Annotated in this window: 51 protein-coding genes, 1 tRNA gene and 1 pseudogene (1 of these 53 running past the window's edge); 24 read left to right on the top strand and 29 right to left on the bottom strand. The window is 67.7% G+C overall.

What is annotated here, in order from left to right; translation table 11 throughout:
• The 5 genes from ABGB08_RS40680 to ABGB08_RS40660 form a co-directional block, all read right to left on the bottom strand.
• A protein-coding gene (locus tag ABGB08_RS40680; RefSeq protein ID WP_347601873.1) for a glycoside hydrolase family 130 protein crosses the window boundary here: on the bottom strand, positions 1-715 show its 5' portion. The gene continues 755 nt to the left of window position 1, outside the view; only the first 715 of its 1,470 coding nucleotides appear in the window; the start codon lies at positions 713-715; its stop codon lies off the left edge, out of view.
• On the bottom strand, positions 712-1,716 hold the full coding sequence (locus ABGB08_RS40675; protein WP_347601872.1) for a glycosyltransferase: 1,005 nt from the start codon (positions 1,714-1,716) through the stop codon (positions 712-714). Before ABGB08_RS40675 ends, ABGB08_RS40680 begins: the two co-directional genes overlap by 4 nt.
• On the bottom strand, positions 1,713-2,840 hold the full coding sequence (locus ABGB08_RS40670; protein ID WP_347601870.1) for a glycosyltransferase: 1,128 nt from the start codon (positions 2,838-2,840) through the stop codon (positions 1,713-1,715). Before ABGB08_RS40670 ends, ABGB08_RS40675 begins: the two co-directional genes overlap by 4 nt.
• Positions 2,841-3,025: 185 nt before the next feature.
• On the bottom strand, positions 3,026-4,093 hold the full coding sequence (locus ABGB08_RS40665) for a glycosyltransferase family 4 protein (protein WP_347601868.1): 1,068 nt from the start codon (positions 4,091-4,093) through the stop codon (positions 3,026-3,028).
• A 33-nt stretch (positions 4,094-4,126) separates the two neighbouring features.
• A complete protein-coding gene (locus ABGB08_RS40660) occupies positions 4,127-5,317 on the bottom strand; it encodes a MarP family serine protease (RefSeq protein ID WP_347601866.1) in 1,191 nt (396 codons plus the stop codon).
• Positions 5,318-5,427: 110 nt separating this feature from the next.
• Here ABGB08_RS40660 and ABGB08_RS40655 point away from each other — a divergent pair, with 110 nt between their 5' ends.
• The gene (locus ABGB08_RS40655; RefSeq protein WP_347601864.1) at positions 5,428-5,973 is read left to right on the top strand and encodes a HEAT repeat domain-containing protein; all 546 of its coding nucleotides are present in this window, start codon (positions 5,428-5,430) and stop codon (positions 5,971-5,973) included.
• A 198-nt stretch (positions 5,974-6,171) separates the two neighbouring features.
• Here ABGB08_RS40655 and ABGB08_RS40650 read toward each other — a convergent pair whose 3' ends face one another.
• Together ABGB08_RS40650 and nth are read right to left on the bottom strand one after the other, a co-directional pair.
• Entirely contained in the window at positions 6,172-6,810 is a 639-nt protein-coding gene (locus ABGB08_RS40650; RefSeq protein ID WP_347601862.1) for a CoA pyrophosphatase, read from the bottom strand.
• Between the two features lie 49 nt (positions 6,811-6,859).
• Positions 6,860-7,564: an endonuclease III gene (gene nth / locus ABGB08_RS40645; RefSeq protein WP_347601860.1), complete on the bottom strand. Its 705-nt coding sequence runs from the start codon at positions 7,562-7,564 to the stop codon at positions 6,860-6,862.
• Positions 7,565-7,663: 99 nt separating this feature from the next.
• Here nth and ABGB08_RS40640 point away from each other — a divergent pair, with 99 nt between their 5' ends.
• On the top strand, positions 7,664-8,344 hold the full coding sequence (locus ABGB08_RS40640; RefSeq protein ID WP_155349285.1) for a Crp/Fnr family transcriptional regulator: 681 nt from the start codon (positions 7,664-7,666) through the stop codon (positions 8,342-8,344).
• On the opposite strand, the gene ABGB08_RS40635 is transcribed toward ABGB08_RS40640, so the two are convergent.
• From ABGB08_RS40635 to ABGB08_RS40620, 4 genes are read right to left on the bottom strand one after another with little or no spacing between them, the layout of a single operon-like run.
• Positions 8,341-9,123 (bottom strand): MBL fold metallo-hydrolase, encoded by a 783-nt coding sequence (locus ABGB08_RS40635; protein ID WP_347601858.1) that lies wholly within the window; start codon positions 9,121-9,123, stop codon positions 8,341-8,343. The genes ABGB08_RS40640 and ABGB08_RS40635 overlap by 4 nt on opposite strands.
• Complete coding sequence (locus ABGB08_RS40630) at positions 9,120-9,920, bottom strand: NUDIX hydrolase (protein ID WP_347601856.1); 801 nt, start codon at positions 9,918-9,920, stop codon at positions 9,120-9,122. Before ABGB08_RS40630 ends, ABGB08_RS40635 begins: the two co-directional genes overlap by 4 nt.
• A gap of 56 nt (positions 9,921-9,976) precedes the next feature.
• The gene (locus ABGB08_RS40625) at positions 9,977-10,435 is read right to left on the bottom strand and encodes a RidA family protein (RefSeq protein ID WP_347601854.1); all 459 of its coding nucleotides are present in this window, start codon (positions 10,433-10,435) and stop codon (positions 9,977-9,979) included.
• Positions 10,432-10,587, bottom strand: a complete 156-nt coding sequence (locus tag ABGB08_RS40620) for a DUF4177 domain-containing protein (protein ID WP_155340753.1) — start codon at positions 10,585-10,587, stop codon at positions 10,432-10,434. The genes ABGB08_RS40625 and ABGB08_RS40620 overlap by 4 nt, the downstream gene beginning before the upstream one ends.
• Before the next feature lie 95 nt (positions 10,588-10,682).
• Here ABGB08_RS40620 and ABGB08_RS40615 point away from each other — a divergent pair, with 95 nt between their 5' ends.
• The gene (locus tag ABGB08_RS40615; protein WP_347601852.1) at positions 10,683-11,663 is read left to right on the top strand and encodes an ArsA-related P-loop ATPase; all 981 of its coding nucleotides are present in this window, start codon (positions 10,683-10,685) and stop codon (positions 11,661-11,663) included.
• Positions 11,660-12,805 carry an ArsA family ATPase gene (locus tag ABGB08_RS40610; RefSeq protein WP_155353904.1) on the top strand — a complete coding sequence of 382 codons (1,146 nt, stop codon included), beginning with the start codon at positions 11,660-11,662 and terminating at the stop codon, positions 12,803-12,805. The genes ABGB08_RS40615 and ABGB08_RS40610 overlap by 4 nt, the downstream gene beginning before the upstream one ends.
• A gap of 7 nt (positions 12,806-12,812) precedes the next feature.
• Here ABGB08_RS40610 and ABGB08_RS40605 read toward each other — a convergent pair whose 3' ends face one another.
• Positions 12,813-13,109, bottom strand: a complete 297-nt coding sequence (locus ABGB08_RS40605; protein ID WP_061296783.1) for a WhiB family transcriptional regulator — start codon at positions 13,107-13,109, stop codon at positions 12,813-12,815.
• 246 nt (positions 13,110-13,355) lie between these two features.
• On the opposite strand from ABGB08_RS40605, the gene ABGB08_RS40600 reads away from it, so the two are divergent.
• The gene (locus ABGB08_RS40600) at positions 13,356-15,617 is read left to right on the top strand and encodes a transglycosylase domain-containing protein (RefSeq protein ID WP_347601850.1); all 2,262 of its coding nucleotides are present in this window, start codon (positions 13,356-13,358) and stop codon (positions 15,615-15,617) included.
• Between the two features lie 208 nt (positions 15,618-15,825).
• Here ABGB08_RS40600 and ABGB08_RS40595 read toward each other — a convergent pair whose 3' ends face one another.
• On the bottom strand, positions 15,826-16,281 hold the full coding sequence (locus ABGB08_RS40595) for a GatB/YqeY domain-containing protein (RefSeq protein ID WP_155349292.1): 456 nt from the start codon (positions 16,279-16,281) through the stop codon (positions 15,826-15,828).
• A gap of 56 nt (positions 16,282-16,337) precedes the next feature.
• On the opposite strand from ABGB08_RS40595, the gene ABGB08_RS40590 reads away from it, so the two are divergent.
• The 3 genes from ABGB08_RS40590 to ABGB08_RS40580 all read left to right on the top strand — a co-directional run bounded on the left by ABGB08_RS40590 (position 16,338) and on the right by ABGB08_RS40580 (position 18,499).
• Positions 16,338-17,240, top strand: coding sequence for a metallophosphoesterase (locus tag ABGB08_RS40590; RefSeq protein WP_347601849.1), 903 nt, complete (start codon positions 16,338-16,340; stop codon positions 17,238-17,240).
• Between the two features lie 68 nt (positions 17,241-17,308).
• Positions 17,309-17,382, top strand: a tRNA-Pro gene (locus tag ABGB08_RS40585).
• Positions 17,383-17,788: 406 nt separating this feature from the next.
• Positions 17,789-18,499, top strand: coding sequence for an HAD family hydrolase (locus ABGB08_RS40580; RefSeq protein ID WP_347601847.1), 711 nt, complete (start codon positions 17,789-17,791; stop codon positions 18,497-18,499).
• On the opposite strand, the gene ABGB08_RS40575 is transcribed toward ABGB08_RS40580, so the two are convergent.
• A complete protein-coding gene (locus ABGB08_RS40575) occupies positions 18,480-19,205 on the bottom strand; it encodes a transcriptional regulator (protein WP_347601846.1) in 726 nt (241 codons plus the stop codon). The genes ABGB08_RS40580 and ABGB08_RS40575 overlap by 20 nt on opposite strands.
• Positions 19,206-20,006: 801 nt before the next feature.
• On the opposite strand from ABGB08_RS40575, the gene ABGB08_RS40570 reads away from it, so the two are divergent.
• A complete protein-coding gene (locus ABGB08_RS40570) occupies positions 20,007-21,464 on the top strand; it encodes a tetratricopeptide repeat protein (protein WP_347601844.1) in 1,458 nt (485 codons plus the stop codon).
• A 54-nt stretch (positions 21,465-21,518) separates the two neighbouring features.
• Positions 21,519-22,364, top strand: a complete 846-nt coding sequence (locus ABGB08_RS40565; RefSeq protein ID WP_347601842.1) for an ATP-binding protein — start codon at positions 21,519-21,521, stop codon at positions 22,362-22,364.
• A gap of 262 nt (positions 22,365-22,626) precedes the next feature.
• Here ABGB08_RS40565 and ABGB08_RS40560 read toward each other — a convergent pair.
• The 4 genes and pseudogenes from ABGB08_RS40560 to ABGB08_RS40545 all read right to left on the bottom strand — a co-directional run.
• Positions 22,627-22,974 (bottom strand): annotated as a pseudogene (locus ABGB08_RS40560) (transposase); the annotation flags it as partial.
• 705 nt (positions 22,975-23,679) lie between these two features.
• Positions 23,680-25,083 carry an ATP-binding protein gene (locus tag ABGB08_RS40555; RefSeq protein WP_347601840.1) on the bottom strand — a complete coding sequence of 468 codons (1,404 nt, stop codon included), beginning with the start codon at positions 25,081-25,083 and terminating at the stop codon, positions 23,680-23,682.
• 92 nt (positions 25,084-25,175) lie between these two features.
• Positions 25,176-26,270, bottom strand: coding sequence for a Fic family protein (locus ABGB08_RS40550; RefSeq protein WP_347601838.1), 1,095 nt, complete (start codon positions 26,268-26,270; stop codon positions 25,176-25,178).
• A gap of 106 nt (positions 26,271-26,376) precedes the next feature.
• Complete coding sequence (locus ABGB08_RS40545) at positions 26,377-26,958, bottom strand: helix-turn-helix domain-containing protein (RefSeq protein ID WP_347601836.1); 582 nt, start codon at positions 26,956-26,958, stop codon at positions 26,377-26,379.
• Positions 26,959-27,037: 79 nt separating this feature from the next.
• On the opposite strand from ABGB08_RS40545, the gene ABGB08_RS40540 reads away from it, so the two are divergent.
• The 4 genes from ABGB08_RS40540 (at position 27,038) to ABGB08_RS40525 (ending at position 30,890) form a co-directional block, all read left to right on the top strand.
• A complete protein-coding gene (locus ABGB08_RS40540) occupies positions 27,038-28,819 on the top strand; it encodes a bifunctional NAD(P)/FAD-dependent oxidoreductase/class I SAM-dependent methyltransferase (RefSeq protein ID WP_347601834.1) in 1,782 nt (593 codons plus the stop codon).
• Between the two features lie 167 nt (positions 28,820-28,986).
• Complete coding sequence (locus tag ABGB08_RS40535) at positions 28,987-29,448, top strand: DUF2267 domain-containing protein (RefSeq protein WP_347601832.1); 462 nt, start codon at positions 28,987-28,989, stop codon at positions 29,446-29,448.
• Positions 29,449-29,669: 221 nt separating this feature from the next.
• Complete coding sequence (locus ABGB08_RS40530) at positions 29,670-30,215, top strand: hypothetical protein (protein WP_347601830.1); 546 nt, start codon at positions 29,670-29,672, stop codon at positions 30,213-30,215.
• Between the two features lie 75 nt (positions 30,216-30,290).
• Positions 30,291-30,890: a copper resistance protein CopC gene (locus ABGB08_RS40525; RefSeq protein WP_347601828.1), complete on the top strand. Its 600-nt coding sequence runs from the start codon at positions 30,291-30,293 to the stop codon at positions 30,888-30,890.
• Between the two features lie 18 nt (positions 30,891-30,908).
• Here ABGB08_RS40525 and ABGB08_RS40520 read toward each other — a convergent pair whose 3' ends face one another.
• The 3 genes from ABGB08_RS40520 to ABGB08_RS40510 all read right to left on the bottom strand — a co-directional run bounded on the left by ABGB08_RS40520 (position 30,909) and on the right by ABGB08_RS40510 (position 34,913).
• Positions 30,909-32,738, bottom strand: coding sequence for a cytochrome c oxidase assembly protein (locus ABGB08_RS40520; RefSeq protein WP_347601826.1), 1,830 nt, complete (start codon positions 32,736-32,738; stop codon positions 30,909-30,911).
• Positions 32,739-32,858: 120 nt separating this feature from the next.
• On the bottom strand, positions 32,859-34,271 hold the full coding sequence (locus tag ABGB08_RS40515) for a PepSY domain-containing protein (RefSeq protein ID WP_347601824.1): 1,413 nt from the start codon (positions 34,269-34,271) through the stop codon (positions 32,859-32,861).
• 93 nt (positions 34,272-34,364) lie between these two features.
• Complete coding sequence (locus ABGB08_RS40510) at positions 34,365-34,913, bottom strand: hypothetical protein (protein WP_347601822.1); 549 nt, start codon at positions 34,911-34,913, stop codon at positions 34,365-34,367.
• 173 nt (positions 34,914-35,086) lie between these two features.
• Between ABGB08_RS40510 and ABGB08_RS40505 the strand changes: the two genes are divergently transcribed.
• Positions 35,087-36,034, top strand: a complete 948-nt coding sequence (locus tag ABGB08_RS40505; protein WP_347601820.1) for an ATP-binding cassette domain-containing protein — start codon at positions 35,087-35,089, stop codon at positions 36,032-36,034.
• Positions 36,031-36,873 (top strand): ABC transporter permease, encoded by an 843-nt coding sequence (locus tag ABGB08_RS40500; RefSeq protein ID WP_347601818.1) that lies wholly within the window; start codon positions 36,031-36,033, stop codon positions 36,871-36,873. The genes ABGB08_RS40505 and ABGB08_RS40500 overlap by 4 nt, the downstream gene beginning before the upstream one ends.
• On the opposite strand, the gene ABGB08_RS40495 is transcribed toward ABGB08_RS40500, so the two are convergent.
• A complete protein-coding gene (locus ABGB08_RS40495) occupies positions 36,811-39,966 on the bottom strand; it encodes a BTAD domain-containing putative transcriptional regulator (RefSeq protein WP_347601816.1) in 3,156 nt (1,051 codons plus the stop codon). The two genes, ABGB08_RS40500 and ABGB08_RS40495, sit on opposite strands and share 63 nt — an antisense overlap.
• A gap of 66 nt (positions 39,967-40,032) precedes the next feature.
• On the opposite strand from ABGB08_RS40495, the gene ABGB08_RS40490 reads away from it, so the two are divergent.
• Both ABGB08_RS40490 and ABGB08_RS40485 read left to right on the top strand, forming a co-directional pair.
• Positions 40,033-40,905 (top strand): aldo/keto reductase, encoded by an 873-nt coding sequence (locus ABGB08_RS40490; RefSeq protein ID WP_347601814.1) that lies wholly within the window; start codon positions 40,033-40,035, stop codon positions 40,903-40,905.
• Positions 40,906-40,912: 7 nt separating this feature from the next.
• Positions 40,913-42,091 carry an NUDIX hydrolase gene (locus ABGB08_RS40485; RefSeq protein ID WP_347601812.1) on the top strand — a complete coding sequence of 393 codons (1,179 nt, stop codon included), beginning with the start codon at positions 40,913-40,915 and terminating at the stop codon, positions 42,089-42,091.
• On the opposite strand, the gene ABGB08_RS40480 is transcribed toward ABGB08_RS40485, so the two are convergent.
• Positions 42,075-42,467 (bottom strand): nuclear transport factor 2 family protein, encoded by a 393-nt coding sequence (locus ABGB08_RS40480; RefSeq protein ID WP_347601810.1) that lies wholly within the window; start codon positions 42,465-42,467, stop codon positions 42,075-42,077. The two genes, ABGB08_RS40485 and ABGB08_RS40480, sit on opposite strands and share 17 nt — an antisense overlap.
• Positions 42,419-42,844, bottom strand: a complete 426-nt coding sequence (locus ABGB08_RS40475) for a hypothetical protein (RefSeq protein WP_347601808.1) — start codon at positions 42,842-42,844, stop codon at positions 42,419-42,421. Before ABGB08_RS40475 ends, ABGB08_RS40480 begins: the two co-directional genes overlap by 49 nt.
• 99 nt (positions 42,845-42,943) lie before the next feature.
• On the opposite strand from ABGB08_RS40475, the gene ABGB08_RS40470 reads away from it, so the two are divergent.
• Positions 42,944-44,755, top strand: coding sequence for a nitrate- and nitrite sensing domain-containing protein (locus tag ABGB08_RS40470; protein WP_347601804.1), 1,812 nt, complete (start codon positions 42,944-42,946; stop codon positions 44,753-44,755).
• 35 nt (positions 44,756-44,790) lie between these two features.
• Here ABGB08_RS40470 and ABGB08_RS40465 read toward each other — a convergent pair whose 3' ends face one another.
• Positions 44,791-47,025 carry an MMPL family transporter gene (locus ABGB08_RS40465; RefSeq protein WP_347601802.1) on the bottom strand — a complete coding sequence of 745 codons (2,235 nt, stop codon included), beginning with the start codon at positions 47,023-47,025 and terminating at the stop codon, positions 44,791-44,793.
• Between the two features lie 169 nt (positions 47,026-47,194).
• Between ABGB08_RS40465 and ABGB08_RS40460 the strand changes: the two genes are divergently transcribed.
• Positions 47,195-47,671 carry an NUDIX hydrolase gene (locus ABGB08_RS40460; protein WP_347601800.1) on the top strand — a complete coding sequence of 159 codons (477 nt, stop codon included), beginning with the start codon at positions 47,195-47,197 and terminating at the stop codon, positions 47,669-47,671.
• Here ABGB08_RS40460 and ABGB08_RS40455 read toward each other — a convergent pair.
• Positions 47,659-48,531: a hypothetical protein gene (locus ABGB08_RS40455; protein ID WP_347601798.1), complete on the bottom strand. Its 873-nt coding sequence runs from the start codon at positions 48,529-48,531 to the stop codon at positions 47,659-47,661. The genes ABGB08_RS40460 and ABGB08_RS40455 overlap by 13 nt on opposite strands.
• Positions 48,532-48,619: 88 nt before the next feature.
• On the opposite strand from ABGB08_RS40455, the gene ABGB08_RS40450 reads away from it, so the two are divergent.
• The gene (locus ABGB08_RS40450; protein WP_347601796.1) at positions 48,620-49,852 is read left to right on the top strand and encodes an MFS transporter; all 1,233 of its coding nucleotides are present in this window, start codon (positions 48,620-48,622) and stop codon (positions 49,850-49,852) included.
• On the opposite strand, the gene ABGB08_RS40445 is transcribed toward ABGB08_RS40450, so the two are convergent.
• Complete coding sequence (locus ABGB08_RS40445; RefSeq protein ID WP_347601794.1) at positions 49,804-50,553, bottom strand: MBL fold metallo-hydrolase; 750 nt, start codon at positions 50,551-50,553, stop codon at positions 49,804-49,806. The two genes, ABGB08_RS40450 and ABGB08_RS40445, sit on opposite strands and share 49 nt — an antisense overlap.
• 154 nt (positions 50,554-50,707) lie before the next feature.
• Entirely contained in the window at positions 50,708-50,854 is a 147-nt protein-coding gene (locus ABGB08_RS40440; RefSeq protein ID WP_347601792.1) for a hypothetical protein, read from the bottom strand.
• A 41-nt stretch (positions 50,855-50,895) separates the two neighbouring features.
• Here ABGB08_RS40440 and ABGB08_RS40435 point away from each other — a divergent pair, with 41 nt between their 5' ends.
• On the top strand, positions 50,896-51,729 hold the full coding sequence (locus ABGB08_RS40435) for a putative RNA methyltransferase (RefSeq protein ID WP_347601790.1): 834 nt from the start codon (positions 50,896-50,898) through the stop codon (positions 51,727-51,729).
• Between the two features lie 131 nt (positions 51,730-51,860).
• A complete protein-coding gene (locus ABGB08_RS40430; RefSeq protein WP_347601788.1) occupies positions 51,861-53,609 on the top strand; it encodes a prolyl oligopeptidase family serine peptidase in 1,749 nt (582 codons plus the stop codon).
• Here the strand turns inward: ABGB08_RS40430 and ABGB08_RS40425 are convergent.
• Complete coding sequence (locus ABGB08_RS40425; protein ID WP_347601786.1) at positions 53,606-55,123, bottom strand: SpoIIE family protein phosphatase; 1,518 nt, start codon at positions 55,121-55,123, stop codon at positions 53,606-53,608. The genes ABGB08_RS40430 and ABGB08_RS40425 overlap by 4 nt on opposite strands.
• 96 nt (positions 55,124-55,219) lie before the next feature.
• Between ABGB08_RS40425 and ABGB08_RS40420 the strand changes: the two genes are divergently transcribed.
• The coding region (locus tag ABGB08_RS40420) for a HAMP domain-containing protein (RefSeq protein WP_347601783.1) at positions 55,220-56,696 on the top strand (1,477 nt) is incomplete at its 3' end.

The raw sequence follows: 56,696 nt of genomic DNA, 5'->3' as shown, positions 1-56,696 counted from the left end.
CCAGAGTTCGCTGCGTGGTGGTTCGGGTGACCAGGTCGGCGGGCAACCGGCCGATCGCCTGTTCGAAGTCGTCGTCGTCGAAGCGTTCCGGCAGGGATTCCAGCATGGCGGCCGAGACCTCGTTGTCCCAGGCGTCGTCGGAGAGCCCGGCGGCGAGCAGGTCGCGCCGATGGTGGGTCCGGTGCCGGCGGCCGACGGACAGCGCCCCGGAGCGGTCGGTGATCTCCAGCTCGGCGTGGGGTCCGAGCAGCGCCGTGGCGAAGCCGATGGAGGACAGGTGTCCCTCGCCGATCTGCCGCAGGCTGATGGCCACGCGGAGCTGCCCAGGGCGCAGGCCGGACTGGTCGGGGTGGGGGATCATCGAGGGGTTGCACACCGCCGCGCCCTCCACGGCGTACTCGTGGCTGAAGTAGGCGCCCACCAGGAGGCGGGCCGGCCGGGACAGGTCGGCGTTGCGGGGCACGCGATGGCGGACCAGGTCGTGGTGATGGGCGAAGGTCGCTTCGAGGTCGTGGTGCCGCCCGCCGAATCGCCGCAGCGTCTCCTTGAGCATGTCGGTCATCATGTCGGTGTCGAGGAGCATGATGCGGTCGATCAGCGCGGCGGCCCGGGTACGGGTGAGCGCCGCGTCCTCGCCGGGCACGAAGAGCTTGACGATCACCCGTCGCGGGTCGGGGGTGATCGTCGGGCCGAGCCGTACGGCGAGATCGCTCATGAGAGCCGCCGCGCGTGTTGCATGGTGGAGATCAGTGCCATGGTCGATTCCGCGCCCTGGTTGAGGTTGGGGCCGTGCTCGGTCAGGCCGTCGTACCCGCCGCTGGTCGCCGGGTCCCACATCAGGGCGTCGGCGTCGTTGGCGCCCTGGAACCAGGCCGCCGCCCGCCGTACTCCGTCCTGCCAGGAGAGCTCGCCGGTCACGAAGGCCGCGACGGCACAGGCGTCGGCGAGCGCGGCCACCTCGATCGGCTGCTGGTCGTAGCGGGTGCGCTGCTTGTCCTGTCGCCAGCCGGCGGCGGGCACGACCGAGAACCTGCCGTTCCTGGTCTGGATGTCACGCAGCCAGGTGAGCATGTGCAGGCCGCTGGTGAGCGTCTGCTGGTCATCGCTCAGATCCCCGGCGGCGATGAGCACCTCGGCGAGCGCGGCGTTGGCATAGCTCAGGTACGGCTGCGGCCACGGCCAGGAGGGGTTCTCCGGAGGCACGCCGATCGCCTCGGCGGCGTCGGTGAGCAGGGCGGCGGCCACGGTGCTGTCCGGGTCGGCGCGCAGGACCTCCGCCGCGCCGAGCCCGGCGAAAGTCATGGCACGCAGATGCGGGGAGCGCTGCTGCGCGCCGAGAGTGAAGGCGAGCAGCGCTTCCTCCCGGATCCAGGGAGCGGAGTTGCGGGCCGCCGCGGTGCCCAGGCCCCACATCGCCCGGCCCCACCAGTCGCCGACGCCCGGCCGGTCGCGCCAGCGCCGGTCGAAGCCGAGCCGGTTGCGGAACGCGCCGGAGTGATCCTGGGCATGGGTGAGAAAGGCCAGGTACCGCTCCGCCAGCTCGGTCAGCCGTTGGGACGGGAGCGGTTCCCGGCTGACGATGACGAGCCCGCGGGCGACGTCGTCGGTGCAGTAACCGTGATGGCGGCGGACGACGGCGTGCCGCGCGTGTTCGAACAGGCCGGTGTCATCGCTCAACCGGATCAGGTGCTGGAAATCGGGTGCCGCCGAGCTCATGGCACCGCCACGGCCGCCGGCCGCTCGGCCAGGAGCGATCGGACGAGGCCGGCGTATCGGGCCGCGACCGCGGGCCACAGCAGGGTGGGCACCAAGGCGCGGGTACGGCTGATGAGATCGTCGGCCAGCCCGGGTTCGGTGAGGACACGACGCAACGCGGCGGCCAGCGCCAGCGGGTCGCCGTGGGGAACCAGCAAGCCTGGACCGCCGGTCAGCAGTTCCACGGCGTGGGGGAAGGAGGTGGCGACGACGGGCACGCCCGCGGCCACGGCCTCGATGAGGACACCGGAGGTGACCTGCTCCGCCGAGTCGTAGGGCAACACGACGACGTCCGCCGAGCGGACCAGCCGGCTCAGCGACTCCTGATCCCGGTATACCGGGTCGTGCCGCACGGCATCGGACACCCGAAGCCGGGCCGCGAGATCGTACAGGCCGTCGCGGTAGGCCTCGCCCTGGGACTCCAGCACCTTGGGATGGGTCTTTCCGGCGATGGTGTAGATCGGCGAAACGTCCTCCAGCAGCGCGAGCGCGCGTAACGCCCACTCAACGCCCTTGCCGGGACCGAGCAGTCCCCAGGTGAGCAAATGCGGACGGGATTGACGCCGGACCGGAACCCGCCCGTGGTCGGCGGCTCCGTGGGGGATGAGAACCACCTTGGCGGCGTCGACCCGGTAGCCGGTCAGCAACCGGTCGCGGGCGGTGCCGGTCATGGTCACGACCGCGTCGGCGGCGTCGGCGATCTCCTCAAGCAGGACCTTCTGCGAGGCGGTCGGCCTGGTCAGGACGGTGTGCAGAACCACAATGGTGGGTACGGCGAGGCGCCGCAGCAACGGAAGGACATCCTGGCCGTCCGAACCGGGATAGATGCCGTACTCGTGCTGCACGATGGCCACATCGAACTTCTCCAGCGCGGCGGCCGCGGCCCGCCAGCCGCCGAACCCGCTGGGGGACCAGGTGTGCACGACCCCGGGCAGCGGCAGGTTGTCGTCGCCGTCGGCGGTGACCCGGACGATCCCGCCGTACCGGCCGTCTTCGGTGAGCTGGGCGGCCAGGGCGGAGTTGAACGTGGCGAGTCCGCACTGCGTGGGCGGATGGGTGCTGAGAAAGCCATATGTACAGGCCAACTGTCATGCCTTCCACTAATCGCCCGCAGCACGATGGATGCCACACGGGCTCGCTCGGTTCAGACGGCTGTCCGCCTGCCGGCGTGATGGAATCGTGAGCCTGTCACCGGGGGCCCGCCCTCATACGGGGGCCCGGTTGCCGCGACCCTCAGCCGATGGCCGGGGTCTGCGTCGCCCAAATACTATCAGGCGCTATTTTGTCCTAACATTTCGCCATATATGCGCAGGTAATTAGAAACCATTGAGTCTGCGCTGAATCTGAGTTCGGCCCGCGCACGGCAGCCCGCGCGATCGATCGTCGCGATGCGCCGCACCGCGGTGACGGCCTCGTCGAGGGAATCCACCAGGAAACCGGTCACCCCGTGGTCCACGACTTCGGCCATGGATCCGCGCCGGTAGGCGACGACGGGGGTGCCGCAGGCCATCGCCTCGACGACCGACAGGCCGAACGGCTCATCGAACGCGATGGGATGCAGCAGCGCGGCGCCACCGCCGAGAATCTCGCCCCGCCGCTCCGGCCCGACCGACCCGAGGAACCTGACCTGCTCCCCGTCGATCTTCGGCGCGATCTCCGCCTCGAAGTACCGCTCGTCCTGCACGATCCCGCAGATGGTCAGCGGCATCCCGGCCCGCCGGGCGATCTCGATCGCCGTGTGCGTTCCCTTGTCGGGATGAACGCGGCCGAAGCTGATCAGCCTTTCGCCGCCTGTGGGGGCGAAGGGAAACGCGTCCAGATCGATGCCGTGGTGCACAGTCGCGAGGTAGTCCAGCTCCGGACTCCGGTCCGCGTCCGAGATGGAGACGTACGCGGACCAGGCCCGGGTATAGGCCGGCAAGATGCCCATTCCGGAGAATCCATGAACTGTGGTGAGCAGCGGCGCCCGGCAATGATCGGCGAAGGCCAGCGGAAGCCAGTCGAGATGACTGTGCACGAGATCGAACTCCCCGGAACGGCTCAACGCGTACGCGACATGCATCGCCTCCCACACCCGTCCATCCATGGACGAATCATCGGCATATCCATGGGGACACACGCCGTCCAGCGTTCCGGACGTGACCGAATCCAGGGTCGCGAACAGGGTCACGTCGATCCCCCGCGCGGTGAGCCCTTCGGCGAGCAGGCTCGTGACCTGCTCCCACGGACCGTAATGAAGCGGAGGCGTGCGCCAGGCGACCGGCCCCAGCAGCGCCACCTTCACGAAACGTCGTCCTGCTCCAGCAACCGGAATGGCCGGGTACGGCTCATCGCGCACCTCCTGGTGTGCTTGCCACTCCGGACCGTACACCTAGTCGCAGGTCTGGGTGTCCACGCGGGCGATGGCCGCGCTGCCGTCCTCGGCGTCCGTACGGACTTCGTCGGCGGTCAGCGCGTAGCCCGTGTCCTCCTGGTCGGTGGCGGCGGCGAAGATGACGCCGAAGACGCGGCCTTCGGGGGTGAGGAGGGGGCCGCCGGAGTTGCCGGGCTGGACGACGCCGCGAATGGCGTACACCTCGCGGTCGACCTTGTGGTCGTTGTAGATGTCGGAGGACTCGGCGTGCTGTTTCACCCGGATTCGGGCCGGTTTGATGGTGAAGCCGTGGCCCTTCGGGAAGCCGGCGATGATCGCGTCGTCCTTGGATTCCGCGGTGGAGTCGAAGCGGAGGGCGGCGACGTCGAGGGATGCGACATAGAGGATGGCGATGTCGCGGTCGGGGTTGAACAGGACGACACGGGCGTCGTGGACGGCGCCGGTGTAGTCGGTGACGCGGAGTTCCTGGGTGACGCCCTGGACGACGTGGGCGTTGGTCATGATCCGGTGGGCGGAGTAGACGAAGCCGGTGCCCTCGATGCGTTTCTTGCAGTCGGGCGCGGTGCCCTGGACTTTGACGATCGCGCGACGGGCCCGGGCGATACGGGGGTCCTTGATGATGCTCTCGTCGGGCGCGGGCACATCGACGAAACGGCTACCGCCGATGGCGCTGAACACCTCCGGAAAATCGGAAGCATCCACAAAGTCCCGGAATCGCCGGGTCAGGTCTTTGGCGGCCTGCGGCATGGCCGAATCGACGGACTTCAGCAGCAGGGAATCATTGATCTGCTGACGCGGTAACGACAGGCTGGTAGAGATCATCAGCGAGCCGATCAGCCACGCGAACACCAGCACGGTCAGACCGCTGGCGAGCGACCCCCCGAACGAGTCGGCGGTCCGCGCCGACTCCCAGGTCACGTGGCTGCGGACCACCGCCCCGATCGTGGACGAGGCAAACTGGCCGACCGTCGCGCACAGAAAGACGATCACGATCGCCAGCAGCGCCTTCTCGGTGTCCCCCCCGACCAGCGCCCCGGCGATCGGAGGCCCGATGAAAATGCCGACAAGCGCGCCACCGCAGAACCCCACGAAGCTGAACACCCCGATGATGAAGCCCTGCCGATACCCGGACACCGCGAACGCCAACACCAGGCCGATCAGGATGAGATCGAGCACGTCGCCTTGCACGCCTGAATTACACCCCTATCGACCCTGAGCCCGGTGCCCCCCTTTACGGTATCCAGCGCCACACGCGCGCGTGCACGTGTTCTTCGAGGTCTCCGCTATATCGTGACGTCATGGGGGCATCAGTTGATGATCTGATCCAGGCCGCTCTGGCCGACGAAGACCCGGATGGACCGACCCGCTGGCAGGCCATCGCCGACCTGCAACAGCGCGGCGACCTGGAAACCTTCACCGCGGCCCGACGCCTCTGCGCGTCCGCCACGGTCCCGGAGCGAGTACTCGGCGTGGACATTCTCGGCGAACTCGGCCGTGACCGCCCATTCGCCGACAAAACCATCCCGGTACTCCGCTACCTGGCAGCCAGCGAGGACGACACCCGCGTCCTTTATTCGGTCCTCATCGCCTTCGGCCACCTCCGCGACCCACGCGCGCTCCCCTCGGTGATCGACCTCTCCACTCACCCCGAGGCCACCGTCCGCTACGGTGCCGCCTACGCGCTCCCCAACATCCTCGGCCACCCCGCCGACCCGGCCGGCCTGGCCGCCCTGCGCCGCCTAGCCGAAGACAAGGACCCCGACGTCGCCGACTGGGCCTCCCTAGGCCTCACCCTGGCCACCGCCCACATGAACACCTCACGCCAACAACTCCTCGACCCATAACGACTTGCTCTTAAGAACCGCTGCGGAGTACGGCGGGTCACCCTGCGGGTGGGCAGGACGGACACGTAGGCCGACGTAAGACCGTGCCCGAGACCACCGCGCCCGCGATGGCCGCTGACCAGCGGCTCACGAGAGGCCCACTATCACGGTCGGCCGGAGTGTCCGCCCTGCCCACCCGCTACGGACCCCAGCCCTCAATCAGCGACCGGCCAGCGCGATGACGTCCGGCGGTAGGTCCTCAATTCGGCCCCTGTCCCAAGGGAGCTCGAAGCCGGAAGCGGCCAGCAACCCATCGAGCACTCCAGCCGTGAACCCCCAGACGAGCAGCCCGCGAACCCGGAACGCGGGCCCGGCGAACCCGCTCGGATGGCGGAGTTTGAGGCGGTTGGCCGGGTCGACGAGTTCGGCGATAGGCACGCGTTCCACCGAAGCGACCTCGTTCGGGGACGCGGCGTGGACGGCGCAGGGAGTGTGCCACCAGCCCAGAACGGGGGTGACGCGGTAGTCGCTTCGCCAGACGTACAGTTCGGGCATTGTGCCGACGACGGTGACGCCGGTCGGGTCGAGGCCGGTTTCCTCGGCGGCCTCGCGAAGGGCGGCGTCGATGGGGCCCGCGTCCTGGGGTTCCAGGCCGCCGCCGGGGAAGGCGGGCTGGCCCGCGTGGTTGCGGCCGTTGGAGCTGCGCTGGATGAGCAGGACGTCCGGCCCGTACGGCCCGTCGCCGAACAACATCAGCACCGCCGCGGGACGGCCGCCTTCGGCGGGTGGCCGTAAGCCAACCGGCACCGCCGCACTCCTGGCAGCCAACCCCTCAAGCCAAACTGGCGTGTCGTTCACGTGCCACCTCCCCCGGGGTTCAACCCTCGGGCATCCCCGGAGCTTCCCGCTAGGAGAATGGCCCAGTCTTAACAAGTTTGCGCGCCTCGACCGGATCAGTCGGGCCAGTGCCGTACGACGGGCAGAGCGCGGTCAGCGGGCAGGCGCCACAGGCGGGCTTGCGCGCGTTACAGATCCGCCGGCCATGCCAGATGATCCGATGCGAGAACATCGTCCACTGAGCCTTGGGGATGAGCGTGCCGACCTCGTGTTCGATCTTGACGGGATCGGTCTCGTCAAGCCAGCCGAACCGCCGGGTGAGCCGCTGGAAGTGGGTGTCAACGGTCAACCCGGGCACGCCGAACGCGTTGCCGAGCACCACATTGGCCGTCTTGCGCCCGACACCGGGCAGGGTGACCAGATCCTTCAGCTTCCCGGGCACATCCCCGCCATAACGATCACAGAGCGCCTGGGCCATACCCATGATGCTGTTGGTCTTGGCCCGGAAGAACCCGGTGGATTTGATGATCTGTTCGAGCTCCTCACGATCCGCCGAGGCATAGTCAGCCGCAGTCCGATACTTCGCAAAAAGTATCGGAGTAACCATATTTACCCTTTTGTCCGTACACTGCGCCGAGAGGATGGTTGCGACCAGCAGCTCCAGCGGGTTACCGAAGTCGAGTTCGCAGTGGGCGTCAGGATAGGTTTCCGCCAAGATGCGGTTGATCCGCCGGGCGCGGCGTACGAGGGCTAGCCGGGACTCCTTCTGGGGCACCCCGTAAGCCTACGCGGATGCCGTAGGTCACAATGGCTACCACGGAGTTCCCAGGAACCTCCGAAACCCGACGAGTGCGACCATGGCAAGGGAGGCACCGTGAGCACCGAAGACGTTCTGAGCAGGGCGCCCCTTTTCGCCGCGCTCGACCGGGAGAGCGCAGCGGCCCTGCGAACGAGTATCGCCGAGATGACCCTCACCAAGGGCCAGACGCTGTTCAGCGAGAACGAGACCGGCTCCACGCTCTACGTGGTGCTCGAAGGCAAGATCAAGCTGGCCAGGACCGCGCCGGACGGCCGGGAGAACCTGCTCAGCGTGCTCGGCCCGAGCGAGATGTTCGGCGAACTGTCCCTGTTCGACCCCCGGCCCCGTACGGCTTCCGCCATCGCGCTCACCGACGTCAAGCTGGCCGGGCTCGGCCACGACGACCTGCGGCCGTGGCTGACCGGCCGCCCGGAGGTGGCGCTGCACCTGCTGCGCGCCCTGGCCCAGCGGCTGCGCCGGACCAACGACGTGCTGGCCGACCTGGTCTTCACCGACGTGCCCGGGCGGGTGGCGAAGGCGCTGCTGGACCTGGCCGACCGGTTCGGGCAGAAGGTCGACGACGGCGTGCGCGTCCATCACGATCTCACTCAGGAGGAGCTGGCCCAGCTGGTGGGCGCCTCCCGGGAGACCGTCAACAAGGCGCTGGCCGACTTCGCGGGGCGCGGCTGGCTGCGGATCGAGGCCAAGGCCGTCGTGATCATGGACATCGAGCGGCTGTACAACCGGTCGCGTTAGAGGTTTTTGAGGTAGTTGAGCTGGGCCGCCACGGACATCTCCGCGGCGGGCCAGAGGCTGCGGTCCACGTCCACGTAGACCATCTCGACGATCTCCGGCACGTCTTTCGCGCCCGCGCGGATGGCCTCGCGGATCTGGTCGAGGCGTTTGCGGCGGTGCTCAAGGTATTCGTCCAGCTTTCCGATCGGGTCGGGGAGCATGGGGCCGTGGCCGGGCAGCAGGGTCCTGGCTTCGGCGAGTTCGGCCATCGCGCGAAGTTTGTCCAGGCTGCGGAGGTAGTCGGCGAGGTCGCCGTCGTGGGCGATCACGGTGGTGCCACGGCCGAGGATGGTGTCCCCGGTGAGCAGCGCGGCGTCGGCGGGCAGCCAGAAGCAGAGGGAATCGGCTGAATGGCCTGGTGTTCCGATCACCCGGAGTTCGAGATCTCCGGCCGTGACCACGTCGCCGTCGTCCAGGCCTTCCGAGCCGAGGCGATGTTGCGGGTCGAGCGCCCGGACCGGTGCGCTCACCATCGCGGCGAACATCGCGGCTCCGCCGCTGTGGTCGACATGTCCGTGAGTGAGCAGGATCGTCGCCACCCGGCGCTCGCCGAGCAACTCCACGATTCTCCGCAGATGACGCTCATCGTCCGGCCCTGGATCGACGATCAGCACCGTCTCGCCCTGGCCGATCATCCAGGTGTTCGTGCCGTCCAAGGTCATCGGGGACGCGTTAGGAGCCAGCACGTTGGTCGCGCTCGCCGTACCGGACCCGTCGATCGGCAGGAACAACCCGCTCATCTAGCCACTTCCAGCCGCATCTCGCCGTCGACCTCCACCACCTGGGGCATGATCGTGACAATCTCCCGATCATTCGCGAACACGCCTGCAATCGTGTCAAACCCCGCCATCTCGGTCAGCGTATGAAATGTCGGCATCATCACCGAAATTTCGTGAGATTTCGCGAGATCTAGGGCTTGCTGGGGCCGCATCCACGCCACCGAATCCGCTTCCCCGCCGACGTCCCTGGTCCGCTGGCCGTACGGCAACGCCGCCACGAAGAACCGCGTGTCATACCGCCGGTATTCGATCTCAGGCGTGATCCAATGCCCCCACGGTTTGAGCAGATCCGACCGCAGAACCAGCCCTTTGTCATCCAGGAAATCCACGAATGACAGCGAGCGATCGATCAACGCTTCCCGTTCGGCGTCCCAGCCCGTGGTGTCGGCCACGATCGTGTCCTCGGTCGGCCCGGCCAGCAGCACCCCGGACTCCTCGAAGGTCTCCCGCACCGCCGCGCACACCAACCCGCGCGCCGTCCCCTCCTCGGCCCGCAGCAACTCGCCCCATTCCGCCGGAGACGGCCCCGCCCAAGCCACGGCACGATCCGCGTCCCGGGGATCGACGGACCCGCCAGGAAACACGTACGCGCCCGCCGCGAAGGCCATCGTGGCCTTGCGGCGGAGCAGGTACACCTCCAGTGGATCGTCCCGGAGCACGATCACCGTCGCCGCGTCCCTGGCGGCCACCGGAGTGATCCGACCGGCGAGGATATCCCTGACGCGCGCCCTGAACTCCTCCGGCAGCGGAATCCCCATCGGCCCTCCCCAGAACATCGCTCGGTTCAGCAGTCTCGCGGATGCCGTACGACAGATCAACGCACTTCGGCGACGACCTCCAGCTCCACGGGCGCGTTCCGGGGCAGCACCGCGACCCCGACGGCGCTGCGGGCATGCCGCCCGGCCTCGCCCAGGACCTCGCCGAACAGCGTGCTCGCGCCGTCGACCACGACCGGCTGGTTGGTGTATTCCGGCGTGCTGGCGACGAACGCCAGCACCTTCACGATCCGCACGATGTGCGACAGATCACCCGCGACCGAGATGATCGCCGCCATCGCGTTGAGCGCGCAGATCCGGGCCAGATCGATCCCCTGCTCGTCGGAGACCTCCGCCCCGAGCTTGCCGGTGACGATCAGCTTCCCGTCCACGATCGGCAGTTGCCCGGAGGTGTACACATAGTTCCCGGTCCGCACTGCGGGCACGTACGCGGCCAGCGGCGTCACCACTTCCGGCAACACCAGCCCCAGCCGGGCCAGCCGCTGCTCGGGCGTCATGCCTTCGCCCGCTTCATGTACGCGACGAGTTGCTCGGGGTTGGGCCCGGGAATCACGGCCACCAACTCCCAGCCGTCCTCGCCCCAGTTGTCCAGAATCTGCTTAGTCGCGTGCGTCAGCAGCGGCACGGTCACGTACTCCCACTTGGTCATGCGGCCAAGGCTATCGAGGCTCGCACGCCTGTGACTCCCAGCACATGGGTTCCCTGCGGCGAATCAGAAAGTGACCGTTGGGTAGCCTTTCGGGTGTGAGTTCTCGTGACACCGACTGGGATGGGGTTCGCCTCCACGTCGTCACCGGAAAAGGTGGCACGGGGAAGACCACCGTCGCCGCCGCGCTGGCCCTGGCGCTCGCCGCCGGCGGCCGGAAGGTGCTCCTGGTCGAGGTGGAGGGCCGCCAGGGTATCGCTCAGGTGTTCGACCTGCCGCCCTTGCCGTACGAGGAACGGAAGATCGCCGTCGCCCCCGGCGGCGGCGACGTGTTCGCGCTGGCCATCGACCCGGAAGAGGCCATGCTCGACTATCTCGACATGTTCTACGGGCTCAAACGGATGGGCAAGACGCTCACCAGGATGGGCGTGGTCGACTTCGCCACCACCATCGCGCCCGGCATGCGCGACGTCCTGGTCACCGGGAAGACCAGCGAGGCGGTCCGGCGCAAGAACAAGGCGGGGCACCGGGTGTACGACGCCGTCGTCATGGACGCGCCACCGACCGGGCGGATCGCCCGGTTTCTCAATGTCACCCAGGAGGTCGCCGGGCTGGCCCGGGTCGGCCCGGTGAAGGCGCACGCCGACATGGTCCGCGGCGTCATGGCCTCGCCCGAGACCGCGGTGCACTTCGTGACGCTGCTGGAGGAGATGCCCGTCCAGGAGACCGTGGACGGCATGGCCGAACTGCGGGCCGTCAAGCTGCCGGTCGGCGGCATCTTCGTGAACATGGTGCGGAGCATCGATCCGGCGCTGAGCGAGCCGGTCGACCACTCCGAGCTCGCGCTGGGGCTCAAGGCCGCCGGGCTGACCGACGGCAAGGACGCCACCGCCATCGCCGAGGCGCTGGCGGCGGAAGTGGCCGAGCATGCCAGCCGTACCAGCCTGGAACTGCGCGAGCAGGAGGAACTCGCCAAGACCGGAGCACGCAGGTATGACCTGCCGTTCCTGGCCGACGGCGCCGACCTGGCCGGGCTGTATGAACTCGCCGAAGCGATCAGAAACCAAGGCGCCGCATGACGAGCGGAAAGAGAGCCGTGAAAGCCCCCCAACTGGACCTGGACGCCATCCTGGACGATCAGAACACCCGGATCGTGGTGTGCTGCGGCTCCGGCGGTGTCGGCAAGACCACCACGGCCGCCGCGCTCGGCCTGCGTGCCGCAGAACGCGGCCGCCACGTGGTCGTGCTCACCGTCGACCCGGCCCGGCGGCTGGCCCAGTCGATGGGCCTGACCTCGCTCGACAACACCCCGCGCCGGATCACCGAGATCGACGGCGACGGCCAGCTGCACGCCATGATGCTCGACATGAAGCGCACCTTCGACGAGATCATCGAGGCGCACGCCGACCCGGAGCGGGCCAAGCAGATCCTGACGAACCCCTTCTACCAGTCGCTGTCGTCCAGCTTCTCCGGCACCCAGGAGTACATGGCGATGGAGAAACTGGGGCAACTGCGCCGCTCCGGCGACTGGGATCTGATCATCGTCGACACCCCGCCGTCCCGGTCCGCGCTGGACTTCCTGGACGCGCCGGAACGCCTCGGCCGGTTCCTGGACGGGCGGCTCATCCGCATCCTGATCGCCCCCGCCAAAGCCGGCGGCCGGAGCGCGTTCAAACTGATCAACGCCGGGTTCGGCCTGGTCGCCGGGGCGCTCACCAAGGTGCTCGGCGCGCAGGTGCTGACCGACATCCAGACGTTCGTGTCCGCCCTGGACGCGCTGTTCGGCGGTTTCCGGCAGCGCGCGGAACAGACCTATCGGCTGCTCCAGGCGCCCGGCACGGCATTCGTCGTCGTCGCCACGCCGGAACGGGACGCGATCCGTGAGGCCTCGTACTTCGTGGAGCGGCTCGCCGAGGAGCGGATGCCCCTGGCCGGCCTGGTGGTCAACCGGGTGCACCGCTCCCCGGCTCCGGCCCTGTCCGCGGCCCGCAGCACGGCCGCCGCAGAGGACCTGGAGTCACGTGGTGAGCACGAGCTGACCGCCGCCGTGCTTCGCCTGCACGCCGGGCGGATGCAGCTCGCCGCCCGCGAGCACCGGGAACAGGAACACTTCACCTCGGCCCACCCCACCGTGCCGATATCCCAGGTGCCCGCGATGTCAGAGGATGTTCACGATCTGGCTGGTCTGCGCCAGATCGGGGAACTCCTCGCCGCTGGGTGAGAGCGCCTCAGCCTGCGATCAGCTCGTTGGTGCGCTCGTACTCTTCCTTGGCCAACTCCAGCAGGTCGCGCCAGGAGTCGACGTCCGGACGGCGCCGCAGGAGCGCGCGCCGTTCCCGCTCGGTCATTCCGCCCCATACCCCGAACTCGATGCGATTGTCCAGCGCATCGGCGAGGCATTCGGTACGGACAGGGCACCCTCGACAGATCAGCTTCGCCCGGTTCTGTGCGGCGCCCTGAACGAACAGGGCGTCAGGATCCGCACCTCGACAGGCGGCACGGGAGGTCCAATCCGTGATCCACATTTCGACCCCACTCCCCTTAGGTGGTCAGTCGTGACTTCTGGGGCCGACGGGCGCGGTCGCCGAGCCTCCTTATTCAGTTGCCGCAGAGGAGAACGTACGCAACCAGGCTGTCGGAGTGACAGACCCGGTGGGACCAAATTTACGACCTGGGGATGTCCGGGAATGACTAGTCATTCCCGCCGGGGGTAATGCCAGGTGGTGGTTTTGGTACCGATTGACTCCCTGATTCGACGTACCCTTGGCTTTGTGCAAGCTCAAGGCAAAGCTCAGACATCGGGAGCGCGCCCGCGCCGGGTCGGCACCCAGATCGCGAACGTCGTGCGACTGCTGGCCGCCGCCTGCGCCGGAGGCGTGCTCGTCGCCGCTGTAGCGTTGCCCGCCGTCGGCGGAGCGGGCTACTCCGCCAAATCCGGCGTCGAGGCCCTCCAGATCGAGGCGAAGGAGCTCAACGAGCCCCCGCTCCCGGAGAAGACGGTCCTGCTGGACTCCTCCGGCAAGCAGATCGCCCAGTTCTACTTCCAGAACCGCGAGTCCGTGCCGCTGACCAAGATCGCGCCGGTCATGCAGCAGGCGATCATCGCGATCGAGGACTTCCGCTTCAAGCAACACGGCGCCCTCGACGTCGAAGGCACCTTCCGGGCGTTCACCCGCAACCTCTTCGGCGGCGGCGTCGTCCAGGGCGGCTCCTCGATCACCCAGCAGTACGTCAAGCTGGTCATCTTCAACTCGGCCGAGACCAAGGAAGAACAGGCCAAGGCCATCGAGACGTCGTACGCGCGCAAGCTCAACGAGATCCGCTACGCGATGGCGATCGAGAACAAGTACACCAAGGACGAGATCCTCAACCGGTATCTCAACATCTCCTACTTCGGCGCCAGCGCGTACGGCATCGAGGCCGCCTCCAAGCGTTTCTTCGGCAAGCACGCCTCCGAACTCGACCTGGCCGAGGCGGCGACGCTCGCCGGAGCCGTGCAGAGCCCCAGCGCCACCGACCCCGACCGGGGCAAGGAGTACCGCGCCGCCCTGCTGGCCCGGCGCAACGTGGTGCTCGACCGGATGGCGCAGCTGAAGGCCATCACCGCGGCGCAGGCCACCGAGGCGAAGGCCGAGAAGCTCGGCTACCTCGGCAAGAAGATCCCCGGCGGCTGCGAGATGAGCGAGTTCCCGTACTTCTGCCTCTACGTGCAGCAGGAGATCCTCACCAACAAGGACTTCGGCAAGACCGAGGAAGCCCGCCGCAACTTCCTCCAGCGCGGTGGACTGACCATCCGCACCACGCTCAACCGGGACATGCAGAAGGCCGCCGACAAGGCCATCAAGAACTGGGTGTACACCTCCGACAAGCAGGTCGCCGCCCAGGCCCTGGTCGAGCCCGGCACCGGCGCGATCCGCGCGCTCGCCGCCAGCCGCAAGTTCGGCGACGACAAGAAGAAGAACGAGATCAGCTACAACCTGCCGGCCGACGGGGTGCACGGCGGCGGCAGCGGCTTCCAGGCGGGCTCGACCTTCAAGGCGTTCACCCTGGTCACCGCCCTGGATGAGGGCCTCAAACTGAACGACGGGTTCAACACCGGGTCGGCCTACGCGGTTCCCGACAACGCGCACACGCCGTTCCGCGACTGCAAGGGCAACCGCTCGGGCGAGACCCACGAGGTGCGCAACTCCAGCGAGGGCAGCGGCGGCTTCCGGACCCTGACGACCGGGACCTGGGGTTCGGTGAACACGTTCTTCATGAAGCTGGAGGAGCACGTCGGGCTCTGCAAGGTCGTGAAGATGGCGCAGAAGCTCGGCATCCAGCGGGCGGACGGGACCAAGCTCCGCGAGGTGCCCACGTTCACGCTCGGGGTCAACGAGATGGATCCGGTGACCGTCGCCGGGGCGTACGCGACGATCGCCGCCCGGGGCAAGCGCTGCGCGCCCATGGTCATCACTGAGATTGTGGATCGGAACGGCAAGGCCACGCCGTACGAGCCGGATTGCGAGCAGGTGCTCGACGAGAAGGTCGCCGACGCGGCCAGCCACATCCTCTCCGGCGTCTTCACCCAGGGCACCATGAGCGGCGTCGGCGGCATCGGCCGCGACGCGGCCGGCAAGACCGGCACCACCGACGGCTACACCGCCGCCTGGTTCGCCGGCTACACCCCCGACCTGGCCTCGGCCGTCAGCATCGGCGACCCCCGCGGCGCCTTCCGCTACGACCTCACCGGCGTGACCATCGGCGGGCGTTACTACCCCTACGTGTACGGCTCCTCGATCGCGGGCGAGATCTGGAAAGACACCATGCTCGGCGCCCTCAAGAAGGTCGAGCCGACCTCGTTCGTCAACGTCGACATGTCGGAGTTCGGCGGCTGTTCGCCCAGCTTCTGCGCCCCCAAGCCCAAGCCCAAGCCTGACGGCGAGGAGGAGGGCGGCGACGGCCGCGGCGGTCCCGGCGGTGGAAACGACGACGGCGGCGGAGACGGTGGCGGAGACGGTGGCGGCGACATCGTCGTCCCCGTGAACCCCTGACACCAGAAGGGGTCCTCCTACGCAGGAGGACCCCTTCTGACAGGTGCTCGACGGCTTCCACCTAGGAGGACCCTCGGCGGTAGGTGACCTGCCCAGGGGAGTTCGAGCAGGGTCGCGGACGGCAGCTCGGCGATCAGGTGGCGGTGAAGCAGGGCAGGTCGTGGCCGCCGATGATCACCAGCGCAAGGCTCTCAGGCTTGAAGCCGACTCAACCGGCGAGGCGGGAGCGAACAGCCGCGGCCACCCGACCACCCTCGGCGCGACCCGCGACCTTCGGGTTCACCACCTTCATGACCTGACCCATCGCCTGCGGCCCCGACGCCCCGCTCTCCGCGATCGCCTCATCGACCAGCCGGTTGAGCTCCTCGTCCGACAGCTGAGCGGGCAGATACTCCTCCAGAATCGCCTGCTCATCCAGCTCGGCCTGCGCCTGCGCGGCCCGCCCGGCCCCGGCGAACGCCTCCGACGCCTCCCGCCGCTTCTTGGCCTCCTTGCCGAGCACCTTGATGATCTCGTCGTCGGAGAGCTCGCGAGCGGTCTTCCCCGCCACCTCCTCGACGTTGATCGCGGCCAGCGCCATCCGGACCGTCCGCAGCCGGACTTCGTCCCGAGCCTTCATCGAGGCCGCGAGATCGGCCTTCAGCTTGTCTTTCAACGCACTCATGGCTCTATCTTGCCGTGTCGCACGGCCGCACCCACGGGTTCGGGCATGATTGGGGGGTGCGGAAAGCTGTCGCGGTACCCCTGTCCCTGCTCGGCCTCGGCGTCGCCGGGCTCGGGTATGCCACTGTCGTCGAGCGCAACTGGTTTCGCCTGCGACGCTTCGACGTGCCCGTGCTCCCCGCCGGCGTCCGCCCGATCAGGATCCTGCAGATCTCCGACCTGCACCTGACCCCCCGCCGCACCCGCCTGATCAACTGGGTCCGCTCGCTCGCCTCCCTCGACCCCGATCTGATCGTCAACACCGGCGACACCCTCGCCCACCCCGACGCCATCCCCGCGTACATGCACGCCGTCGAGCCCTTCCTGGACCGCCCCGGCCTGTTCGTGTACGGCTCGAACGACATGTACTCCCCCCATTTCAAGAACCCCGCCCGCTACCTTTGGCGCACATCCAAGGCGGACACCCGCCGAGCCCTCCCCAACCTCCCCTGGCAGGAACTCGGCACCGCGATGACCTCGGCCGGCTGGCTGGACATGAACAACTCCACCGCCCGCCTGAAAGTCGCCCACCTCGACATCCACGTCGGCGGCATCAACGACTCCCACATCGACTTGGACCGTTACGACCAGATCGCCGCCCCCGCCCCGGCCGACGCCGACCTCCGCCTCGGCGTCATGCACTCCCCCGAACCCCGCAACATGACCAGATTCGCCACCGACGGCTACCAACTCCTCCTGGCCGGCCACACCCACGGCGGCCAACTCTGCATCCCCTTCTACGGCGCCCTGGTCACCAACTGCGGCATCGACCGCGCCCGCGTCCGCGGCCTCTCCCACCACAACTCCGCCTACCTCCACGTCTCCGCCGGCCTAGGCACCTCCCCCACCGCCCCCGCCCGCTTCGCCTGCCCCCCCGAAGCCACCCTCCTCACCCTGGTCCCCGCCCGACCCGCCCGTTAAGGGTGAAGCGAGCATCCCCAAAGTCCGCTAGACTTGCCGAGGCGCAGGGCACTCAAAGGCCCTCGCACCGGGGTGTAGCGCAGCTTGGCAGCGCGCTTCGTTCGGGACGAAGAGGCCGTGGGTTCAAATCCCGCCACCCCGACCCAGGAGTACCAGCTACTAGAAGGTCACTTCCGATCTGAGGAAGTGGCCTTCTTGTTCTTCAGAGTGTCTAACTGCGTGACTGTGCGCCCTTGCTGCCAGCCCGTTTCCAAACCTTCACGGCAGCGAAGATGGCTAAGCCGAGAGCTACCAGGCCACTAATCCCCGACCAGCCGATGTGTTGTCGCAGGTTACCCGAGTTGGCCAGCCACGTAGCCTGGTGTTGTCGGCTCATTTCGATTTCCAGCGCTACGGCCTGCTCCAGATGCTGCCGGACCGAACCATAGCGGGCCAACCGAAGTTCCACCTCCTGCATGTTGTTGAGAATTATCTGATCACGCGGCCCGCAGTCGTCACCGATCTCCCGGCGGACCCGGAGCACCTCCCCATCCACTGATCGCTAGCTCGTGCTCTATCTCTGGACGACAAGCACCCCGAAAGGTCGTAAACTGCTGGACGTGATTAGGGCTGTGGTATTCGACGTCGGTGAGTGCCTGGTAGACGAGACACGAGAGTACGGTACCTGGGCCGATTGGCTGAACGTGCCACGTCACACCTTCTCTGCAGTATTCGGCGCAGTGATTGCGCAAGGCCGTGACTACAGAGAGACGTTTCAAGTTTTTCGCCCTGGCTTCGACTTGGCCGAAGAGCGGGAAAAGCGTGCGGCAGCAGGGCGAGCGGAATGGTTCGGGGAAGATGACCTCTACCCCGATGTTCGCCCTACGCTCAGCCGTCTAAGAGCGGATGGACTTTGGGTTGGTATTGCTGGCAATCAGACGATACGGGCAGGGAAGATCTTGCGGGCGCTGAATCTCCCCGCCGATATGATTGCCACATCAGATGATTGGGGTGTATCCAAGCCAGATGTGGAGTTCTTTTCTCAGGTGGCCAAGAATACGCCCTGCGCTGCTCAGGAGATCCTCTACGTAGGGGATCGGCTGGATAACGACATTCAACCTGCCGCAAGGATGGGCCTGCAAACAGCATTGATCCGGCGAGGGCCATGGGGAGTCATCCAGCGGGATGATCCCGACTCGAACGAGGTACCGACGGTTCGCATAGACACTCTTTCCGAGCTCCCCGACCGCATAATTCAACTCAATGCTGTAGCGCGTTGATCGTCGTCCGCCACTCATAGAGGCGGTCGTCAAGTCGTTGGACACATTCAAGATCATTCCATTGCTGTAGTGCCCTGCGCGCATTGCGTATGCGGTCCATACCCGCCGCGTACCAGGTCACAGATAGAAGATCGAGCGCTTCTTGAGCGCGTTGGCACGCCGCTTCAGGGCTGTGATCGGCCGCTTCTACCGCAGCCAGATCCCCGAGAACCACGGTGCGCTGCTTCACATCCACGACAGGGAGTTCCTCCAGCACTCCTTCCAAGGTCTGGCGCGCCTGGGGCAGGTGGCCCGCCCGTAGTTGTGTGTTCCCCTTGAAGGCGTTGAGCCGTATGGCGGAGAACCAGTCGAACCAGGCAGGCGAATGCTGATTTTCGCTTGTTAGAAGATCTGCTGCACGCCCTATGACGGTAAGTGCCTGTTGCGCGCGACCGCATCGTGTTTCACATTCCGCCTCTACCGCGTACAGCCATGCCAGGAAGTCAGCAGAAGCGTTGCCTCGACGTGCGTAGGTGCGGGCGGCCCTGATTCTTTCCAGCGCATCTTCAAGTTGACCCGCCCACCCTGGAATGAATGCGGCATGAGCTAGAATGGCCGCGCCTAGAAGTGCGTCATCAGCCTCTCCAGCCGCCTGCAAGGCGCTAATTAGGGTGACGTCCGACTCTGCTGGTTGCTGTAGGTCGAAAAATTCGATGCGCGCGGCCATGAGGAGTGATTCCGCTAGCGCTGTCGCAAGCAATAGGCGGGCTGGTCCTACCGTTTCCGCCAAGAGTTGCGCGCCTAGACGCGTGTGTTCGGCTACGGCGGCGTGTAGCTGGCTGGGCTGAACACTCCAATAAAGACGTCGATAAGCCCTTGTGATGCTCCCATAATCGTCACCGATGGTGGCCGGCTGGACTGGCGATCCAGCGGTCGGCAGCGAAATCGGCAGACCCGAACCTCCACCGTGAGCGATTTGAGAAATGGGAGGAACACCCTGATCTGAGGACTGGGAGTCCGCCCAAGGTGGAGTGAAACCAAGCTGCTCAATCGGAAGTCTGAGTACGTGGACCAAAAGACGCTGCTTATCCACGTGGGGCCAGGGTGGATCTGGCGATTCCCATCGGCGGACCTGGCGGGCGCTAACCTCCACATGCGGGAGACCCAACGCTGGAGCCGCGCGCGTGAGGGCGTCGGCCAACGCCTGCTGAGATCCGTAGCCAGCGTGCATACGAGCCGCCTTGAGATGCGAGTTACCCGCCGAACGACGCATCAGGTGTCCCTCCTGCCCTAGTCACACGGCCACCTTACCCCCTGATTGGCCGCCTTAGGGACTTGTCTCGGCGATCACTCTCCTCTAACGGCCTATCTAGGGCCGATGTAGGGACTATTGACGGCCTTCCATCGGCCGTTATTGGCCCACATCCTGTGAGGGACTGAGTGCCTAGGTGTGAGTGGGGAGTAAATGGAATCCGGGAACCACCTCGAACGAGGAGAAGCATCGGGGCTCACTGGTCAGCTCTTTCGGATGTTTTCGCTGCTTCCAGGGGTTGCCTTCGCGGTGGAGACTGCTGCCGCGCTGGCTGGTGTACGGGCGGGAATGGTTAGCCGTGCGCTGACGACACTGGCCCAAGCAGGTCTGATTGTGCGCACCATGCCCCCAGGCCGGTTCCGACTCAACGAGGCGTTTCGCAGCCACGTCGGTGACGCGAGGACTTCGGGCGACGATGAGGCGCTGGTCCGGCTGGTGTCCTGGTATCTGCACACCTGTGACTGGGCGCAGTTCACGCTGGCGCCGTCTGACGCCTGGGACCCGAAGTGCGACAACCCGACTGAGGTCACGCCCAAGTCCTTCGAGCTGCCGGAGGAGGCACTGCGCTGGTGGCAGGAGGAGCGTGTCACGATCGTCTCGGTGGTCCGGGCCGCTTCAGAGGCGCGATTGCACGGGTTGGTCTGGCGGTTAGCGGGTGTGCTGTGGGCCATCTACGCCCAGTGGAACGCCTATGAGGACTGGGAGGAAGTCGCCAAGATCGGTGTCGCCTCCGCTGAAGCTGACGGGGACCGGGCCGGTCAGGCGCTGGCGTTGGAAAGCCTGGGCGAGCTGTACGTGCAGACGGGGCGGCTGGAGGAAGGCGAGGCCAGCCACCTGACTGCGCTGGAGATTCGCCGCCGACAGGGCGACCGATTTGGTGAGGCGTCGTCCTTGAACGCTCTGGGCCTGCTGGAGTTACGCCGTCGCCGTTTTCGCACGGCCTGCGCACGCTTCGACGAGAGTACTGACATCTTCGTGGATCTTGGAATGCCTCGGTGGACGGCCGTGGCTGCCACCAACGGCGCGGAGGCAATGATCGAACTCGGACAGACCGCGGAGGCGGCGCAGGTCTTGTCCGAGATGGTGGAGGTCTTCGCTGACGAAGGAGATCGTTCCTCAGAAGGAAAGGCGCTGGCCCTGCTCAGCCGCGCCCTGCGTTCCAGCGGCGACTTGACCGATGCACGCGCCCGCATTGATGCCGCGCTGGAGATAGCCGCTGCTGCGGGTAACCCGATGTGGCGAGGCTACTGGCTGCTGGAACTAGGCCGCGTACAGGGAGCGGCCTGGCAGTACCCGGATGCCCTGGATTCCTTTGAGCGCTCCTTCGCCATCCATCGCGAGCTTGGCAACCGCAGCAGAGAAGCGCTGGCGCTGGACGGAGCGGGAGAGGTCCATCTAGAGCTACAGATGTACGCGGAAGCATCGCAGCTCTACCGCATGGCCGAAGCGGTGCATCGTGAGCAGGGTGACCGCTGGCCGCAGGCGCTCAGCCTGTGCGGAATGGCAAGGGCGCAGTTCGCCATGAAGCATTTCCAGGAATCACGAATCTCGTGGGAGAAGGCGTTGACGGCTCTGGCCGTTTTCAACGATCCGCCCGCCTCGAAGCTGCGGGAAGAGGTCATTAGAGAGGTTTCCTATTTTCGTCACATCATGGGTGAGTTCCATGAGGTTTAAAGCTTCTGCAGAGCCGACGAGCAAACGAATTCGTTAATCAGGAGAGAGGCTTCTATGGCCAAGGCAGAGGAAATTGATCAATCATCCGCGACTTCGGATACCGACGAAACCCCCTGTGTAAGGTGGGGCTCAATCGAGCTTCCCGGAACGCCGAGCGCTACTTCAAAAGCCCGCGCGTTTGTCCGCGAAGTGTTTGAGAGGCGGGCCGACGAACGAGTACACGATATGCTAATACTTGCGACTGAATTGTTCTCCAATGCGGTGCGGCACTCGGATTCGGGCTGGGATCCGGATGGGAAGATCAGGCTTCAGATTACGGAATTGGCCGGGATTCTTCATCTCCAGGTCGTTGACCAGGGATCTGCGCGTACGGTGCCCTACCTTATTTCCAAGCCTGGCGAGGAGGGGTACGGGCTCCAATTGGTGGAGAAGATTTCCAGCGAATGGGGGCACTGCTACTGCGGGGAGGGTGGCCGCACAGTCTGGGCCAACTTGGCCCCACCTGGAGAGTCATCGGCCTGGCCTGAGCTTGAGCAGGGCACAGTGGCTCCGGGTGAGGTGGCCGCGAGTGACGATGCGGGGCCAGAGGAGTCGGAGAAAGAAAGCGGGCCGGCTCGGCCTACGACTTCACAACAAGTCGTGCATGTGGCAGCCGTGCTGGCAAGAAGAATGCGGTCGGGGCAGGTCACTCCGGGCTCGCGCGTAGCGACCCAACAGCAGTTGATGGAGGAGCACGGCGTATCCAGGCAGGTCGCTTGGAGCGCACTATGCCTCTTACGCATCGAAGGCTACGCATATTTTCGGAAGAACGTAGGCACCATATCTACTGAAGGGTATTATTGGCCCTCGGACGAGAGCTTTCTCTTTGATGAACTCGTAGAGCACGGATTCAATGCATAACGATCCGACTAGATAAACGAGAATGCACGCTGGCGCGATAATTAGCTTTCGCTCTGGCTTGCCCCCCATTTCATGGGCAGGTAGTCCACCTCCCGGATATTACGATTGATGTACCGTGCACGGCTATATGGCGGGTTGTTTTCCGGTCCGCCCTTCCCCTGCGCCGCCGCGTGCCACTTTTCATTCAAGTGTCCGCCGGGTTGACGGGGTTCCACGGACCCGCGGTTGTCCTTTCTGGGCGTTGTGGCGGCTCGGGTGCTGGTCAGGTCGTTGCCGGTAAGGCTTGCAGCCGGGCGAGGGCGGTGATGATCTGCTGAGCCCAGGGCCACCGGGCGGCGATGCGCAGCCGTAATCGCCGGCCTCCCCGCGCCAGACGGCTGGCGACGGCGAACAGACGCAGCCGGAGCCGTTTGGGTTCATAGCGGCGGGCCGGGCTGTCCTCCAGGGCGAGCATCTGCATCCAGGCCAGCAGGCCGGAGGCCAGAACGACGATCTCGCACCAGACCTGGTTCTGGGCGAAGCCATGCAGGCCAGGTTGCGCAGTCCGGTGTCCTTGGTGGGTGCGGATGCGGTCCTCGCAGCGAGCGCGGCGACGATGACGCAACCCCAGCTCATGTGGACGCTCACACTCAGCACGGAGACAGCCCATCTCGGCTTCCCGCTCGGCATCACGCTCAAGCAGCTGGGCGTTCTCCGCCCGCAGCCGCGTGTTCTCCTCGCGCAGCTCAGCAACCAGCCGCGCCATCTCCCGATTCGACTCCAGCGCCGCAGCCAGCGCATCCCGCAGCATGCCTCAGCATCCTCCGAATCCGGGACAACACCGGCCGCAACCACCATGCACCCCAGCAAACACCCTCAGCAGCCGCGAATCACGCACCACGGACCAGCGTTTCGCAGTCCACGGCGTCAGGACCGCAACCTCCCGTCACACGATCTCCGAATACCTACTTGCCGACCGGTTCGGCGGCTCAGCTGAGCTCCGGAGAGCCATGGAGCGACTCGGCGAGAAGATCTACGAGTCTGCGTAGACCTATATGGGACTTTTAGTTTCATGTCACGCTTATACATGAAACTAAAAGTGACTATGAGTTCTTCGCGCGATAGAGGAGCCCCATAGTGCACGTGACAGGCTGTGGCGTGTAGCGAAAGGCCAGCGTGGCTACATCTCCCTCCTGCGCGGCCTGATCCCAGTCTCGGCGAGGTCTGAAAACGCCGCCATCGGGGTCAGCACCCATTTATGCGGGATATGACATGCCGTCAGTTCGGCTAGCCTTCTGCGTCGTACAGCTACGAAGTACACCCAAACCCTCGTGAGTCACCCGAAAATGTCAGCGGCGGTGATCGAGATGATGTCCGGGGAGGGATCGATATGGGTCACGGTTTCGCGTGCGCACAGGGCGTAGACGAGTTCGTCGGCGATCGGCAGACCTGATTCGACCGCTTTGCGGCGCAACCCGGTCAGCAGGCGGTGACCGTTCGCGCTAGCACCCCATTTGGCCTCGCCCACGAGCGTGACTGTCCGGCTGCGACCGGTCAGGACGACGGCGTCAAGCTGGCAGGGGTCTTCCGCCCCGGAGACGCTCTGCCGCCAGAATTGGCCAACGTCGACCACCGGCGACAAGCGAGGGTCCTTCGGCGCGATCAGGGTCAGGTGGGCGCGGAAGGCCTCCTCCCAGCGGTCACCCATGAAATCGTCGAACTGCTCCTGGACGACCTGAAGAACATCATGGCCCAGGCCACGCACGATGGCAGGCCGGTGAGTTTCCACGATGGACAGCCAGAAGGCGAGAAAGTTGTCCGCGACCCGATAGTGGGCGCGGCGCGCGTCCGGCTTGGCACGGACGGGCTGGACTCGTTCGATCAACCCGAGATCTCGCAGCGCCTGGAGCGCCCTGGTGGGTTCCGCGCCGATCGCATCCTTGATCTCCGAGAATTTCGTACGACCCGCGGCGATTGCGCGCAGGACCTGTTCCGGGATCCGTTCGCGCCGCCCGCCGGCGAAGTCCTCGGTGGCGAGCACCAGTTCGCCTTCGTTCAGCAGAATGCCCTGTTCCGTGCAAACCAGTCGTTCGAGGTTCTGCTGGAAGGTGGCCTGGTCGTCCCACAAGGCGAGATAGTACGGCGTGCCACCACAGACCCCCCACGCCCTGGCACGGTCGGCGGCCCCCAGTCCCGGCAGCATGAGGGCGGCCTCCCCGGGAGTGAACGGGCGCAGGTGCAGCCGGAGCGTTGCCCGTCCGAACAGCGGAGCGCGTTCGGCCTGCAACGCCTCCATCACCCGGACCGCCGAGCCAGTGATCAGCAGCCGCAACTTGGTATCCCCAACCTGCTCCCAGAGCGCTCTCAGGGCGCTTTCCAGGTTGGGTTCGCTCTGCAGGAGTTCGCCAAACTCATCGATCACCAGCAGTAGCGGTTCATCTTTCGCGGCATGGGCAAGGACCTCGATCACGTCATCCCAGTCTGCGAATGGCCGACGCGTCAGGTCGCGACGGCTGTCGCTGGCGAACGGATGCGCCAGTCTGGACAGGAGCGCCAGTTCCTGTTGGACCGCCCGGTTGCGCGCGACGTGGAAGACGACCCGCTTGTCCCGGGCCCAATGGGAGATCAGAAAGGACTTTCCGACCCGCCTGCGCCCCCAGACGACACCGAACTGGGGACCGGGCTGATTCCACCAGGCATCGAGCGTGGCCAGTTCTCGCCGTCGGTTGATGAAGGACATGATCCAAAATAACCTACGACTATCGTATGCTGCAATGGTCGTAGCATACGGAGGCACGAGATCGTACGCGAGGGTATCTCTGTGCCGTCTATTTACGTTCGGTGGATCAGGCGTTCGTAGCGAGGGCTCAGCCGGTAGGAACGGGTCTTGCGAGCCGAGTCGTGGATCTCCAGCAGTCCGTCTTGGATCCATCGGCGGGCGAGAGGGGCCACCGTCCGCGCGCTGAGGCCCAGGTGGGAGGCGATCTGGGCACCGGTCACGATCCCGCGGTCGCGAAAGAGCTCGAGCAACCGGCGGGCGCGCGGATCGAGATGCCGCAACGCCACCGAATCGTCACGGCCGGAGACGGCGCCGCCCACCTGAGCCTCAGTTGCGCGTACGCGGACCGCACCCAAGGCGTCCGCCATGCTCACGCAGAAGAAGCCCACGAAACCGGTGATGTCCGCCTCCGCGCGCCCCAAGTAGTAGTTGTGCGAAGGGCCGACCGTCAGCGCCGCATAGTACGCCGAAAGATCGCGGGCATAATGCTCGTCCAGGGAGTAGATGCCCTTCAAGCCATAGCCGGTCCGATGCAACACCAGCGTGGTCAGCAGGCGGGCCGTACGCCCATTGCCGTCGTAGTACGGGTGGATCGTGGCGTACTGGTAGTGCGTGATGGCCGCGACGATGGGAGCAGGCAGCTCCCGTCTCTCCAGCTGCTCGTTGATCCACTCGAAGAGCTCAGCCATGAGGACGGGCACGTCCCCGGCCTCGGGCGGCATGTAGACGATGCGTCCGGTGGCCGCATCCCGGATGACGTTTTGGCCAGGCCGATAGGGTGAGGGCGTCTTCATGCCATCGTGGACCAGCCCATGGACGCGGCGCATCTCCGTCTCGTCGATCGGCCCAGTGGCTGCGGCCAAGGATTCGACATATTCGAGCGCGCGATAGTAGTTGCGCACCTCCACTTCGTCGCGCTCTCGTCCCGGGAAGTGCGCCCCCTGTAGGGCCTCGGCCACCTGCGCCTGGGTGAGCCGGTTGCCTTCGATCTGCGTGGAGTAGTGGGTCGCGGCGAGCTTGGCGGTCTGGCGGAGCCCGGCCAGCACCTCCACGTTGATCGGCAACTCCATGATCGCCTGACGGTCCCCCTCGATGGCCATCAGCGCCGTGGCAATCGACGGTGAGATCGTGAAGTTGGGCGTGAACACCCGTCAATAGTACTTGAGCACGTTGATAAATGTTGAATAAATCGTCGATACGAACGGACTCCGTAAGCGGTCTGCCATCGGCCAGAGGGGGGAAGTGTGGCCTGGCCTAGTCGTGTACCGATCTTGCGCGGAGGTGGACGCGTTCGCCCTGGCGGCCGAAGAGGCTGAGGACCTCGACGGGGGTGGGGTCGGCGGTGCCGAACCAGTGGGGGATGCGGGTGTCGAACTCGGCTGCTTCGCCCGGGGTGATAACAAGATCTTTATCGCCGAGTAGCAGGCGGAGGCGGCCGTTGAGGACGTAGATCCATTCGTAGCCTTCGTGGGTTTTCTGATCGGGGGGTCTCTGAGGGGAGACGGGAATGATCAGTTTGTACGCTTGTACGCCCCCGGCGCGGCGGGTCAGCGGGACCATGGTCATGCCGTTGTGGGTAACGGGGCGCAGGTGGACCCGGGGGTCGCCGGTTGGTGGGGCGCCGATGAGTTCGTCGATCTGAACTCCGTACGCCTGGGAAAGCAGCAGGAGCAGTTCCAGGGTGGGGCGGCGCTGGCCGGATTCCAGTCGGGACAGGGTGGAGACCGAGATGCCGGTGGTCGCGGAGAGGTCGGCCAGTGTGGTCTCGCGTTGGCGCCGCAGTGTGCGCAGCCGGGGTCCGACGGCGGTGAGCACGTTGTCCAGGTTGTCCTCCATACGACCAGTTTGCCATAACAGCAAGAATGTTTGCGCTTTTCGGGCTGGCGATCGCATGGTGTTGGTGGAGGTGGTCGCGATGACCCAGGCAGAGCAGTTGGCGCAGAGATTCGATGTCGCGGTGATCGGTGGCGGGGCGGCCGGTTTGAGCGCGGCGGTGGTGTTGGGGCGGGCACGGCGTTCGGTGGTCGTGATCGACGCGGGGTCGCCGCGCAATGCCCCCGCCTCCGGGGTGCACGGGTTCCTGTCCCTGGATGGCATCAGCCCGATGGAACTGGTCGAGACCGGCCGTAAGGAGGTCGAACACTACGGTGGCCTCGTTGTCCATGGCGAGGCCCAGTCGGTGCGCCGTACCGCGGACGGGTTCGAGGTGGCCTTCGACGAGGGCCGAGTCGTCAGCGCCCGGCGGTTGCTGGTGACCACGGGGTTGGTCGACGAACTGCCCGACGTCAGCGGTGTACGGCAACGGTGGGGCCGCGATGTGGTGCACTGCCCGTACTGCCATGGGTGGGAGATCCGTGACCAGGCCGTCGGCGTCCTCGGCACCGGACCCGGGGCCATGCACCAGACGTTGCTGTTCCGGCGGTTGACCTCGGACCTCGTGCTGTTCACCCACACCGCACCAGCGTTGACCGAAGAACAAGCCGAGCAGCTGGCCGCCTCCGGAGTCCGAGTCGTCACCGGCATCGTGGACTCCGTCGAAGTCGCCGACGACCGGATCACCGGGGTGCGTCTATCCGACGGCACGGTCATACCCCGGCAGGCAGTGGTCGTCGCGCCGCAGTTCGTGGCATCCTCGCAGGTGCTGGCCACCCTCGGGCTGCGTCCCACCCCCCACCCGTCCGGTCACGGAGCGTTCATCGCCGCCGACCCCACCGGTCTGACCGAAGTTCCGGGCGTGTGGGTCGCCGGAAACGTCACTAATCTCATGGCACAAGTCGTCACCGCAGCCGCCGAGGGTGTCTCCGCCGCCGCTGCCATCAACGCGGATCTGATCACCGAGGACACCCAACGTGCCGTAACGGCATACCGGAGAGCCACGCCCGACCACATAATCACGAGCGGCCACATCTCCACGGACGGCGGCAGAACACACACGGACGATCACGTGACCACGAGCGAAATCGCGGGCCTCGTCTCCGCGGGCGGCGACGCAACGCACATGGGCAACCACGCAGCCACGAGCGAGATCGTGGGCGGCGACGCAACGCACGCGGCCGACCACGATCACGCGGACGTCAGCGTCCACTTCACCCAGGAGTTCTGGGACGAGCGCTACAGCTCGTCCGACAGAATCTGGAGTGGCAACGCCAACCCTCACCTCGTCGCCGTTGCCGCCGACCTTGTCCCGGCTACCGCGCTGGACGTCGGCAGCGGCGAAGGGGCCGACGCGATCTGGTTGGCTTCCCAAGGCTGGCGTGTCACCGGGGTCGACGTGTCCCGCGTGGCGTTGGATCGCGCCGCCGAGCAGGCCGCCGAGGCCGGTGCCGAAATCGCCGGCCGGATCACCTGGCAGCAGGCCGATGTCCTGTCCTGGGATCCCGCGCCACTGCGGTTCGACCTGGTGTCGGCGCAGTTCATGCACCTACCTCGCCCAGAGCTCGAGTCACTGCACCGGCGGCTGGCCGCGGCCGTCCGCCCAGGCGGAACGCTCCTCATCGTCGGTCACCACCCATCGGATCTGGAAACCTCGATGGGCCGCCACCCCCATCTCGACCTCATGTTCACAGCGGACCAGATCGCGGCCACCCTGGACCCAGACGACTGGCACATCGTCACCGCCGCGGCACCCGAACGTCAGGCCGTCGACCCCAACGGACACATCCGCGACGCCGTCCTGCGCGCCGTCCGACGCCACTGACAAACCCGGGACTTCTCGGCCCCGATGCCGCCGGGTGGCTCAGAGGATTTCACCCCCGAGCCACCCGGCGCCCTGATGCCGACGTGCTTGCCGATTTACGAGGCGAGAGTTGGCACGCGATTTAAGCAAGAAGGGGAAGGAAGCTCGTATACGAAGGTGGTGGGATCATGTCACCCACGGGAGTACACAGTCTTGAGCGCACCATCCAGACCACCAACCGCTGGCTGGCGAACCTCTCCGACGCGATCGGCACCGACAACCGGGAGTTCGCCTACCACGTGCTGAGAATGTGGCTGCACTCGGTCCGGGACGGCCTGACCGTGGACACCGCAGCGCATTTGGCCTCCCAGCTACCCGATCTGGTGCGCGGTATCTACTACAACGGCTGGAGCCCGAGCTCCGTACCGATCCGTCGCGACCGGCAGGAATTCATCGAACATTTCTGCCGGTCCGGCCGCATCGCCCATACGGACGTGCCCAAGCTTGGACCGATCGTGACCGCCTTCCTCTGCGATGAGATGTCGGAGTCACCAGTCCTGCACGCGCTCGGCCAGTTGCCTCAGGAGGTTCGCGAGCTGCTGCAACCCACTGAGGTGCCCAAGACTGATCATCCAATACCGGGCCGATAACTGGGCACGATAATCCGATGGGTGCGGGTGCGTCAGGAACCAGGGGCGGGAGAACTGGTGCCACCGCCGCCATGTCGTTCCGCGGACGAAAGTGAGATGTATTTCCTCGCAGCCCCAGAAGATTTCGAGGAGTCATGAATTCGGCGTGAGTCCATTGCTCCGCCCCTTTCACGCGTGTCGACTGTACGGCGGTGGGCTGGAAGGATGGTGGGGTGTCCCCTATGGACCCCGTGCTGCGGGCGGTGCGGGCAGCTTATTTCGCGGTGGTGTGTGTGGGCGTCACCGCAGGTGGTCATGCCTTCGCCGGGGGTGGGGTGGTTGGTCCGGGTGTGGCCGGTGTTGGGGGGATCGGCGCGCTGGGGGTCGCGTATCTCGTTGGTGGGCGGGAGTTGGGGGCTTGGCCGGTCCTGGGGGTGACTCTCGGGGCGCAGGCGTTGTTGCATCTGTTGTTCAGTTGGGCGGCGCCGGTCACCCCGCCGGGTGCGCATCTTCATCTGAATATGGGGATGGGGGTGGTTCATCTGGTGGTGGGGCTGCTGACTGGGTGGTGGCTGTATCGGGGGGAAAGTGCGCTGTGGCTGATGCTGCGGCTGTGGAGGGCGCCGTCGGTTCCGGTGTTGCGGTGGATGTTGGGGGTTGTGCCGGTTGGGGTGGCTACGCCGTTGTGGACGGTTGTGGCGTTTGAGGAACCGGCGGTGGGGCGGACGCGGGATGTCGCGGGGGGTATCGCCAGGCGAGGGCCTCCGGGGGCGGCGTGCGCCGACTGATGTGGTCGGCGCGGACGTTGTAGGTCATCCCTGTCGTGCCCGGCTGGAGTCTGGGCGTTACCTCTGGAGTTCACGTTGGCTTCCCTGCCGCGATTCGTCCGTAATTCCCTGGCGGCTGCGCTCGCCTGCGGACTGTTCCTTGCGATACCGGCCGCGCCGGCCGCTGCCCATGACCGTCTGAAGAGTAGTAATCCCGCCAAGAACGCCAAAGTCGACAGTGTGGAGACGATCACGCTGGACTTCACCTCGAAGGTGCGGTTTCCGGCGGTCGTGCTGATGCTGGGGGACGAGAAGATCGACCTCGGGAAGCCGAAGCTGGACGGGACCAAGGTGCGTACCGAGGTGCCGGAGGCGTTGGCCTCGGGGAAGTACACGATCGCGTGGCGGGTCGTGTCCGTGGACGGGCATCCCATCGAGGGGGAAATCCCGTTCACGGTGAAGGCCGACCCCAGCCCCAGTCCCTCGCCTGAATCCACACCCACGTCGAGCCCCACGGAGGCGGTGTCGGCACCGGTTACGCCGACGCCGGTGACCACCTTCTCGGAGGCGAGCGGCGAGGAAGAAACCGCGGACGGTAGCGGCGTGCCTGGATGGCTCTGGATCGGGGGCGGGATCCTGGTCGTCGTTGGGGTCGTCGTCTGGTTCAGCACCGGACGCAAGGCAAACGAGACCTGATCGACGACCGAAGTCTGATCACTGACGTTTGCCGGCCATTTGGCGGACCGTCCGCCAGCGGCCCATCAGGAGCAGCATGAGGGTGATGATCGTCAGGGCGGGGAAGGCCAGGGCGAGCATCGCCCCCAGCTGCTGATCGGTCTCGCGATCGGGAGCCCAGACGAGGTCCAGCCAGACATACCAGTCGTCCCCGCGCGACGGGCCGATCAGCAGGAAGAACGTGATCAAAGCGTTCAGGGCCAGGGCGGCGGCCAGGATCCGGGTGCGCACGATGGCGACGATCGGGCGAGGGAGCGGGTCCTCCCCGATCGCGGTCGCGAAGAAGATGAAACCCGTCAGGACCACGATGACCTGAAGGATCAAGCGCACCGCGAGACTGGATTGGGCCAGGTCGAAGAACGGGGTCAGGTAAAGGGCCAGGAGCGGTACGCCGTACAAGCCCAGCGCGGTCCACGGATGGGAGAGCGCGCGGCCGAGCGGGCTGTCGATTCTGGCCTGGCCGGACGGGTTGACCTCCTGGTAGAGGGTCAACGGGGCGCCGAAGACCAGGAGGGCGGGGCCGAGCGTGCTCAGCAGGCCGTACTGGACGGCGTGGATGGAGAAGATCGCGGGGGCGTAGGCGGCCAGGCCGCCGGTCATCGCGTACAGGAGGATGAGGAGGCCGCCGAGCCAGGCGGCGGTGCGGGCGGGCGGCCAGGGCTGGGCGAGGCGGCGCACTCCCGCCAGGTACGCGACGGCGAGGCCCACCACGATCAGCAGCAGGATCGGGTCGGGGCGGATCTGGGTGAGCAGGCCGCCGGGCGAGAACGGGGAGAGCACGTAGCCGAGGGCGGTGTTGTCGGTGGTCAGCTCGACCTCGGACGGAGGCGGCGCGGTCCTGGACAGGCCGACGGCCAGACCGACGGTGGCGAGCATGACGACGATCTCGCCGGCGGCCAGGCGGAGGAAGGGCGCGCGGGTGTCGCCGGAGGACATGGCCTCGATCGTGGTACGGCGATGCCGCCACCCGAACCAGCCCAGGACGAGGAGGGCGGCGATTTTGGCCAGGATGAGCAGGCCGTACCGAGTGGTGAAGATGGGTTCGAGGCCGCCGACGCGGACCCACGCGTTGATCGTGCCGGAGACGCCGACGGCGATGTAGCAGCACAGGGCGAGCGCGCTGAACCGCCGCACGGTGGTGACCAGGTCGGGGGAATCGCGCAGGAGCAGCACCAGGGCCAGCAGGCCGCCGACCCAGATCGTCACGGCGGCGATGTGCAGCATCAGGCTGGAGACGGCCAGGTTGTGGTCGGCGGCGGAGGCGGAGTGCCCGGCGTACGCGGGGGGAAGCACGGTCACGACCGCCATCGCGAGCAGGACGACCCTGCCCCAGGTGCCGAGCGGCAGCAGCACGCCGATGGAGACGGCTAGCGCCAGCACGGTCACGATCAAGAACGCCTGCCCCTGCGGGATGTTGAACAGGAAGGTCGGCAGCACGCCCGATTCGACGGCTTCGCCGACCGGCAGGCCGAGGAAGTCGGACAGGGTGAGCAACGCGGTCAGCGAGGCGCTGAACGTCCAGACGACCGCCCATCGCCCGGCGGCCTGGGCGAGCGAGGCGCGCGCTTTGGCGTCCTGCGCGGCGATGACCGATACGACCAGGATGCCGACGGTCGCGACCGCGCAGATGTCGTGGACTAATCGGACGATCGGCAGGCCCCAGCGGGTCAGCGACCCTGGCGATGGCAGGCCCGCGATCGTCGGCGCGGGTGTTCCCCCACCGAACCAGAGCGCCACCAGCAAAACAGCAAGAGCCGCGAGCGCGCCGACGAATGCCAGCGTTCCGCCGCGTAACCGCGGAGTGGTCATCGCCGACATCCTCTAAAAGATCCCGCCATAACGGTTCCTCAGTATGTCTGTTTCGGTAGTCCGGGGCGAGAGGTGCTGGGGATCGTGCCCGCCCGGCCGTCGGACGGGCACGATCGCGCGTCAGCCGAAGATCCGGTGCAGGCGGTGGACCCGGCGGATCACCAGCCAGTCGAGGAGGAGCACGGCCAGCATCGTGATGCCCGCGAGTGGGAACAGCAGGCCGAGGACGGCCATGATCGCGATCACCGCGTACGAGGTGCGGCGGCTGGTCGGCCGGGCCGGAGCGCCCGCGCGGCCGCGGGGGCGGCGTTTCCACCACATCCAGACGCCGGTGATGATCAGGGTGATCAGCGCCAGGCAGGCGGCCAGCATGACGATCAGGTTGGCGGTGCCGTAGCGGCGGCCTTCATGAAGGGCGATGCCCTGTTCGACGGTTTTGGCCATGAGCCCGTACTCGTTCCAGCCGAAGTCGACGAGGAGGCGGCCGCTGTACTGGTCGATGTGCAGGGTCTGGGCGGCGGCGGGATCGCGGCGAGGGTCGGTGACGACGGTGTAGACACCCTCGGCGCCGTCAGGAAGAAGGATCTTGACGTCGCATTCAGCTGGGGGGCAGTCCCGGATGGCCGGTCTGGCGGTGGCGAGGGCGCTTTCGATGGAGATGGCGCCAGGCTGGAGGACGCCGGTCGCCGAGCCGTGGCCCGCGTGGGATTTGGGCACCGGCAGACGTTCGGCTGCCCACGGGACCTTGGCGTCCGGGTTGGTGGAGAGATCGCCGGACAGCGTGGAGGACGACTCGACGCTCGGGTATCCCGAACCGAAGCTGTCCTGGAGACGCTGGACGCCGTCGCCCCACACGCCGGACCACGGCAGACCAGACAGAACCAGGAAGACGATCGCGAAACCGGCGAACGCTCCGGTCAGCGTGTGCAGGCGGCGCAGCCGGGCCCGCCCGGAGCGGCGCGGCCGTTTCCGGGCGCGGCTGGTCCACCAGAGGTAGGTGCCGGTGGCCACGAGGATCAGCGCCCAGCAGGCGGCGGTCTCCACCACACGATCCCCGATCACGCCCGACATGAGCTCGCCGTGAACGGTTCTGACGATCCGCATGAACGTGACCGAGTCGTCGATCTGCCCGAGCACCGCGGCACTCGACGGTTCGACATACACCGAGACGCCCTGCGCCCACGGCCCCGACTCCGCCCCCTCCATGATCACGCGTGTGCTCCGGTCCGACGCGACCGGCGGGATGACCGACATGACCGGCACACCCGGCCGCGCGAGCTGCGCCGCCGCGACCTGCTCGGCGAGCGGCCTCGCGCTCCCGACGGGTTCCGCGAGGGTACGGACGTCCTGATAGTTCCACTCTTCGAAGGGTTCCTTGAACAGGTAGATCCCGCCCGTTACGGCGAGCACGAAAAGCACGGGAGCGACGAAGAGACCGGCATAGAAATGCCAGCGCCAGAAGGCGCGGTAGCGCTGCGAGGAAGCAGCCGGCGCCACGGAGGGGATCTCCGGGCGTACCTCGACCGAGGTCATGAGTTTCTCCATGGGGAGAGCAGCAGGGGGACGTCATGAGCCATGACGGAATAGCCGCGGCGACAACAGCGGCCTGAAGAGAGCGGGAAAGACCTAGTGACGCGGTGGGCCCCTGCGGCACAGCGTCCAGGTGAAGATCTGGCTGCCCGTGATGGCGGGAGCCGGGCCGGTGATCGGAGCCACCGACCGAACCGGAATCACCACCAGGGTGGCGGCGAGGAGGCGGAGAAGGTCAAGCAGCGAGCAGGCCAGCAGGCGTATCAGGGTGGCGAGCGCGTTCTCGCCGCGTTCCAGCCACCAGGCCGACAGCGTCGCGACGAGCGCGTGCGCGAGCACCATGCCCAAGGCGGTCGACAGGCCACCGCTGTGGTGCCCGTCCGTGTCCACCACGGCGCCGGCGCCGAAGAGGCGGTGCATGCCGTACTGGGCGGCGAAAGCGGCGGGAAGCAAGGCGGCGAACCCGCGACGGCGGCGGGCCAGCAGGAACGCGCCCGCTCCAGTCGCAGCCGCCGCCCCGGCCAACGTGACCGGCCGCACACCAGCCCCACCCGCGAGCACGTGCATCCCCAGCGACGTCAACACGCAGACAACGGCGAACACCCCGGCACGCAGGGCACGAAACACGGGCCGACCGCTGTCCACGCCCCCCATGCTCGCAGAAACGATCAGCCTGGCAAGATCCAATCTCCCGGGATCACCACCCACGCGCGAAGATACGCAGCCCACGGGCCGACCGTTCGAATCCTGTCGCATGAAGCATTCAGATGTCAGCGGTCTGTGCGGTCGATGACAGTGGGGGTGGCCAGGCTGGTGGTATGACATTCGCGTTCGAGGCGGAAGGCCTCGTGAAACGGTATGGGAAGACGACCGCGCTGGCCGGGATCGATCTGGGTGGGCGGCAGGGAAGTGTGCTGGGGGTGCTGGGGCCGAACGGGGCGGGGAAGACGACGGCGGTGCGGATTCTGGCGACCCTGTTGCGGCCGGACGAGGGGCGGGCCGCAGTCGGGGGGCTGGATGTGGTGCGGCAGGCGGCCAAGGTGCGGCGGATGATCGGGTTGACCGGTCAGTACGCCTCGGTGGACGAGGATCTGACCGGGATGGAGAACCTCGTCCTGATCGGGCAGTTGCTGGATCTGCGGCGGTCGGAGGCGCGGGCCCGGGCGAAGGAGCTGCTGGACGACTTCGGGCTGGCCGAGGCCGCCAATCGCACGGCCAAGACGTATTCGGGGGGAATGCGGCGGCGGCTTGACCTGGCGGCCAGCTTGGTGGGTCGCCCCGATGTCCTCTACCTCGACGAGCCGACGACGGGGTTGGACCCGGTCAAGCGGGACGACGTGTGGACGATCATCCGGTCGCTGGTGGGGGACGGCGTGACCGTGCTGCTCACCACGCAGTATCTGGAGGAGGCGGACGCGCTGGCCGACGACATCTCGGTCATCGATCACGGGAAGGTGATCGCGAACGGGAGTCCGGCCGAGCTCAAGCGGGTGGTCGGGGGGCAGACCGTGCTGGCCAGACCGGCCGATCCGGCCCGGCTGGAGGACGCCGCCGCCGTGCTCGCGTCGGTGGCCGGACGCCCGGCCGACTCGCCGACCCGGGGCGTGGTGGCCGTGCCCGTGGACGGCGACGCGGCCTTCACCGAGATCGTGCGGCGGCTCGCCGACGCGGGCATCGTCGTCACCGAGCTCTCGCTGCGCCTCCCCAGCCTGGACGAGGTCTTCTTCACCCTGACCGGCCGCCACACCGAGGAGGAGGCGGCATGACCCAGACATCCCGACTGACGGACAGGGAAACGAGCATGACGACCATGGCCCGGCCGGTTGCGGTGCGGACCGTGGAGCGGCCGTTCGGGCTGGTGCGGCATAGCTTGGCGTTGGGCAGGCGGAGCCTGATCAAGACGCTTCGCACGCCGGAGCAGTTGCTCGACGTGACCCTTCAGCCGATCATCTTCACCCTGGTGTACGTGTATCTGCTGGGCGGCGCCGTCGCCGGTTCCACCCACGACTACCTGCAGTTCCTGCTGCCCGCCATCCTGGTCCAGACGGTGCTGTTCGGCGGCATGGCCACCGGCGTCAACCTCAACACCGACATCGGAAAAGGCGTGTTCGACCGGTTTCGCAGCCTGCCGATCGGACGATCCGCGCCGCTCATCGGCTCGGTTATGGGCGATCTGATCAGGTACGTCGTCGCGACCATCTCCCTGATGGCGACCGGCTCCATCATGGGCTTCCGCATCCAGACCAATCCGCTGTCCGCACTGCTGGCCATCGTGCTGACGATCGTGTTCGCGTTCTGCCTGAGCTGGGTCTTCGTCCTGGTCGGCATGCTGGTACGCGAACCCGGCTCAGTCCAGGGCATCGCCTTTCTCGTCCTGTTCCCGCTCACCTTCGGCACCAGCATGATCACCCCCAAGGAAACGCTGCCAGGCTGGCTGCAGACCTGGGTGGACATCAACCCGGTGTCGCACGCGATGGAGGCGTCGCGGGCGCTCATGGTGGGCGGCCCGGCGGGGTCGCACATCACCTGGAGCATGGCGTTCTCAGTGCTGCTGCTGGCCGTTTTCGCGCCACTCGCCGTGCGCGCCTACCGCCGCAGGACCTGAACCGCACCGCACCTGCGCGATGGCGTCGGCTCGGGCGAGCGCGACGCCATTCGCGTACGCCCGCCCGTAGGCGGTCTCGCCCAGGACGGTGGCCAGGTGACCGGAGACTCTGACCACTTCGGCGTTGAGCCGGTCCGCCGCCCCGCGCAGCTGCTCGGTCGCCCCGAGCGTCACCGCGCCCCGGACGGGCTCGCCACGCCCGGCCTGGACAGCCACCGCGGCGACCCCCACCCTGGCCAGCACGGGCATATCCTTCGCGATCATGGTCAGGTCGGCCGCCAGGTCGACGAGCTCCGCCGCTGCCTCCAGGTCGCCCATCTCCACGGCCAGGTAGGCCCGGGACGTCAGGATCAGCGCCCGGAACTGCGGCGCGAGCAGTCGCATCTCGTTCAGGCCTGCCACTTCGGCGACGGCCAGGCCGTACTGGCGGGCGGCCTCGTCCAGATCGCCGACCCAGCGGGCGATATCCCCCAGACCAAGGCGGGCGAAGACGACATTGCGCACCGTCCACTCCCGCGTGTCGTGCACCGCCATCTCCTCCAGTTCGGCCCGCGCCCGGGCCACGTCCCCCTTCTGGGCTCGCACCTGGGCCAGCCAGATCCGCTGGTGCCCGGCGTCGTCGTCGGGGTTGAGCTGGCGGACCAGGATGATCGCCTCCTCCAGGGCGGCGATGGCGCCGTCGAAGTCGCCGGACACCAGCAGCACGTCGGCCAGCGAGGTGAGCGCGTGCCCGAGACCCCACCGTTCGCCGATCTCGCGGTAGAGGGTGACGGCCACCGTCAGATCGACGTGCATGCCCGAGCGGTCGCCGTCGTTCTCGCGGATGAAGGCGCGGAGCAGGTGCAGGGTCGCCCGGACCCAGGGGTCGGGGTGGTCGAGTCGTGCGCCGATGCGCTCCAGGCCGCGCGCGGTGTCGTCGGTGAACAGGGCGAGAGCCGGTTCGATCAGCAGGAGCAGCGGATGGCTCCCGTCCGTGCCAGACAGATCGGCGAGCTCCTCGAGCTCCTCGATGGTGTTGGCGAGCTTGGCGAAGTTGTCCGAGACCGCGGAGTTGATCAGATAGAGCGCGGTGGCGATCTGGCGGGCGGTCTCGGGAGCTTCGCCGGGGACGTCGAGAGCGAGCCGCAGCCAGCCCGCGGATTCGCTGCGTTTACCGCGGATCAACCAGAACTGGCTGAGCGCGGCGCCGAGCCGTACCGCCGTGTCGGCGTCGCCGCGGTCGGCGGCGAAGTGCAGGGCGGCGAGCAGGTTGGCGTGCTCGGTGTCGAGGGTGGTGATCCAGGCCATCTGGTCGCCGCCCCGCAGGTGCGGCTCCGCGGTCTCGGCGAGGTCCAGGAAGTACGCGGCGTGCGCGGCCCGGGTTTCGACCAGATCGCCGGATTCGGCCAGGCGCTCCAGCGCGTACTCCCGGATGGTTTCCAGCATGCGGTAGCGGGGGCCTTCGACGAGCTGGAGCAGTGACTTGTCGACGAGGGCGGCGAGCAGGTCGAGTGTGCCGCCCAGGGATTCGGCGGCGGCCACCGTGAATCCGGCCGGGAAGACGGCCAGCCGGGCCACCAGCCGCCGCTCCGCGCCGGTGAGCAGGTCCCAGCTCCAGGCGACGACCGCGCGCAACGTCTGGTGCCGAGCCATCGCGGTACGGCTTCCGCCGGTCAGGAGCCGGAATCGGTCGTCCAGGCGGGCGGCGACCTGCTCGACGGCGAGGACGCGGAGCCGGGCGGCGGCCAGTTCGATGGCCAGCGGGAGGCCGTCCAGGCGGCCGCAGATCTCGATCACGTGGCCGGTGTTGGCGGGGGTGAGCGCGAAGCCCGGGGAGACGGCGGCGGCCCGGTCGGCGAAGAGCCGGACGGCCGGGCCGAGGTCGTCGGCGGTGGGCAGGCGGAGCGGCGGGACGGGGTAGAGCGTCTCGCCGAGGATGCCCAGAGGTTCCCTGCTGGTGGCCAGGACGCGCAGGCGCGGGCAGCGGCCGAGGAGCTCGTCGGCGAGGCGGGCCACCGCGTCCACGACGTGCTCGCAGTTGTCGAGCAGGAGCACGGTCTCGGCGCCGGACAGCGTCTCGACCAGGCGGCCCATCGAGTCGCCCTTGGCGTCGCCGCTGTAGGCCGGGCCGAGCGTGCCCAGCACGGCCTGCGGCACGTCGGCCGGATTGGTCACGGGGGCGAGCTCGACCAGCCAGGCGGCCTGCGGCAACCCGGCGGCGACGGTGACGGCGAGCCGGGTCTTGCCCGCGCCGCCGGGGCCGACGAGCGTGACCAGCCGATCCTGCCGGAGCCTGGCGCCGATCCAGGCGATCTCGTCGTCCCTGCCGACGAAGCTGGTCAGCGCGGTACGGAGATTCCCCCGCGACCGCCGTACGGGAGTGGCGGGACCGCGCAGGACGGCGAGGTAGGTCTGCTGGAGCGCCTGCCCGGGGTCGACGCCGAGCTCGTCGGCGAGCAGCCGCCGGAACTCGTCGTAGCCCGCCAGCGCCTCGGCCTGCCGTCCTTCCGCGCAGAGCGCGCGCATGAGCAGGCCGCGAAGCCGCTCCCGCAGGGGATGCTTGGCGGCGAGTTCGGCCACGTCGGCGGCGAGCCCGGCCGGGGAGCCGAGCGCGAGCCGGGCTTCGATGCGGTCCTCGGTGGCCGACAGCCAGGACTCGTCCAACCGGCTGATCGCCGCGTCCACGAAGGGCGCCTCGGCGAGATCCGCCAGCGGACGCCCGCGCCACAGCCCGAGCGCGTCGTCGAGCCGCGCCACGGCCGTGCCCGGATCCCCCGCCTCCAGGGATCGCCGCCCTTCCCTGGCGAGCCGCTCGAACTTGTACAGATCCACGTCGTCCCTGGGCACGTCCAGGCGGTACCCGCCCGGCGCGGACCGCAGCGGCTCCGCCCGCGGCAGTGCCCTGCGCAGCCGGGACACCAGCGACTGGAGCGCGTTGGCCCGGTCCGCCGGCGCCGCCTCGCCCCACAGCGCCTCCGTGAGCTGGTCCAGCGTCACGACCCGCCCGGCGTCGATGGCCAACCGGACCAGCAGGGCCCGCAATCTGGCCCCGCCGATCGTCGACACCTCGCCCCCGGCGACCACTTCGAGCGGCCCGAGGATGCTCACTCGCATACCCGCCACTCTGCCACCCGATGTGGATGGAGCGGGCAGCTTGACCTGGAGCCCACTCCAGTTGGCATGGTGGGACGTATGAGAACGCGAGAGATCGGTACTGTGAGTGTCAGCGCCATTGGTCTTGGTGCGATGCCCATGTCGGTTCTGGGGCATATGCCGGATGAAGCCCAGTCGGTAAGGACCGTGCACGCCGCGCTGGACGCGGGAGTGACGTTGATCGACACCGCGGACGCGTATACGCCCTCGCATCGTGAAGTCGGGCACAACGAGCGGATCATCGCGAAAGCGCTGGCGTCCTGGGGTGGCGACACCGACGATGTGCTGGTCGCGACCAAGGGCGGGCACACCCGGGTGGCCGGGGGCGGTTGGGGGTTGAACGGGAGTCCCACGTACCTGCGGGAGGCTTGTGAGAGGTCGCTCAAGGCGCTGGGTGTGGACAGCATCGCGCTTTATCAGCATCACCGGCCCGATCCTTCGGTGCCGTACGCGGAGAGTATCGGCGCGTTGAAGGAACTCCTGGAGGCGGGGAAGATCCGGGCCGCCGGGATCTCGAACGCGAATCCGGCGCAGATCCGGGAGGCGGCGGAGATCCTCGGGCCGGGTCTGGTGAGCGTGCAGAACGAGTACTCGCCCCGGTTCCGGAGCAGCGAGCCGGAGATCGATGTGTGCGAGGAGCTGAACCTGGCGTTCCTGCCCTGGTCGCCGCTGGGCGGGATGGGGTCGGCACGGCAGCTGGGCAGCGCGCACGCCGCCTTCGGCGAGATCGCGGACGCGCATGGGGTGTCGCCGCAGCGGGTCTGTCTGGCGTGGATGCTGGCGCGCAGCCCGATCGTGATCCCGATTCCGGGGTCGAGTCACCCGGACACGATCACGGACTCGCTGGGCGCGCTCGACCTGGAGCTCACCCCGGAGGAATTGGCTCGTTTGAGCGGATAATCAACCTATGGATCCAGTACGGCACAGCGTCCGCGCCCTTCTGTTCGACGGCGAGGAGCTTGTCCTGTTCAGGCGGGATAAAGCGGGACGTGAGCCGTACTGGATCACGCCGGGTGGAGGAATCGAGAAGGGGGACGCCTCGCCTGAGGCGGCCTTGCGGCGGGAACTCGAAGAAGAACTCGGCGCGACCGCCGGCCCGGTCGTGCCGGTGTTCTCGCTGGTCGAACCCGATTATCGGAGTACGGTCTACGTGGCCCGCCTGGTCGAGATGGATCTGTCCCGCCGGAACGGACACGACAGCAGCGGCCACGAGATCCAGCGCATTCGCCCCGAGGACGTCGGCACGGTGAACTTCGTCCCGGAGGAGTTGCGCGAGTTCGTCATCGAGAACGCCGCCGTCCTCCCCTCGCTGGTGGACGCGCGGCGGCGGTATCGCCCGGTCGTGGACGTGCACGTGCTGCTGTTCGACGGGGATCGGGTGCTGCTCGGGCTGCGCCGCGACACCGGCTACGCGGACGGCGAGTGGGGCGCGATGCCCTCCGGCCATCTCGACGAAGGCGAATCGGTGCTCGCCGCCGGAGCGCGCGAAGCCAAGGAGGAACTCGGAATCGAGGTCGGCGAGCTCGACGTCGTCCACGTCATGCACCACCGCAATCCAGGCTGCGCAAGCCGCATCGGCTTCTTCCTCGTCGCACGATCCTGGTCAGGCACCCCCATAAACGCAGAACCCGATAAATGCGAAAAAATCGCCTGGTTTCCGGTGTCGGAGCTCCCGGTCAACACGCTTCCAGCCGTCGTCGCGGGCATCCACGCCCAACGGGGGTTCTTCTCTCTGCACGGCTGGGAGCGGCCCGAACTGGCCGAATTGCGGGACGAAGCGGCGCGATCCAAATGCGAGGAACTGACCGTGGCCGTTCTCGCGGCGGTCGACGGTGGCGTGTTGATGATCTCGGACGCGGAGAGCGATCGGCTGCCGTCCACGATCGTGCGGCCGGGTGAGAGTTTGGAGCAAGCGATCGCGCGCCTGCATCCTGGACCGCCGCGCTACGCGGGTGCCGCCGACTACGTGAGCTCGACGGGAGTCACCGGCAGAAGGTTCGTCTTCGCGGTGACGCCCCCGCCGGACAGCGTTCCCAAAGGTCTGCGCATGCCCGCCCGCGACCGCGCGCTCATCGAGGCCTGGTGAGCTCCACATGCCCTTCGGTCGTATGCCAGTAATCCCGTGACTCCGTGACCAGGCCCTCGTCGTCGAAGGTCACAAAGACGCACCCCGCCAGCGTGACCGGCTGACCGTCCTCGTTGGCGTGGACGAGGAACTCCACCGCCGCCGTACGCCCGTCCACCAGGGGTTCGCCGAACCGTACCTGCACGATCTCTTCGGAGGCGAAGGACCAGGCCAGGTATTCGATCAGTTCGGTCTTGCCCTGGTGAACCGGGCGGAACGGCATCGAGCGATGCACGCAGGTGTCGGCGTACAGCGCGGCGAGCAGAGCGGTGTCGTGGGTGGTCCAGCCTATTTGCCAGGTACGGGCGAAACGGCCGGCTGCCTCTCGGGGATCCATCGGGTTATGACACCACGACGGGCCTCGATCCACAGCGCCGTGCCGGTGATCAGCGCGCCCGCGCCCTCCCAGAGGCCGACGCCGAGAAACTCCGCCGGCGCGGCTTCGGTGATGACGAGGATGGTGAAAACCGTACAGGTGAGCAGACGGAACGGAACCGTCCACAGGTAGAACGATCGGAACTCAGATGCGGCGGCGAAAACGTAATAAATCCCCATATTGATGGCTGCCATTGAGGAGGCCGCCATGTACACGAGGGTGTAGTCGCCAGGAGCGCGCTGGTCAAGCGCCTCGAAGCCCAGCATGCCGAGCAGGGTTGACGGGGAAAGAAGGCCCAGGATACCGAGGGCGAAAGCGAGTATGCCGAAAACGGCCATGGTCCAGCCCGAAGATGATCGGGGCACGAGCGCTCCAATGGGTGTAGCCTCAGCGATGATCTCTGGGGGTGCATTCCACCACAAACTGTCAGGGACGGTATGCGTACTCGACCCATCCGGTTCCAGGTTGTGATCCTGGTCGTTCCCGCACTGGTCGCACTGATCGCCCTCTGGGCGTTCGCCGCCGGTATCACTGGCGTGGACGGCATGCGGCTCCTCCAGATCAACTCGCTGGTCAACGCGATCGCCACGCCCTCAGAGCAGGTCGTGATCGAGCTCCAGCACGAGCGCCTGCTCACGGTCGCCGGCAGCCCGCTGGAAAAGCAGCGCGCCCAGACCGACGCCGCCGTCGGCACCTTCCGCGAGCTGGCCAGCGACCTGGAGGTCGACGAGAAGCTCAAACCCCACGTGACCGCGGTCTTCGACCAGCTCGACAGCCTGGACGAGATCCGCGCCCAGGCCGACCAGGGCGACACCCGGCTGCGCGTGATCGAGGCCTACAACCGGATCGTGGACGTCACGTTCCGGATGTACGACACGATGATCCTGGTCCCCGACACCGGCATCTACCGGCAGGCCCGCGCGGTCACCTCGCTCGGCCAGGCCAAGGAGCTGCTGGCCCGCCAGCGCGCCCTGATCGTCGGCGGCCTCGACCCGGCCGCCCGCGCCGCGTTCAACCAGGCCTCCGCCACCCGCCGCTTCCAGTACGGCAAGGCCCTGGCCGAACTCGACGCCGAACTGGCCGCGCCGTACGCACCGACCCAGGCCCAGGCCAACTTCCTGGCCCTGGAGGACAAGGTCGCGGCCGGCACCGCGCCCCCGGAGGCCCAGGTGGTCGTGGACCTCTACTGGACCGAGGTGGAGCGCAACCAGGTCGCCTCGGTGGACCGCCTGGTGGCCCGGGTCACCCCGGCCGCCATCGGCGTGCTGCTGCGGGTGGGCCTGGCGGGCGGCCTGGGCCTGGTCGCCATCGTGATGACCGTGATCATCTGTGTCCGCTTCACCCGCCGCCTGACCCGCGAGCTCACCCAGCTCCGCACCGCCGCGCTCAACCTGGCCCACGTGCGGCTGCCGCGCGCCGTCGACCAGCTCCAGCAGGGCCAGGAGATCGAGGAGCCCGGCGAGGTCCCGGCCATGCCGGACGCCATCCTGGAGATCGAGCACGTCGGCAAGGCCCTCAACACGGTGCAGAGCACCGCCATCGAGGCCGCCGCCGGCCAGGTGCGGCTGCGCAAGGGCGTCGGCATGGTCTTCCTCAACCTGGCCAGGCGCAGCCAGTCGCTGCTGCACAAGCAGCTCACCCAGCTGGACACGATGGAGCGCCGCGAGGAGGATCCGGAGGCCCTGGAGGACCTGTTCCGCCTGGACCACCTGACCACCCGCATGCGCCGCCACGCGGAGAACCTGATCATCCTCTCCGACGCGGTCCCGGGCCGGGGCTGGCGCAAGCCGGTCCCGATCGTGGACGTGGTCCGCGGCGCGCTCGCCGAGGTGGAGGACTACGGGCGGGTGACCGTGCTGCCGATGCCGTCGGTGTCGCTGTCGGGGTCTTCGGTCGCGGACGTGATCCACCTGATCGCCGAGTTGCTGGAGAATGCGACGATCTTCTCGCCGCCGTACACGAAGGTCTACGTGCGGGCCGAGCCCGGGCGCGGCGGGGTGGTCGTGGAGGTGGAGGACCGGGGTCTGGGCATGAACGGCGCCGAGTTCGCGGCCATGAACGAGCGTTTGGCCGGGCCGATGGAGTTCGATCTCGCCGACAGCGACCGGCTCGGCCTGTTCGTGGTGGGCCGCCTCGCCCACCGCAACCAGATCACGGTGAGCCTGCGCCCGTCCCCCTACGGCGGCACCACCGCGATCGTGGTCATCCCCGAGTCCCTGATCGAACGCCCCGCGGCTATCGACGCCTGAAGGCCTCGTACCGGGTACGAGGCCTTCAGGGCGGGTCAGACGAGTGCGGGTTCCCTCGGCGGGGACGCGACTTCGTCGTCGTCGCCGTGCGAGAGGGCCGGCAGCCAGCCGAGCCAGCGCGGTAGATACCAGTTCCAGTCGCCGAGCAGTTTCATGGTGGCCGGGAGCAGGATCGCCCGGACGATGGTGGCGTCGATCAGGATCGCCACCGCCAGGCCGATGCCCATCTGCATGAAGGACAGCAGGGAGAGGGTGGCGAAGACCGCGAAGACGGCGACCATGATGAGCGCAGCGCTGGTCACCACGCCCGCCGTGCTGGTGATGCCGTGCCGGATGGCGTCCTCGGTGCGCATGCCCTTGTCGTACGCCTCCCGGATCCGGCTCAGGATGAAGACGTGGTAGTCCATCGAGAGGCCGAAGAGGATCACGAACAGGAACAGCGGGAGCCAGTCGGTGATGGTTCCGGTGGACTGGAAGCCGAGGAGGCTCTCGCCGTACCCATCCTGGAAGACCAGGACGAGCACGCCGTAGGCGGCGGCGACGGAGAGCAGGTTGAGCACGATGGCCTTGATCGCGACCACCAGGGAGCGGAAGGACATCAGCAGGAGCAGGAAGGCCAGTAGCAGCACGAACCCGAAGACCAGCGGGAGGGTTCTGACCATCTGGTCGTTGAAGTCCATCGAGCCGGCCGTGCTGCCGGTCACGTTGGCGCCGGGGAGGGTGGCCGGGATGACCTTCTCCCGCAGCGTGTGGATGGCGTGCTCGGACACCTCGTCGGTGCCGCTGCCCTTGATCGCGATATCAATCCGCGCCACCGTTTTGTCCGGATTTATCGTGACGCTGAAGGGTTCGTTGGCTTCGCCGGTCGCGAAGGCCTCGCGCTTGAAGTTCTCGATCGCGGAAGTCACCGCCGGGGTCGTCACGTCGGCGGCCTTGACCACGACCACGGCCGGCTCGTTGCCGCCCGGGAACGCCTTCTCGATCGACTTGAACGTCTCCGCGATGGCGTAGTCGCCCTGCAGGTCGTCGATCGTGGTCGGGCCCGGCTTGAGGCCGAGCGCGGGAACCGCCAGCGCGATGAGCAGCCCGCCGGCGACGACGATCGCGAGCACCGGGTGCCGCAGCACCGGGCTCAGCACCGCGTGCCAGAACCGGCTCTCGCCGCCGCGCACGCCCAGGATGCGCCGCCATGTCACGCGCCCCCGCGTCGCGACCCGGACGGTGCCATGGACGACCCGAGCGTCGATCTTGTCGCCGATCAGGGAGAGCAGCGCGGGCAGCACGGTCAGCGAGCCGACCACCGCGGTCAGCACGACGAGGATCGTGCCCTCGGCGAAGCCCATGAAGACGCCGTTGCCGGTCAGGAACATCCCGGCCATGGCCACGATGACCGTGATGCCGGAGACCAGCACCGCCCGGCCCGAGGTGGCCGCAGCGATCTCGATCGCCCGGCGCTTGTCCCGGCCCTTCGCCCGCTCCTCACGCTCCCGCATGATGTAGAAGAGCGAGTAGTCCACCCCGACGGCCAGGCCGACCAGCAGCATCACGTTGGTGGTGGCGCTGTCCACGTGCAGCAGCTGGCTGGTCAGCGCGAGCAGGCCGGTGGCCGAGAAGATCGCGGTCATCGCCAGCGCCACCGGGATCAGCGCCGCCAGCAGCGCGCCGAAGGCGGCCAGCAGGATGCCGAGCGTGATCGGCAGCGAGAGCTGCTCGGCCCGGACGAAGTCCTGGTCGATGGCCTCGCCGATCAACTTGTTCGCGCTGGCGCCACCCGCCTGCTCGATCCGCAGGTCCGGATGGGCGGCCGCGACCTTGGCGACCGCGTCCAGCACCGGCTGCACCCGCTCGTTGGCGGTCTCCCCGTCGCCCTTCATGTCGAACTGCACGAGCGTGGTGCGCTTGTCCTCGCTGACCGGCGAAGGCTCCGCGTCGTACGGCGTGCGCACGTGCTCCACCTGCCCGGTGCCGTTCACCGCCGAGGTGACCGCCGCCACCGCCGCCCGGAACTCGGCATCGTCCACCACGAGCGTGTCGCTCTGGACGAACACGACCTCGCCCGCCACGTTCTTGTAGTTCGCCTCGTCCAGAATCTGCTCCGCGACCCGGGAGTCCCCGTTGGAGCTCTCATAGCTCCGCATCTCCCCCGTCTCCACCACACTCCCGGCGAAGGTCGCGGCGGCCACAAAGCCCACCCAGATCAGCAGCGCCCACCACCGGTGGCGGGCGCTCCAACCCCCGACCGTGGCGGCCAGGTTTCTCCTCGTTCTCATGTCTGATCCCCTTTACGTTTTTCTTAACCGTAGGAATGGATCAGTTGAGAAACATCCGCCTGAACAGCCAATTCAGGTGTACTGCCTAGGGGCTACACCTCTCGTCCGGAAGGTCTAGGGGAAAACCCGAGTATCAGGGTGGGGGATACCCCCGGCTACGCTCTTGGTCGTGATCCCCGCTGACGAGTTCTACGCCGGGCTGTATCGAGTGATCGCGGCGTCCGGAGCCTTCATCACCGATCCCGCCGACCGCGTCCTGCTGGTCAAACCCAACTACCGGGACCATTGGGGGTGGCCGGGCGGGCATGTGGACGACGGCGAGGCCCCTGAGGCCGGGTGCGCTCGCGAGGTCAAGGAGGAGCTCGGGCTGGAGTTGCCGGTCGGGCGGTTGCTGACCGTGCACTGGGTGCCCGAGCTGACCGACCGGCCGTACGCGCTGGTGCACTTCATGTTCGACTGCGGCACCCTGCCGGACGGGGACGGCATCGTGCTGCAGGAGGACGAGCTTGACGCGTACGGCTTTTTCACGGCGGAGCAGGCGGCCGAGTTGCTGCCGCCGCACCTGCTGGAGCGGTTCACGGCGAGCCAGCGGGCGCGGGCGGACTCGGTCTGCACCTACCTGTCCTGCGGGCCTCAGAGCAGCTGAAGCAGGCCCATGGCGCGGACGCTGGCGGGCTCGGCGAACTTCTGGACCGGCTTGAGGGTCTTGCTGAGCACGACCACCGTGTTGCGGGTCGCGCCCTTGACCCGGACCGCCAGGCGGCCGTCGGGGAGGTAGATCGCGCCGATCAGGGTGCCCGTGACGGGGATGGTGAGCTTCGCGCCGGTCACCGTGTCCACCACGGTCGGCCGGAAATAGGTCGGCCAGGCGCCGTCGCCGCCGGGGTCGGACGGCTTGATCGCATGGATGATCACCTTCCGCCCATCGGGCGAGAGGCTCTGCACATGGTTGGCGAGCTTGATCCCCGCGGCTTTGCGGGTCTTGCCGGTGGTCAGGTCGAGCAGGTGCACGCCGTCGGTGGTGCCCGCGTAGCCGGCCAGGTAGCGGCCGTTCGCCGACCAGGCCAGATGGCAGACGCCGTACGTGCGGCCGACCTTCTTGGCGCCGGTGCCGTCGGCGTTGACCACGCCGATCGGCGCGGTGCTCTCGGTGCCGGTCATCGGGAACGCCAGCCGCCGGGAGTCGGCCGACCAGACCGGCGTGGCGCACGGCGCCCCGAAGATCACGTTCTTGGCGACGATCTTGTCGGTCTTGCCGGAGGTGACGTGCAGCTTGCTGTTGTAGTCGACCCAGGCCACCTTCTTGCCGTCCGGCGAAGCGGAGAACTGCCCGGCGCCGTCGACGCTGGTCTTGGTGAACTTGCCCGCCAGGTAGCGGTAGATGTCGGATTTGTCGGAAAAGCGATAGAAGACCGCTCCGGAAACGGGCGCGGTCGCGGCGGCCGCACTAACCGGTAGGACAAGAGGGGACAAAAGCGCCGCGACGGCCAAGATCCGGGTTCTCATCCACCAGATCCTGCTGGATTCCCCTCGGCACTGCCAACCAGCCACCCCGTTTATCCCGAAAAAATATAGTAAAGGTAAAGTTGTCGGTATGGCGGGGGGACGGAAGGCGCTGATTTTCTGGCTGGTCGGCGTTTTCGGGTACGCGGTGGCCGTCTTCCAACGTCAGACACTCGGCGTGAGCGGCCTGGACGCGGCCGAACGCTTCGGCCTCGGCGCGGCCGGTCTGTCCGTGCTCGCCATGCTGCAACTGCTCGTGTACGCCGGAATGCAGATCCCGGTCGGCATCCTGGTCGACCGGTTCGGCTCCAAACGTATGCTGCTGACCGGAGCCCTGATCATGGGCTTGGGGCAGCTGGTCTTCGCCCTGTCCACCGGGGCGCTCGGCGCGGTCGCCGCCAGGGTGCTGGTCGGCGGCGGCGACGCGATGACGTTCATCAGCGTGATCCGGATGATCAACCTCTCCTTCCCGTCCCACCGCAACCCGCTCATGGTCCAGCTCACCGGCCTGCTCGGCGCCATCGGCGGGATCGCCGCGGCCGTACCGCTGATCACCGCCCTCCACCGGCACGGCTGGACGCCCACCTTCCTCGGCGCCGCCGGATTGTGCGCGCTCGCGCTGATCGTCGTGCTGGTGGGGTTACGCGAAGGCCGTCCGGACGGTGCCGGCGAAGCCCGGGGCGTACGCGCCGCCTGGGCGGAACCGGGCACCCGCCTCGGGATGTGGACGCACGCCGCGACGCAGTCGTCGGGAGCGGCTTTCCTCCTGCTCTGGGGATACCCGTTCCTGGTCAAGGAGCAAGGTCTCAGCCCGCAGGCGGCAGGCGGCCTGATCACGGCGCTCACCGTGCTGTCCCTCGCCTACAACCCGCTGTTCGGCTGGCTGGCCGGACGTTTCCCGACCCGGCGCTCCTGGATGGTGCTGGCGATCGTCGCCAGCACGACCGCGTCCTGGACGGTCGTGCTGCTGTGGCCGGGGCCCGCGCCCGGCTGGCTGCTGATCGCGCACATGGTGGTGCTGGCCGCCAACGGCCCCGGTTCGGTGATCGGCTTCGACTACGCGCGGACGTTCAACCCGGCCGAGCGCATCGGCGTGGCCACCGGCATCGTCAACGGCGGCGGCTTCCTGGTCACCGTGACCCTGCTGGGCCTGATCGGGATCGGCCTGGATGTGCACGGCGACTTCCGGCTGGCTCTGGCGGCGCAGTATCCGATCTGGGCGATCGCGATCTGGCAGCTGCTGCGCTACCGGGCGAGGGCACGGCGCCAGCAGGCTCAGGCGGTATCACCTGATCGCACCGGCGTGAACGGGTTGGTGAAGTGACCGGTGGCCAGCACGGTCGCGCGGTTCACCAGGGCGGTCCGCGTCTTCACGGCCGTCTCCTGGTCGTCGTCGTAGAGGTAGCGGATCGACGGGTCGGCGAGCTGGGCTTCGTGGAGCAGTGCGTCACCGGAGATGATCAGGTCGCCGACCTCGACGATCTGGTGGCCGGGGGTGTGGCCGGGCGCGAGGGCGACCCTGATGCCGGGGACCGGTTCGGCTGTGCGGTGGACGATCTGGAGGGCGTCCTTGAGCGGGCGGATCACCCGGTCGCGCATCAGGCCGCCGCCCGACCAGTCGAGTTCGGTCTGCTGGATCACGTACCGGGCGTTGGGGAAGGCGGGCGCGCCGTCCACGACCGCGCCGCTGGCGTGATCGCTGTGCAGGTGGGTCAGGACGACCACGTCCACGTCTTCGGGCGTCACGCCCACCGCGGCGAGTTCAGCTTCCAGTCGTCCCGGCACCGGCGCCCAGCCGGACGCGGGCGAGTCCAGGCCGCCGATCCCGGTGTCCACCAGGACCGTGCCGCCGGCCGCGCGGAGCAGGTGGCAGTGGAAGTGCAGGATCCAGTCCTCGCCGTCGGCGAAGCTCCCACCAGGGAAGAGTTCGGGTAGCGGGCGGCTGATGGCGGCCCCCATCGGCCCGACGGCGTCGCAGAGCGCGACCACCTCGACCCCCGCGAAGACCCTCGGCTGGTACGGCATTACCGCACAATATCTTTGATACCGCGCGAGAACCTGATTTGGCGGTGCAGATCATTCCCGCGCCGCAAGAACGACATCGAGGCACCGGTCGAGCGGGTACAGCGGTTGGCACTGACCTGCAGGACATCCACCGGGTGTCGGCGCCGACGCTTGATCAGCGTGCTGAGCGGGTGACGAGCGGGTAGTCGAAGTCGAGGTCGGCGGCGTAGACGGCGCACTGGCAGCGGGCGCAACGGTAGAGGATGGGGCCCTCGTCGAGGACGGTGTGGCATCGCGGGCAACAGCGGCGGATCCTGGTCATTTCGTTCTCCTTAGTGGTGTGCCTATTGCACCCCCTGCGGCTTGCAGTCGACTTGCTGTTTTACTGAACAGGTGCTTGTCGACGTATTGGAACTGCTTCGTTGTCCGGTGTGTCAGGGATCCTTCTCCTTGCTGCCCGAATCGGTGATTTGTACGCATAAACATGGGTTTGACATCGCCAAACAAGGATATGTCAACCTTCTTACCGGATCGACGCGACCGGGCACGGCCGACACTCCGGCCATGGTCGTGGCCAGGGATGATTTTCTCGCTGCCGGGTATTACGACCCGATCGCTTCCCGGCTGGCCGATCTCTGCGGGCCGGGGCAGATCGTGGGGGATGCGGGCGCGGGAACGGGGTTCTATCTCGCCAAGGCCATCAAAGGAGTCGGGCTGGCCCTGGATGTGTCCAAGCACGCGCTGAAGCGGGCCGCGCGGGCGCATCCCCGGATCGGCGCGGTCGCGGCCGATGTGTGGAAGCCGCTGCCGGTCAAGGACAATGTGCTTGACGTGCTGCTGAACGTGTTCGCGCCGCGCAATCCCGGCGAGTTCGCACGGGTGCTCAAACCCGGGGGCATGCTGGTGACGGTCACGCCCGGACCCGATCATCTGAGCCCGCTCGTGGAGAGGCTGGGGTTGCTGCGGGTCGAGGAGGACAAGGAAGGGCGGTTGGCGGCGGCTTTGGGGGATTGGTTCGCGTTAGCCGTACAGGATCGGCTGGGATTTGACGTGGAGCTTGGCCACAAGGCGGTCGCGGAGGTCGTGGGGATGGGGCCGAGCGCTTGGCATGACCGGGAAACGCGTTTGGACGCGCTTCCGGATCCGGTCACGGTGCGGGCGTCGGTGCTGATCACAGGCTGGCGACCACGGGGGTGAAACCTCGCGGTTGTGACCCTAGTGACCGGAGGGAGTTTTAGCCGTAAATTCGCCCGTAACATCCCCAATTTCTGGGCCGTTCTGGAGACCGACGAGACATACTTAACGGCGGACCCCGGGAGGAATCACCGATGAAGGCCGAGGAACGCTGGCAGGCCAGGTTCCGCGCCCCACGCACGACGCTGCCGGTCTGGGCACGCCAGGCCCCCCATCACGCCGTTTATCGCTCCAACACCTCCGGAACCTGGGAGATCTACGCCTGGGACCGCGCCACCGGGCAGACCCGGCAGGTAACCAACCGCCCGAACGGGACGGCGCACGGCGACGTGGACCCGACCGGCCAGTGGATCTGGTGGTTCGCCGACACCGACGGCGATGAGTACGGCGTCTGGATCCGCCAGCCCTTCGGCGGCGGTCCGGCCGAACCCGTCAACGTCTCCCCCGGCTACCCGTGCGGCCTCGGGCTCGCCGCGAACGGCACGGCCGCCATCGGCCGCGCCTGCCGCAAGGGTTTCCAGGTCGTTCTCGTGCACGACAACGAGAACCCCAAGCTCCTCTACGAGCACGACGAGTTCGCGTCCGTGGCCGGGATCTCGCTGGACGGCTCGCTGATCGCGATCAACCACAGCGAGCACGGCGACTCGCGCCACCCCGCGCTGCGCGTGCTGAAGTCCGACGGCACGGTCGTCGGCGACCTGCGCGACGGCTCCGGCAAGGGCGTGACCGGCATCAGGTTCGCGCCCGTGCTGGGCGACCGCCGCCTGCTGGTGCTGCACGAGCGGCGCGGCCGCCACGAGCCGCTGGTGTGGGATCCGGTCACCGGCGAGCAGCGCGAGATCTACCTGCGGGTGCCCGGCGAGGTCACCGCCGACTGGTATGTGGACGGCCGTTCCCTGCTTATCGTGCACAACCACCGAGGCCGCACCGAACTCCTCAGGTACGACCTGGCCGGGGGCGCCATGACCCCCATCGACACCCCGCACGGCGTGATCGACGCCGCCGTGGCCCGCCCGGACGGAACCGTCGAATACTCCTGGTCCAGCGCCGCCCAGGCCCCGGTGATCAGGTCGAGCAACGGCCACGTGGTGATCAACCCCGGCCCGACCGCGCCGCCGTCGGTGCCGCTGGAGGACATCGACGTGGAGGGGCCAGGCGGGCGCATCCACGCCCTGGTGTCCCGGCCGATCGGCACGCCGCAGCCGTACCCGACCGTGTTCCTGCTGCACGGCGGCCCGTCCGCGCAGGACGACGACTCCTTCCAGCCGCACGTGGCCGCCTGGGTGGACAGCGGCTTCGCGGTGATCCGCATCAACTACCGCGGCTCGGCCGGGTACGGCTCCGCCTGGCGTGACGCCCTGCACGGCGACATCGGCCACATCGAGCTGGCCGACGTGGCCGCCGTACGCGACTGGGTGGTCAACCGGGGCATCGCCGACCCGGAACGGCTGCTGCTGTCCGGCAGCTCGTGGGGCGGCTTCCTGACCCTGCTCGGCCTGGGCACCCAGCCCAAGGCGTGGACGGCGGGGATCGCCGCGGTCCCGATCGCCGACCACACGGCCGCCTACGAGGACGAGGCGGAGGGCCTGCGCGCCTACCACCGCGCGCTGATCGGCGGCTCCCCCGCCGAGTTCCCCGACCGCTACACGGCCTCCTCCCCGATCACCTACGCCGACATGGTCGAAGCCCCGGTGCTGGTGCTGGCCGGCGAGAACGACCCGCGCTGCCCGATCCGCCAGATCGAGAACTACCTGGACGCCCTGAGTAGCGAATACAACGTCTACCGTTACGACGCCACGCACGCCTCCCGGGTGGTGGAGGAGCGCATCAGGCAGATGCGCACCCAGATCGACTTCGCCAACCGGGTGCTGGCCCGCCCTTAGGGCGCGCGCAGCACGAGGATGGCCAGGTCGTCGGCGCTCGGTTCCGGCGCGAAGTCCTGCACGGCGCGGCGGATGCGCTCGGCCACCGCCCGCGCGGACAGGTCCACGCATTCGGCCAATAACTTGGCGAGCCCGGCGTCGTCGTCGAGCAGCCGGGGGCCCGCGCGCCGCTCGGTGACCCCGTCGGTCACGCCGAGCAGCACGTCCCCGGGGCCGAGCCGGACGGCCTCGGCCTCGAACTGCGCCTCGGGGAACACCCCGAGCAGGGACTGCGGGGAGGCCACGGTCTCCACCACGCCGCTCGGCCGCAGCCGCAGCGCCTCCGGGTGCCCGGCCGACACCAGCCGGATGTCCAGGCCGCCGTGGGCCAGGGTGATCTCGCCGTGCAGCAGGGTCAGGAACCTGGCGCGGTCGCCTTCTTCGAGGATGGCCTGGTTCAGGCGGCCGACGACGGCGGCGACGCCGTACCCCTCGCGGGCGAGCAGGCGGAGGGTGTGCCTGGCCAGGCCGGTGACGGCCGCCGCCTCTGGCCCGGTGCCGCAGACGTCGCCGATGGCGAACCGCCAGACGCCGTCGGAGACCGGGAACAGGTCGTAGAAGTCGCCGCCCACCTCGTTGGTCTCGCCGGCCGGTTCGTAGATCACCGCCGAGTCCAGGCCGGGCACCTTGGGCTCCTCCAGCGGCAGCAGGCTGCGCTGCAGGGCCCGGTTGGCGGCCGCCTGCTGCGCGTACAGCCGGGCGTTGTCGAGGGCGAGGGCGCAGCGGCGGGACAGGTCCTCGGCCAGCTGCCTGACCTCGTCAGGGAACCTGTCGGGGCGCCCGAGGCACATCAGGCCCAGACGCCGCCCGCGGGCCGTGAGCGGGAACCCCAGGGCCTGCCACCCGGCCACGTTCAGCTCCGCGGGATCGTCGCCGGCGGGCATCACCAGCCCGTCCAGCTCGGCCCGGAGCGCGTCGGTGCGGGATTCGTCGGCGTGCCACACGTAGGCGAGCTGCAGCGGCCCACCGTGCTGCTCCGCCGTGTAGACCGCGCACCAGGACGCCAGCCGGGGCACCACGATCTGGGCGATGATCGCGGGCACCATGTCGGGATTGAGCGTTCCGGCCAGCAGATCGCTGGCGTCGGCCAGGAATCCCAGCCAGCCGGGTCCGGCGACCCGCTCGGCGACCTCCTCCGTGGCGACTCCCCCGGGCAGGTCCAGCCGGGCCCACCGGGTGCGGTCCGTGCCGTGGTAGGTCACCCCCCAATCGGGCGCGTCGATCGGCGACGACTGTTCCTGCCCGATCTCCTTGACCTCGATCTGGAGGGAATCCCCCTTGTGCAGCCACCGCACTTCGAAGGATCCGAACGGAACCGCCGCCACGAGCGTCTCCGCCACCCGCTGCGCGTCCTCCACCATGGACATGGCGGCCCACGCGGTCAGCACCTCGTGCGTGAACCGCTTAACCTCGGGAACAGCCGTGTCCCCCGCCGCGAACGAGGCGGCCAGGACGGCACGTAGAGTGGACGTCACCCCTTCGTGCCTACCACACTTCGGGCTGACGCGGAGTCAGACAAGCGTGAGCCTTACTTCCACGGAACGTGACAGACTGGCGTGTGAGGAGGCCTTATGATGCGCACGATCGCTGAAAAGGATGAGACCGAACGCCAATATTCGGAGTCCGATCTCAGGCCCCTGCTGGACACGCTGACCGTTTGGCGTGACGGCGACTTCCGGCGTCGAGTGCCGCATACGCCTCCTGGGATTCTGAGTGAGATCCGGCTGCTGCTCAACGAGGTGGCCGACCGCCGCGAGCATCTGGCCAACGAGCTGGGCCGGGTCCGCCGCGAGGTGGTCAAGGAGGGCAGGTTCGGCGAGCGGCTCACCCCTGGCCCCGGTTTCGGGTCGTGGGCGGAGAGCGTCGAATCGGTGAACGATCTGATCGATGCCCTGGTCACGCCGGTGACCGGCGCCGCCGATGTGATCGACGCGGTCGCCAAGGGCGACCTCAACCGGCGCATCGATCTGGACCGGACGGCCCGCGGCGAGGTGCGGCGGCTGGGCAAGGCCATCAACGGCATGGTCGACCAGCTGGCGCTGTTCACCTCCGAGGTGACCCGGGTGACCCGGGACGTGGGCACCGAGGGCAAACTGGGCGGCCGGGCCAATCTGCGCGGCATGTCGGGCTCGTGGCGGGATCTGACCGACGCCGTGAACACCATGTCCGGCCGGGTCTCCGCGCAGGTCCGCGACATCGCCGTGGTGACCACCGCGGTGGCCCGCGGCGACTTGTCACGGAAAGTCACCGTGGACGCGGTCGGTGAGATGTTCGAGCTGAAGAACACCGTGAACACGATGGTGGACCAGCTTTCCGCGTTCGCCGAGGAGGTGACGCGGGTCGCCCGCGAGGTCGGCACCGAAGGCCAGCTCGGCGGCCAGGCCCAGGTCCGGGGGGTATCGGGGGTCTGGAAGGACCTCACCGACAACGTCAACTTCATGGCCAACAACCTGACCTCCCAGGTCCGCCAGATCGCCGCCGTCTCCACCGCCGTCGCCCAGGGCAACCTGTCCAAGAAGATCACCGTTGACGCGCAGGGCGAGATCCTGGAACTCAAGGACACGCTCAACACGATGGTGGACCAGCTTTCCGCCTTCGCCGACGAGGTCACCCGCGTCGCCCGCGAGGTCGGCACCGAAGGACGTCTCGGCGGGCGCGCCGAAGTGAAGGGCGTGTCGGGCGTCTGGAAAGACCTCACCGACAACGTCAACTCGATGGCGAAGAACCTGACCTACCAGGTCCGCAACATCGCCCAGGTCACCACGGCCGTCGCCAACGGCGACCTGACCCGCAAGATCGACGTGGACGCCCAGGGCGAGATCCTGGAACTCAAGTCGACCATGAACACGATGGTCGACCAGCTCTCCTCCTTCGCCGACGAGGTCACCCGCGTCGCCCGCGAGGTCGGCACCGAAGGCCGCCTCGGCGGCCAGGCCCAGGTCCGGGGGGTATCGGGGGTCTGGAAGGACCTCACCGACAACGTCAACTTCATGGCCAACAACCTGACCTCCCAGGTCCGCCAGATCGCCGCCGTCTCCACCGCCGTCG

Source organism: Acrocarpospora sp. B8E8, assembly GCF_039871605.1.
GTDB classification, from domain to species: Bacteria; Actinomycetota; Actinomycetes; order Streptosporangiales; family Streptosporangiaceae; genus Acrocarpospora; species Acrocarpospora macrocephala.
Note: the sequence above shows the minus strand (reverse complement) of the source record. Positions and strands in the feature narration are given on the sequence as shown.

What these genes read in the sequence shown, in the direction of transcription:
- ABGB08_RS40530 (WP_347601830.1), top strand. Translation starts at nt 29,670, where the DNA reads ATGGACCCCGTGCTGCGGGCGGTGCGGGCAGCTTATTTCGCGGTGGTG.
- ABGB08_RS40430 (WP_347601788.1), top strand. Translation starts at nt 51,861, where the DNA reads ATGAAGGCCGAGGAACGCTGGCAGGCCAGGTTCCGCGCCCCACGCACG.
- ABGB08_RS40440 (WP_347601792.1), bottom strand. Translation starts at nt 50,854, where the DNA reads ATGACCAGGATCCGCCGCTGTTGCCCGCGATGCCACACCGTCCTCGAC.
- ABGB08_RS40450 (WP_347601796.1), top strand. Translation starts at nt 48,620, where the DNA reads ATGGCGGGGGGACGGAAGGCGCTGATTTTCTGGCTGGTCGGCGTTTTC.
- ABGB08_RS40545 (WP_347601836.1), bottom strand. Translation starts at nt 26,958, where the DNA reads ATGGAGGACAACCTGGACAACGTGCTCACCGCCGTCGGACCCCGGCTG.
- ABGB08_RS40555 (WP_347601840.1), bottom strand. Translation starts at nt 25,083, where the DNA reads ATGTCCTTCATCAACCGACGGCGAGAACTGGCCACGCTCGATGCCTGG.
- ABGB08_RS40570 (WP_347601844.1), top strand. Translation starts at nt 20,007, where the DNA reads ATGTTTTCGCTGCTTCCAGGGGTTGCCTTCGCGGTGGAGACTGCTGCC.
- ABGB08_RS40625 (WP_347601854.1), bottom strand. Translation starts at nt 10,435, where the DNA reads ATGACGCCCGAGCAGCGGCTGGCCCGGCTGGGGCTGGTGTTGCCGGAA.
- ABGB08_RS40605 (WP_061296783.1), bottom strand. Translation starts at nt 13,109, where the DNA reads ATGTGGATCACGGATTGGACCTCCCGTGCCGCCTGTCGAGGTGCGGAT.
- ABGB08_RS40610 (WP_155353904.1), top strand. Translation starts at nt 11,660, where the DNA reads ATGACGAGCGGAAAGAGAGCCGTGAAAGCCCCCCAACTGGACCTGGAC.
- ABGB08_RS40635 (WP_347601858.1), bottom strand. Translation starts at nt 9,123, where the DNA reads ATGAGCGGGTTGTTCCTGCCGATCGACGGGTCCGGTACGGCGAGCGCG.
- ABGB08_RS40655 (WP_347601864.1), top strand. Translation starts at nt 5,428, where the DNA reads ATGGGGGCATCAGTTGATGATCTGATCCAGGCCGCTCTGGCCGACGAA.
- ABGB08_RS40480 (WP_347601810.1), bottom strand. Translation starts at nt 42,467, where the DNA reads ATGGATCCCCGAGAGGCAGCCGGCCGTTTCGCCCGTACCTGGCAAATA.
- ABGB08_RS40620 (WP_155340753.1), bottom strand. Translation starts at nt 10,587, where the DNA reads ATGACCAAGTGGGAGTACGTGACCGTGCCGCTGCTGACGCACGCGACT.
- ABGB08_RS40470 (WP_347601804.1), top strand. Translation starts at nt 42,944, where the DNA reads ATGCGTACTCGACCCATCCGGTTCCAGGTTGTGATCCTGGTCGTTCCC.
- ABGB08_RS40515 (WP_347601824.1), bottom strand. Translation starts at nt 34,271, where the DNA reads ATGACCTCGGTCGAGGTACGCCCGGAGATCCCCTCCGTGGCGCCGGCT.
- ABGB08_RS40595 (WP_155349292.1), bottom strand. Translation starts at nt 16,281, where the DNA reads ATGAGTGCGTTGAAAGACAAGCTGAAGGCCGATCTCGCGGCCTCGATG.
- ABGB08_RS40675 (WP_347601872.1), bottom strand. Translation starts at nt 1,716, where the DNA reads ATGAGCTCGGCGGCACCCGATTTCCAGCACCTGATCCGGTTGAGCGAT.
- ABGB08_RS40445 (WP_347601794.1), bottom strand. Translation starts at nt 50,553, where the DNA reads ATGCCGTACCAGCCGAGGGTCTTCGCGGGGGTCGAGGTGGTCGCGCTC.
- ABGB08_RS40565 (WP_347601842.1), top strand. Translation starts at nt 21,519, where the DNA reads ATGGCCAAGGCAGAGGAAATTGATCAATCATCCGCGACTTCGGATACC.
- ABGB08_RS40495 (WP_347601816.1), bottom strand. Translation starts at nt 39,966, where the DNA reads ATGCGAGTGAGCATCCTCGGGCCGCTCGAAGTGGTCGCCGGGGGCGAG.
- ABGB08_RS40630 (WP_347601856.1), bottom strand. Translation starts at nt 9,920, where the DNA reads ATGGGGATTCCGCTGCCGGAGGAGTTCAGGGCGCGCGTCAGGGATATC.
- ABGB08_RS40475 (WP_347601808.1), bottom strand. Translation starts at nt 42,844, where the DNA reads ATGGCCGTTTTCGGCATACTCGCTTTCGCCCTCGGTATCCTGGGCCTT.
- ABGB08_RS40490 (WP_347601814.1), top strand. Translation starts at nt 40,033, where the DNA reads ATGGTGGGACGTATGAGAACGCGAGAGATCGGTACTGTGAGTGTCAGC.
- ABGB08_RS40505 (WP_347601820.1), top strand. Translation starts at nt 35,087, where the DNA reads ATGACATTCGCGTTCGAGGCGGAAGGCCTCGTGAAACGGTATGGGAAG.
- ABGB08_RS40540 (WP_347601834.1), top strand. Translation starts at nt 27,038, where the DNA reads ATGACCCAGGCAGAGCAGTTGGCGCAGAGATTCGATGTCGCGGTGATC.
- ABGB08_RS40575 (WP_347601846.1), bottom strand. Translation starts at nt 19,205, where the DNA reads ATGGCCGCGCGCATCGAATTTTTCGACCTACAGCAACCAGCAGAGTCG.
- ABGB08_RS40485 (WP_347601812.1), top strand. Translation starts at nt 40,913, where the DNA reads ATGGATCCAGTACGGCACAGCGTCCGCGCCCTTCTGTTCGACGGCGAG.
- ABGB08_RS40465 (WP_347601802.1), bottom strand. Translation starts at nt 47,025, where the DNA reads ATGAGAACGAGGAGAAACCTGGCCGCCACGGTCGGGGGTTGGAGCGCC.
- ABGB08_RS40535 (WP_347601832.1), top strand. Translation starts at nt 28,987, where the DNA reads ATGTCACCCACGGGAGTACACAGTCTTGAGCGCACCATCCAGACCACC.
- ABGB08_RS40500 (WP_347601818.1), top strand. Translation starts at nt 36,031, where the DNA reads ATGACCCAGACATCCCGACTGACGGACAGGGAAACGAGCATGACGACC.
- ABGB08_RS40455 (WP_347601798.1), bottom strand. Translation starts at nt 48,531, where the DNA reads ATGAGAACCCGGATCTTGGCCGTCGCGGCGCTTTTGTCCCCTCTTGTC.
- ABGB08_RS40520 (WP_347601826.1), bottom strand. Translation starts at nt 32,738, where the DNA reads ATGACCACTCCGCGGTTACGCGGCGGAACGCTGGCATTCGTCGGCGCG.